Origin of the sequence: Novosphingobium lindaniclasticum LE124, assembly GCF_000445125.1 — a bacterium.
Taxonomy (GTDB): Bacteria; Pseudomonadota; Alphaproteobacteria; order Sphingomonadales; family Sphingomonadaceae; genus Novosphingobium; species Novosphingobium lindaniclasticum.
The window spans coordinates 1-44,779 of the sequence record NZ_ATHL01000067.1 but is presented as its reverse complement, the minus strand read 5'-3'; the positions used below and the strand labels follow the sequence as shown (position 1 = coordinate 44,779).

The 44,779-nt window shown below is 63.9% G+C and carries 42 protein-coding genes and 3 pseudogenes; 23 read left to right on the top strand and 22 right to left on the bottom strand.

The genetic code is table 11. The annotated features are described in order from the left end of the window. Positions 1 to 188: 188 nt before the first annotated feature. A complete protein-coding gene (locus tag L284_RS33965; protein WP_021233781.1) occupies positions 189 to 1,502 on the bottom strand; it encodes a polysaccharide pyruvyl transferase family protein in 1,314 nt (437 codons plus the stop codon). Between the two features lie 55 nt (positions 1,503 to 1,557). Next, positions 1,558 to 2,400, bottom strand: coding sequence for a sulfotransferase family protein (locus L284_RS33960; RefSeq protein WP_021233780.1), 843 nt, complete (start codon positions 2,398 to 2,400; stop codon positions 1,558 to 1,560). 625 nt (positions 2,401 to 3,025) lie between these two features. Here L284_RS33960 and L284_RS33955 point away from each other — a divergent pair. After that, positions 3,026 to 4,051, top strand: a complete 1,026-nt coding sequence (locus L284_RS33955; RefSeq protein ID WP_021233778.1) for a LacI family DNA-binding transcriptional regulator — start codon at positions 3,026 to 3,028, stop codon at positions 4,049 to 4,051. 220 nt (positions 4,052 to 4,271) lie between these two features. Then, positions 4,272 to 5,792, top strand: coding sequence for a UxaA family hydrolase (locus tag L284_RS33950; RefSeq protein WP_021233777.1), 1,521 nt, complete (start codon positions 4,272 to 4,274; stop codon positions 5,790 to 5,792). Positions 5,793 to 5,928: 136 nt separating this feature from the next. On the opposite strand, the gene L284_RS33945 is transcribed toward L284_RS33950, so the two are convergent. The 3 genes and pseudogenes from L284_RS33945 to L284_RS48750 all read right to left on the bottom strand — a co-directional run. Beyond that, positions 5,929 to 6,765, bottom strand: a complete 837-nt coding sequence (locus L284_RS33945) for a hypothetical protein (protein WP_021233776.1) — start codon at positions 6,763 to 6,765, stop codon at positions 5,929 to 5,931. Positions 6,766 to 6,768: 3 nt separating this feature from the next. After that, positions 6,769 to 8,007 (bottom strand): mechanosensitive ion channel family protein, encoded by a 1,239-nt coding sequence (locus L284_RS33940; protein WP_081673962.1) that lies wholly within the window; start codon positions 8,005 to 8,007, stop codon positions 6,769 to 6,771. Positions 8,008 to 8,434: 427 nt separating this feature from the next. Then, a pseudogene (locus tag L284_RS48750) lies at positions 8,435 to 8,614 on the bottom strand (aspartate kinase); the annotation flags it as partial. A gap of 441 nt (positions 8,615 to 9,055) precedes the next feature. Here L284_RS48750 and L284_RS33935 point away from each other — a divergent pair. From L284_RS33935 to L284_RS33920, 4 genes and pseudogenes are all read left to right on the top strand, one after another. Next, positions 9,056 to 11,644, top strand: a complete 2,589-nt coding sequence (locus tag L284_RS33935) for a TonB-dependent receptor (protein ID WP_031341986.1) — start codon at positions 9,056 to 9,058, stop codon at positions 11,642 to 11,644. 245 nt (positions 11,645 to 11,889) lie between these two features. Next, positions 11,890 to 12,030, top strand: coding sequence for an SDR family oxidoreductase (locus L284_RS49090; RefSeq protein WP_407635842.1), 141 nt, complete (start codon positions 11,890 to 11,892; stop codon positions 12,028 to 12,030). A 312-nt stretch (positions 12,031 to 12,342) separates the two neighbouring features. Continuing rightward, positions 12,343 to 13,194, top strand: a complete 852-nt coding sequence (gene asd / locus L284_RS33925) for an archaetidylserine decarboxylase (protein ID WP_031341984.1) — start codon at positions 12,343 to 12,345, stop codon at positions 13,192 to 13,194. 50 nt (positions 13,195 to 13,244) lie between these two features. Next, positions 13,245 to 13,504 (top strand): annotated as a pseudogene (locus L284_RS33920) (IS3 family transposase); the annotation flags it as partial. 318 nt (positions 13,505 to 13,822) lie between these two features. On the opposite strand, the gene L284_RS33915 reads toward L284_RS33920, so the two are convergent. Genes L284_RS33915 through L284_RS33905 form a run of 3 tightly spaced genes read right to left on the bottom strand, consistent with a single transcriptional unit; the run spans position 13,823 to position 15,585 of the window. Continuing rightward, the gene (locus tag L284_RS33915; RefSeq protein ID WP_021233770.1) at positions 13,823 to 14,269 is read right to left on the bottom strand and encodes a carboxymuconolactone decarboxylase family protein; all 447 of its coding nucleotides are present in this window, start codon (positions 14,267 to 14,269) and stop codon (positions 13,823 to 13,825) included. A gap of 45 nt (positions 14,270 to 14,314) precedes the next feature. Then, positions 14,315 to 14,773 (bottom strand): cupin domain-containing protein, encoded by a 459-nt coding sequence (locus tag L284_RS33910; protein WP_021233769.1) that lies wholly within the window; start codon positions 14,771 to 14,773, stop codon positions 14,315 to 14,317. Positions 14,774 to 14,817: 44 nt separating this feature from the next. After that, on the bottom strand, positions 14,818 to 15,585 hold the full coding sequence (locus L284_RS33905) for an SDR family oxidoreductase (RefSeq protein ID WP_021233768.1): 768 nt from the start codon (positions 15,583 to 15,585) through the stop codon (positions 14,818 to 14,820). A 158-nt stretch (positions 15,586 to 15,743) separates the two neighbouring features. Between L284_RS33905 and L284_RS33900 the strand changes: the two genes are divergently transcribed. Next, entirely contained in the window at positions 15,744 to 16,673 is a 930-nt protein-coding gene (locus L284_RS33900) for a helix-turn-helix domain-containing protein (protein WP_031341982.1), read from the top strand. A 135-nt stretch (positions 16,674 to 16,808) separates the two neighbouring features. On the opposite strand, the gene L284_RS33895 is transcribed toward L284_RS33900, so the two are convergent. Continuing rightward, positions 16,809 to 17,771 (bottom strand): oxidoreductase, encoded by a 963-nt coding sequence (locus L284_RS33895; protein ID WP_021233766.1) that lies wholly within the window; start codon positions 17,769 to 17,771, stop codon positions 16,809 to 16,811. Positions 17,772 to 17,831: 60 nt separating this feature from the next. Between L284_RS33895 and L284_RS33890 the strand changes: the two genes are divergently transcribed. Further along, positions 17,832 to 18,749 carry an AraC family transcriptional regulator gene (locus L284_RS33890; protein WP_021233765.1) on the top strand — a complete coding sequence of 306 codons (918 nt, stop codon included), beginning with the start codon at positions 17,832 to 17,834 and terminating at the stop codon, positions 18,747 to 18,749. Positions 18,750 to 18,890: 141 nt separating this feature from the next. Here L284_RS33890 and L284_RS33885 read toward each other — a convergent pair whose 3' ends face one another. After that, a complete protein-coding gene (locus L284_RS33885) occupies positions 18,891 to 19,223 on the bottom strand; it encodes a TonB-dependent receptor plug domain-containing protein (protein WP_021233764.1) in 333 nt (110 codons plus the stop codon). 83 nt (positions 19,224 to 19,306) lie between these two features. Here L284_RS33885 and L284_RS48740 point away from each other — a divergent pair, with 83 nt between their 5' ends. Next, positions 19,307 to 19,783, top strand: coding sequence for a GTP-binding protein (locus L284_RS48740; protein WP_327194208.1), 477 nt, complete (start codon positions 19,307 to 19,309; stop codon positions 19,781 to 19,783). Positions 19,784 to 20,045: 262 nt separating this feature from the next. On the opposite strand, the gene L284_RS33880 is transcribed toward L284_RS48740, so the two are convergent. Then, positions 20,046 to 20,393: a winged helix-turn-helix transcriptional regulator gene (locus L284_RS33880; protein ID WP_031341977.1), complete on the bottom strand. Its 348-nt coding sequence runs from the start codon at positions 20,391 to 20,393 to the stop codon at positions 20,046 to 20,048. A gap of 100 nt (positions 20,394 to 20,493) precedes the next feature. Between L284_RS33880 and L284_RS33875 the strand changes: the two genes are divergently transcribed. Continuing rightward, positions 20,494 to 21,519, top strand: coding sequence for a zinc-binding alcohol dehydrogenase family protein (locus L284_RS33875; protein ID WP_021233762.1), 1,026 nt, complete (start codon positions 20,494 to 20,496; stop codon positions 21,517 to 21,519). Beyond that, positions 21,512 to 21,823, top strand: coding sequence for a putative quinol monooxygenase (locus L284_RS33870; protein ID WP_021233761.1), 312 nt, complete (start codon positions 21,512 to 21,514; stop codon positions 21,821 to 21,823). The genes L284_RS33875 and L284_RS33870 overlap by 8 nt, the downstream gene beginning before the upstream one ends. Positions 21,824 to 21,832: 9 nt before the next feature. Here L284_RS33870 and L284_RS33865 read toward each other — a convergent pair whose 3' ends face one another. Continuing rightward, positions 21,833 to 22,774, bottom strand: a complete 942-nt coding sequence (locus L284_RS33865) for a GlxA family transcriptional regulator (protein WP_021233760.1) — start codon at positions 22,772 to 22,774, stop codon at positions 21,833 to 21,835. Between the two features lie 117 nt (positions 22,775 to 22,891). Between L284_RS33865 and L284_RS33860 the strand changes: the two genes are divergently transcribed. From L284_RS33860 to L284_RS33835, 6 genes are all read left to right on the top strand, one after another. Then, entirely contained in the window at positions 22,892 to 23,695 is an 804-nt protein-coding gene (locus L284_RS33860) for an SDR family NAD(P)-dependent oxidoreductase (protein ID WP_021233759.1), read from the top strand. A 19-nt stretch (positions 23,696 to 23,714) separates the two neighbouring features. Then, positions 23,715 to 24,266 carry a carboxymuconolactone decarboxylase family protein gene (locus L284_RS33855; protein ID WP_031341975.1) on the top strand — a complete coding sequence of 184 codons (552 nt, stop codon included), beginning with the start codon at positions 23,715 to 23,717 and terminating at the stop codon, positions 24,264 to 24,266. A gap of 23 nt (positions 24,267 to 24,289) precedes the next feature. Then, complete coding sequence (locus L284_RS33850) at positions 24,290 to 25,054, top strand: SDR family oxidoreductase (RefSeq protein WP_021233757.1); 765 nt, start codon at positions 24,290 to 24,292, stop codon at positions 25,052 to 25,054. Positions 25,055 to 25,277: 223 nt separating this feature from the next. Further along, complete coding sequence (locus L284_RS33845; protein WP_021233756.1) at positions 25,278 to 25,466, top strand: alpha/beta hydrolase family protein; 189 nt, start codon at positions 25,278 to 25,280, stop codon at positions 25,464 to 25,466. A gap of 75 nt (positions 25,467 to 25,541) precedes the next feature. Next, positions 25,542 to 26,579: an alpha/beta fold hydrolase gene (locus L284_RS33840; protein ID WP_021233755.1), complete on the top strand. Its 1,038-nt coding sequence runs from the start codon at positions 25,542 to 25,544 to the stop codon at positions 26,577 to 26,579. Further along, on the top strand, positions 26,576 to 27,100 hold the full coding sequence (locus L284_RS33835; RefSeq protein WP_021233754.1) for a cytochrome P460 family protein: 525 nt from the start codon (positions 26,576 to 26,578) through the stop codon (positions 27,098 to 27,100). The genes L284_RS33840 and L284_RS33835 overlap by 4 nt, the downstream gene beginning before the upstream one ends. Before the next feature lie 104 nt (positions 27,101 to 27,204). On the opposite strand, the gene L284_RS33830 is transcribed toward L284_RS33835, so the two are convergent. From L284_RS33830 to L284_RS33820, 3 genes are read right to left on the bottom strand one after another with little or no spacing between them, the layout of a single operon-like run. Then, positions 27,205 to 27,996, bottom strand: a complete 792-nt coding sequence (locus L284_RS33830; RefSeq protein ID WP_021233753.1) for an alpha/beta fold hydrolase — start codon at positions 27,994 to 27,996, stop codon at positions 27,205 to 27,207. Positions 27,997 to 28,017: 21 nt separating this feature from the next. Next, positions 28,018 to 28,431, bottom strand: coding sequence for an organic hydroperoxide resistance protein (locus L284_RS33825; protein ID WP_021233752.1), 414 nt, complete (start codon positions 28,429 to 28,431; stop codon positions 28,018 to 28,020). 24 nt (positions 28,432 to 28,455) lie between these two features. Further along, entirely contained in the window at positions 28,456 to 29,727 is a 1,272-nt protein-coding gene (locus L284_RS33820; protein ID WP_021233751.1) for an epoxide hydrolase family protein, read from the bottom strand. A gap of 200 nt (positions 29,728 to 29,927) precedes the next feature. On the opposite strand from L284_RS33820, the gene L284_RS33815 reads away from it, so the two are divergent. After that, on the top strand, positions 29,928 to 32,720 hold the full coding sequence (locus tag L284_RS33815; RefSeq protein ID WP_021233750.1) for a winged helix-turn-helix domain-containing protein: 2,793 nt from the start codon (positions 29,928 to 29,930) through the stop codon (positions 32,718 to 32,720). On the opposite strand, the gene L284_RS33810 is transcribed toward L284_RS33815, so the two are convergent. Together L284_RS33810 and L284_RS33805 are read right to left on the bottom strand one after the other, a co-directional pair. Then, a complete protein-coding gene (locus tag L284_RS33810; protein ID WP_021233749.1) occupies positions 32,686 to 33,582 on the bottom strand; it encodes an SDR family NAD(P)-dependent oxidoreductase in 897 nt (298 codons plus the stop codon). The two genes, L284_RS33815 and L284_RS33810, sit on opposite strands and share 35 nt — an antisense overlap. Positions 33,583 to 33,608: 26 nt before the next feature. Beyond that, on the bottom strand, positions 33,609 to 33,824 hold the full coding sequence (locus L284_RS33805; protein WP_021233748.1) for an aldehyde dehydrogenase family protein: 216 nt from the start codon (positions 33,822 to 33,824) through the stop codon (positions 33,609 to 33,611). A gap of 161 nt (positions 33,825 to 33,985) precedes the next feature. Here L284_RS33805 and L284_RS47920 point away from each other — a divergent pair, with 161 nt between their 5' ends. The 3 genes from L284_RS47920 to L284_RS33790 all read left to right on the top strand — a co-directional run bounded on the left by L284_RS47920 (position 33,986) and on the right by L284_RS33790 (position 38,201). Continuing rightward, positions 33,986 to 34,282, top strand: a complete 297-nt coding sequence (locus L284_RS47920; protein WP_021233747.1) for a transposase — start codon at positions 33,986 to 33,988, stop codon at positions 34,280 to 34,282. Between the two features lie 152 nt (positions 34,283 to 34,434). Beyond that, entirely contained in the window at positions 34,435 to 37,071 is a 2,637-nt protein-coding gene (locus L284_RS33795; protein ID WP_031341972.1) for a TonB-dependent receptor, read from the top strand. Beyond that, positions 37,071 to 38,201 carry a Ca2+-dependent phosphoinositide-specific phospholipase C gene (locus tag L284_RS33790; RefSeq protein ID WP_021233745.1) on the top strand — a complete coding sequence of 377 codons (1,131 nt, stop codon included), beginning with the start codon at positions 37,071 to 37,073 and terminating at the stop codon, positions 38,199 to 38,201. Before L284_RS33795 ends, L284_RS33790 begins: the two co-directional genes overlap by 1 nt. Positions 38,202 to 38,722: 521 nt before the next feature. On the opposite strand, the gene L284_RS33785 is transcribed toward L284_RS33790, so the two are convergent. The 4 genes from L284_RS33785 to L284_RS47310 all read right to left on the bottom strand — a co-directional run bounded on the left by L284_RS33785 (position 38,723) and on the right by L284_RS47310 (position 40,576). Continuing rightward, the gene (locus L284_RS33785) at positions 38,723 to 39,007 is read right to left on the bottom strand and encodes an Hpt domain-containing protein (RefSeq protein WP_040713074.1); all 285 of its coding nucleotides are present in this window, start codon (positions 39,005 to 39,007) and stop codon (positions 38,723 to 38,725) included. Further along, positions 39,000 to 39,371, bottom strand: coding sequence for a response regulator (locus L284_RS33780; protein WP_021233743.1), 372 nt, complete (start codon positions 39,369 to 39,371; stop codon positions 39,000 to 39,002). The genes L284_RS33785 and L284_RS33780 overlap by 8 nt, the downstream gene beginning before the upstream one ends. Continuing rightward, positions 39,368 to 39,703 (bottom strand): response regulator, encoded by a 336-nt coding sequence (locus L284_RS47320; RefSeq protein WP_081673957.1) that lies wholly within the window; start codon positions 39,701 to 39,703, stop codon positions 39,368 to 39,370. The genes L284_RS33780 and L284_RS47320 overlap by 4 nt, the downstream gene beginning before the upstream one ends. A 609-nt stretch (positions 39,704 to 40,312) precedes the next feature. After that, the gene (locus L284_RS47310) at positions 40,313 to 40,576 is read right to left on the bottom strand and encodes a DksA/TraR family C4-type zinc finger protein (protein ID WP_021233742.1); all 264 of its coding nucleotides are present in this window, start codon (positions 40,574 to 40,576) and stop codon (positions 40,313 to 40,315) included. Positions 40,577 to 40,823: 247 nt separating this feature from the next. Here L284_RS47310 and htpG point away from each other — a divergent pair, with 247 nt between their 5' ends. Next, positions 40,824 to 42,707 (top strand): molecular chaperone HtpG, encoded by a 1,884-nt coding sequence (gene htpG, locus L284_RS33765; protein WP_031341968.1) that lies wholly within the window; start codon positions 40,824 to 40,826, stop codon positions 42,705 to 42,707. Positions 42,708 to 42,796: 89 nt separating this feature from the next. Here htpG and L284_RS33760 read toward each other — a convergent pair. After that, positions 42,797 to 43,488, bottom strand: a pseudogene (locus L284_RS33760) (integrase); the annotation flags it as partial. A 69-nt stretch (positions 43,489 to 43,557) separates the two neighbouring features. Here L284_RS33760 and L284_RS33755 point away from each other — a divergent pair. Continuing rightward, positions 43,558 to 44,637, top strand: a complete 1,080-nt coding sequence (locus L284_RS33755) for an IS5/IS1182 family transposase (RefSeq protein ID WP_021233694.1) — start codon at positions 43,558 to 43,560, stop codon at positions 44,635 to 44,637. Positions 44,638 to 44,779: the final 142 nt, after the last annotated feature.

Genomic DNA, 44,779 nt, shown 5'->3' with positions numbered 1-44,779 from the left:
GGGGCGTGTCCCTTGCCCCAGGCGCCGCTTCGCACCTTTTTACCGGCCCTGCGAGACAGGATGAAGCCGTGTTGGAGCCCATTGCCGGACCGCCACCTGGTCACCCCGAAGTCATCGGAGTCAGACGATCCGGAACCTTGCGAAAATCAGGCGAGATCGCGCGGCAAGGCAGGGGCGAGTTGTCCCTTTCAGCTGTGCAGCCGTTTCAAATCGCGCGCCGGCGTCCTCGTAGCGCCCCTTCGCGGCCGGATTTGGTGATGGGTCGTGACCGCCGCTGACGAAGCGTGCTCCTCGAGTGCATGTACCGCGTCCAGCACGACGGAGGTAGCTTGAAGACCTTCCAGGCTTCCTTTTATCCGGCTCGCCTCTTCCTCATAACGAGCCGCCATTTTCTCAACCCCTTCGAGAATGCGGGCGGAATTCGTATCCCGGATGTCGAAGACGTAATCCTGCTGCTGAAAAAGCGCAGCAAGATCGGTATACTTGCTGGCCCATCCGAGTATGACCGCAGGCACACCGCTCCTGTAAGCGAACACGACCGAGTGATAGCGCGATGCCACCACATATTTAAACCGTGAGAGGATATCGATCAGTTCCGGGCTTGAATATTCGCCGGAAATGACCTGCACTTTCCGGCCGTTCCCCATCTTGCCAAGGACCTGCTTGACGAGATCCGTATCGGCGGTGGAGGTACAGAGGATATAGACCCTCTCGCCGCTCGCAAGCAGCTTCTCCAATATTCTTGCATAGACATCGAGAACGGCGGAAGCGTCACCGATCCTGAACACATTCTTGTTTATGATGAATCCGACCGAGTTGGGCGCGGGATATTCTTTCGTGCCGCCGCCATTTCGGATGCGGATCTGGTCGGCTCTCGGGAAGGCCTTTTCCCTGATCACCATATCCGCCGACAGTTCGACATTGCGCAGCCCGAGAGAAGTAAGGCATGCGTACCCCTCGCGCTCTCGCGCATAGATTTTCAGGGGGTATGTCAACTCCTTCTTCACCTCGTCGATGAAGTGCGCGTCGTCTTTCTCCCCCCAATCGAACGGGCCGAAGCTTTGCGGCATCAATATTATCGGCTTGTTATAACGCTTGGCCATTTTGATCGTATCGAGTAACATTCTTCCGCTTTGCTTGGGCCAACCGGAGCCCAGCGCGTATCCACTCGCGTCAAAAATGGCATCTGCCCTTTTCAGGGCTTTCCTCATTTCGGGAATTTTGTTGCGCCACTTGTCGCTTTTCTTGAAATGGCTCACCAGGCGCGTCAACAGCGGCACCAGGAAAGGCGCCTTGTACAATCCATGCTTCAAAATGGGGCGCGTATAGTCGTCATAGGGCAGCAGCCGAAAAGTATATTGTTCGGGTGAATCGTACTTGTTCGCGAAGCCGATGACTTCGCAATCACCGTAAATGGATTTCAAGGATTCGCTCAGGGAGATGAACATCGCCTGAGATCCCTTGTTTCGCATCTGTATGCCGGTAACGATAAACGTCTTCATATTATTTGCCCTACCCCTTGATAATGGATCCGCCCCGGTCCGTCCGTTCAAGACATCATCGCCCAGCCTGACTCGCAGGCGCGTACCATCGGCTGAGCGATTGACCACTTATCTGCTCCAGTACCTCGATGGAGGGGCCGTAATAGTCGTTGAGACGCTTGCGCAGATCCTCGGTCAGCTGCGGATACTGGATCTTCCGCGCGACCAGTTCACGCATCGCCTCGAACGGCGGAGTGCCTCGAAGCGGGCGGGCGATCGGCTTCATCCACGCGAGACGCTTGCTCAATCGCGCGGGAACGACCGGAACCGTCTTGTCTTTCACCTTCTCCTGTCCGGCCGGCGCAAGCGGACGCGGCGGCAATCCCAGGTGAGCTCGGGCCCGCGCCATCTGCGCTCCCGGATCGTCCATCACGCCCTCGAAAAACAGGATGAGAAGCGCCTCGCGCCCGAAGAGGTCGATATAGGACTGTAGATGCGTCGCGAAATGGCCTCCGCCCAGGAACCGCGCGTTTTCGCCTAGCGAGGGATCGATGTAGTTCCCGATGTCCGCGCCGACTTCTCCGCGCCTGAAAAGCATGCAGTAGTTGGAATATGCCCGCTCCACAGGGTTGCGCAGCTGTACGATCAGCTTCGCGTGAGGCAGGTGACGATGAAGACGAGCCGCGGCATCGGGTGCGTAAAGGTAGGAGTTGGATTTCTCGCCAACGGTCCTGCCCCGCCTTCCCTCGCCGAACTGCGAGAGATACCAGTCTTCTCCTCGGCTATACTCCCTGGAGAAAAAGTGCAGCTCCGGGTCGGGCATGTAAACGGCCGGATCCGACTGTAGCTGTGTCTGAAGCCAGGTCGTCGCCGATTTCGCGGCGCCGATGATGACGAAGTCGATGTTATCGAATTGCATGGAATTCGGGCGCCCCCTGTTTATGCGCTGATACAGGGCGCCGTGTACGGGGACGATGTCGCTCGACTTGGACGGCGGTTCGCAAGTGAAGCCGGCTCTCGCCAGGCCGACGCCGCAGGCTCGAACGGGAACTGCCGATCCCCGCGGCCCTGCGGAAGCGGTCGCGCTCGTCTCGCCGTTCATACCGGACGTCTTTATCGATGACCGATGAATCGCGGCCCATACAAGCTCCCAAGATGAGCGAGAAGCATAGATAGACAGCGCTTCAAACATGAAGTGTTCTTTCGGCTTAAATCCGATGCGCTTTCAAGGCTGTCCCGGTCGCCTTGTCCCGCCAACCCTGCAAGGTCGTTGGATTTCGTGGAGGCAGCGGCCCGCAGGCACTGCCAGCTTCTCCAAGGGCGCCATGATGAGGCATCGTAAAAAGGAAAGCAGCGTCGGGTCGTGCTTATCGTGAACGCCAACTCAGGGGCAATGGCGCTGCGAATGCGTTGCGATCGTTTCGATAAGTCTTGCCGGTTCCATGAGCGGTGATAGGACACGGGATGGATGAACTTCGCGACTTTCCCGGCGCACCTGTGCGATCGGCCCCGGAAATCGCCATTTGGACGATTCACGAACTGCGATGAGCGCCTCGAAAGCTACTGGCGAACCGACCATCGACGACGTTGCCGCTGCTGCCGGTGTCTCCATCCGCACCGTTTCGCGGGTCCTGAACAAGTCTCCCAAAGTCAACGAGAACACTCGGCGGTCTATTGAGGCAGTCATCGCGCAGCTCAACTTCCGGCCCAGCCGGGGTGCAAGAGCGCTGGCGATGCGGCGATCGCTGCTCATCGGGCTTGTACACAACGACCAGAACGCCCTCGTTCTCGATACCATCCAGCGCGGCATCGCCGGCGTTGCCTCTCGGAGCGGCTACGAACTTGTCGTTCACTCCTGCCCGGCAGAGGACAGCGGCGTCATCGAAGACCTGGTGGCTTTTGCGGAACGGTCCAGGGTGGACGGCCTCGTCGTCCTGCCACCCGTGTCCGGCGTGCCGGGTCTTGCGCAGGCCTTGAACCGCATCCCCGTCATGGCAGTGGCACTCTCGTCGATCCCTCTCAGCGGGTTCGCGGATGTCGTCGTCAGCGAGGAGCGGCAGGCCGGCTCCGACGTAGCCCGCTACCTGCTCGAACTGGGACACCGTAGCATCGGCATGGTGAATGGGCCAGTCGGTGTCGCATCGGCGCAGGAGCGGCGCGCCGGGTTCGTCGGTGCCGTTGCCAGCGAGCCGAATGCTTCGTTGATCGAAGCTGCAGGCGATTACAGTTTCGAATATGGAGTCCTTGCGGCCGAGCAACTGCTCGCCGCCACGCCCCGACCCACCGCCATTTTCGCCGCGAACGACATCATGGCGGCAGGCGTTCTCAAGGTCGCCGCCAGGCTTCGCATCGCTGTTCCCGAGGAACTCTCGATAGTCGGTTTCGACGGCAGCGCCCTGACGCGCATGTTGACGCCGGCGCTGACCTCCGTGCTGCGCCCGTTCGGAGCGATGGCCGCCACCGCTGCCGAGACGCTGATCGCACGGATAGAGGGCAAGGACCTGCCGCCTGCCGGTTCTCATCCGCTTGAACTCGTTCCCGCCGAGTCCACAGGCCCTGCGCCGGTTTGACCTGGGTGCCTTGGATCAAGGTCGGCGGACCCGCGCCGGACTAACAAAGCCGAAGCTACTGCGCGCAAGCGGCTGCAGTTGCGGCGACGGACCATTTTGCGTCGAATCCGAAGGACGCCCGAATGGCTCGACGGTCCCATTTATGAGTTTAGTTCGCACTGCCCGGACTTCATAGAATCTCGACTTGTGCCAGCGCTGGCAATGGCGTAGTGGTCTAGGCATGGTAGAAACGCTCGCAGCCGCCGTCCGTATCGGCGTCGAGGATGACGTCGCCGTCGTTCTCCAATCGCTTGAGGCAGGTGCGGAAATCCGGGTGGGACGCGAAAGCGTTACCTTGCGCGATGCGATTCCGGCTGGACACAAGTTCGCCGTCAGACCGATCGCCGCAGGAGCGCCAGTGCACCGCTATCGCGCGCCGATCGGCCTTGCTCAGCGCGACATCGTCCCCGGCGAGCACGTCCATACCCACAACGTCCGAACCGCGCTGGCGGGCGAGAATTCCCATGCCTTTGCCGGACCAGGCGCCGAGACGCTAACATCGAACGTGCCGCAGGCGCCCAGCTTTAGCGGCTACGTCCGCCCGGACGGCAGCGTCGGCACGCGCAATGAATTGTGGATCCTGCCGACGGTGGGCTGCGTCGGACGTTTGGGGGAGCGGCTGGCCATGCGCGGCAATGCCGCGATCCCGGCAGGGTCGGAAGGGCTGGACGGGGTTCACGCCTTCAACCATCCGTTCGGCTGCTCTCAGCTTGGCGCGGATCTTGACGGCACGGCGGCCATACTCGCGTCGCTGGCGCTCAATTCCAATGCAGGGGGCGTGCTGCTGGTGGGCCTCGGCTGCGAATCGAACCAGCTCGATGCCCTGCTCGAGCGCATTCCCGAAGCGCGGCGCGGCCGCCTGCGCATATTGCGCGCGCAGGCGGAACGCGACGAGTTTTCGGCTGGCGAGGCCCTGATCGACGAACTGCTGGCGGAAATGGCGGGGGACCGCCGGGAAGAGGTTCCGCTTTCCGCCTTGCGCCTGGGCTTGAAATGCGGCGGTTCGGACGCCATGAGCGGCCTCACTGCCAATCCGCTGATCGGGCTGATGGCGGACGCCGTGACCCAGGCGGGCGGCGCCGCGATCCTCACGGAAATACCCGAGATTTTCGGCGCCGAGAACCTGCTGCTGGAGCGCTCCATCAGCCAGGACGTGTTCGATCGCCTGTCCGCCCTCGTCAACAGCTTCAAGCGTTACTTCCTCGACCATGGAGAGCCTGTTTCGGAAAACCCCAGCCCCGGCAACATCGCTGGCGGCATCACGACGCTTGAGGAAAAATCGCTTGGCGCGGTGCAGAAGGGCGGCCTCGCTCCGGTCAAGGACGTGATCGGCTATGGCGAGCGCATCGCCCCGGACAAGGCGCACGGCGGCCTGACAGTGCTCGAAGGCCCGGGTAACGACGCCGTTTCGACCACGGCACTGGCAGCGGCAGGCGCAACCATCACGCTGTTCTCCACCGGTCGCGGTACGCCGCTCGGCAGCCCGGTCCCGACCATGAAGATCGCTTCGAACCACGCCCTGGCCGAACGCAAGCCCGGCTGGATCGACTTCGATGCCGCGATCGTGCTGGAGCAGGGCATGGAGGCCGCCGCCGATGCCCTGCTGAGTCGCATCATTGCTGTCGCCAGTGGCGAACCGGCGCGCAACGAAAGCAACGATGAGCGGGCCATCGGCATCTGGAAGCGCGGCGTGACGCTGTAACCCCATCCGCGCGCGGCCCTCCCTGCCATCGAGCGCCAGGTTCACCAAATCCGATTTGCTGGAAAGGCGCGCTGATAATGGCTGCAAGCGAGGCGGCAATAGCCTGACGTCAAACCGCCGCCCCCTCGGTTCCGCATCAACTCCGCTCGCAGGGTCCAAGCGATGCCAATACCATGCGGTAATCCGAATAGGCCTGCTGCTTGGCGGCGAACGTTCCCGACACATAGGCGCTTTGGGGGGGCGACGGGGGCAGGAAGCAAGCGAGGTCGTACCATTCGAGCGTTTCCTGGGCGGGCGGCAGCGGGTCGCGTCCCGCCGCTTCCGTAAAGGATACGCCCCAGGTCTCCCGGTTGTCCGGCTGATGGCGAACGGAGATGGTCGCCCGGCCCTTCTTCGTGTCCAGAAAGATCTGCGTAAGCCCCTCCCCTGCCAGGCTGCCCGGCACGAAGGCAAGTTCCCTGACGCGGGTGACCGGCGCCGATCTCCTGGGTGAGACCAGAGATCGCAGAACGGCGCGAAGCCGGCTTTCGCGTTCCGGTGACCAGAGCTGCTGGGCCGTCGGTTCAACCAGTTTCAATTCCGCAGGGCGACCGGGCACATGGGATGCGAAGAGGAAGATGTCCTTGTTCGTCAGATCGGCTGCGCTTGGAGACGCATCTGCCGGCAAGTCCACCAAGTATCGCAGAGAGCCGCCGATGCCGTTCTGGCCATATAACAGTGCCCGTGTGTTCGCCTCCGCATAGTAGCGCCGGTGAACAGGGGAAAGCGAACCGGAATTCGCCGGGGTGACGGGCTCCATGTGCGTTACCCTGGCGAGCACGATCAGTTCCGCCTTTTTCGAAAGTTCCACCGTGTCGACATAGGTGCCCTGATCGGCGGAAAGCGCCCGCACCTGAGCCTCCGCGAAACCCGGCACGATCAGGCATATGGAAGCCGCGAGGCCGGCGACGAGATTGGCAATACGGTTGGACATCGGTCATGGGTTCCGCTGACAGGGCGTGGAGAGGAGAGCGGGCGCATTCCGGTCGGGCCTTTGCCCAGCCTCACCGGCAAGGAAAAGGAAATCCGATCCTGCCGGTCGTTGGAATATCCGGAGGCCGAACTCCGGCAGGATCGCCAGGAGATGATCGAAGATGTCGGCCTGGACGTCCTCGTACTGCGCCCAGACCGTCTTAGTGGCGAATGCGTAGATTTCGAGCGGCAGGCCGTGCTCGCCCGGTGCGAGCTGTCGCACCAACAGGGTCTTGTCAGTGGCGATGTCCGGCCGGGACCGGAGGTAGGCCAGCACATAGGCGCGGAACGTGCCCAGATTGGTGAGGCGCCGCGCGTCGAGGATCTCGTCCCGCGCATGCGCCGCGTTCCATTTGCCGATCTGGTCCTGCCGGTCCTGCAGATACCCCCGCAGCACGCTGAACCGCGAGAGCCTGGCAATGTCTTCCTCGTCGAGAAAGCCGATCGCGTTCTGGTCGATCATCAGTGACCGCATGATGCGGCGCCCCCCGGATTCCGTCATGCCCCGCCAGTTTCGGAAGCTCTCGGTGATGAGGCGATAGGTTGGGATCGTGGTGATCGTCTTGTCGAAGTTCTGCACTTTCACGGTGTGCAGGGCGATATCGATGACGTCTCCATTGGCGTCGAGCTTGGGCATCTCTATCCAGTCACCCACCCGGACCATGTCGTTCGAGCCGATCTGGACGGAGGCCACCAGGGAGAGAATGGTGTCCTTGAACACCAGCATCAGCACTGCCGCCATGGCGCCGAGCCCGGAGAGCAGCAGCAGCGGCGACTGGTTCATCAGCGCCGCCAGCACCAGGATCGCGGCGGCGGCATAGACCAGCAGGTTGGCAACCTGCACATAGCCCTTGATGGGCCGGCTTCGGGCATCTGGACGCCGCTGGTAAAGCTCGTTGCCGAGTGTAAACGTCGCCGTCAGGGCGCGGGCGAGCGTCAGAATGATGATCACGGCACATAGGCTGTGCACCAGAGCGACCAGTTCCGCAGGAAGTCCGGGCACCGCGCTTATCCCCGCCTGGACGATGACGGTGGGGAGAATGTTCGACAGGCGCGCGACGATCGCGCCGACGTGCCCTGCTTCCGCTTCGAAAGGGCTGCGGCCCAGCAGGCGAAGCACGCCCTTGAGCACGATCCGCTTGGCCACCCAGTTGGCAAGGCAGGCACTCGCCCCCAGCAAGAGCAGGGCGAGGCTCGTCTGCATCCACGGTTCGCCGGCCCAGGGCAGGTTCAGGGCCGACAGATCGAGAGCCGATCGGGAATTCTCGGTAGGCAAAGTAGTTCCTCTGAAGAGTGTTGAGCGATCTGTTCAGGTCCTGGGCAGCGGCTTCCCGGCGCTTTCCGCAGTGAAGCTCGGGGCGAGAAGGCCGCAGAGGCACGCAGCTATCATGACATAGGCGGGCACGAGCGGGTGGCCGGTGGCATCGATGAGCCAGGAGTTGAAAGCGGGTGCAGTTCCTCCGAACAGCGAGGTAGACAAATTACAGGCCGGAGCAAAGCCCGCAAATCTTACGGGCGTGGGAAAGTAGGCCGGGGAAGTCCGCAGCGCGAAGAGCGTGGCGTCGGCCGCCTCGCCGGGGAACAGCGAGGCGGAGATATAGCTGACGGCAAAGGCATAGATGCCGTAGTCGAACCTCCACTCGCGGCGTCTCGGAAATGTAGTCGCCCTTGATCAGCGTTCCCTCATCTTTACGCTCGAACGTGTTGCGCACCCGCAGAGGAATGCCGGGCCGGCGCAGCCCGCGACCGGCACGCGGATGGATGGCTTCCATGCCGAGATTGGCCAGCTGGTCCGCAGCATCGCAATTGGTTTACCCGAAGCGGCACGATTCGCTTTATGAGTGGCCGAACGACGCCTCTTCCCGTTGCCTGACGGATGGCGGGGATCGAGGATTACAGCAGTTACCCGGTGCCCGTGCGCGAACGAAATTGCCCATTTTCCCAAACCGGCGGGGAACGACGGGCGTTGCCGAAAGGCCGATCGACCTTCCAACCTGGTAGCGCCGCTCAGTCGAACATTGTCGTGCACGCGTTACCGAGCCTCAAGAAGGCCCTTCCGTTCGGCACCTGCACATCCCGCATGATCTTGCCCGCCGATCCCGTCAGGTTTTGAGCCGAGAAGACGCATTAATTGATAATTTAGACATGAAATGAAATTGCAATCAAAATTAAGTCAAACCGCCACGCCTCTTGTCTAACCGACCTATCGCTCGGTGAACGCACCGGCAGCAAGGTTTGGGGAAGACAATCAGATGACGGCAATTCCATCGGCCTCTAAGGCCGTGCGCTGCGCAATGCTCGCCGGTACCGCACTCGCTGTGTGCTCCGCAGCACAAGCGATGGCGCGGGACGATGCACCCGCAGCAGGCGCGGCCGCCGGCGCAGAGGTCGACGCCGGCGAGAGCAACGGCGCGATCATCGTCACCGGCGCCAAGACCACCCGCTCCGCTACGGCGATCTCGGAGGTCGAAATCCAGAAGATCCTGCCCGGCGTCTCGCCCCTGAAGGCGATCCAGACGCTGCCCGGCGTCCTCTATATCACTGCCGACCCCTGGGGGAACAACGAGCAGAACGCGCAGATCTTCGTCCACGGATTTGCCGGCAACCAGCTCGGCTATACCATGGACGGCATCCCGCTGGGCGATCAGAGCTACGGCAACTACAACGGTCTTTCCCCCCAGCGCGCGGTCATTTCCGAGAATGTCGCCCGGGTGGTCGTGGCTACCGGCGCCGGCGACCTGGCGACGGCCTCGAACAGCAACCTCGGCGGCACGGTTGAGACGTTCTCCTCCGACCCCCAGGCGGAGTTCGGCGTCCGGGGCGCGCAGACGGTGGGCAGCTACGGCACCTCACGCAGCTATTTGCGGGTCGACAGCGGCGACATCGGCGGCGGGAATTCGGGCTACATTTCGGGCGTACGCCAGAGAGCGCGCGCCTGGGACTTCGACGGCATCCAGAAAGGCTGGCAGGCCAATGCGAAGTTCGTGCACGACAGCGATGCCGGCAAGCTGACGCTCTACTTCGACTACAACGACATGACCCAGCCGAACGAGGATGCCACCGTGTTCTTCAAGCCTTCCGCAGGCGGCACGGCCACCCCGGCCCAACTCTACACTCCATATACCAAGCCCTTCTTCTACCCTGACTTCGATGGCTATCGGACACGCTACCTGACGCCGCTCGGAAACTCTCCGGCAGCCGAGGGCGGCAATTACCGCAATTACTATTCGGACGCGCAGCGCACCGACTACCTCGGCTATGCGCGTTACGATGCCCGTTTCTCCGACAAGATGACCTGGTCGACCACGGGCTATTATCACCACAACGACGGCGCCGGCGTGGTTGCCGGGCCGCTAGGGCAGTCGATCACCACGGCGCAGGCCTATCTCGATCCGATCTATGCCAGCCTGCCCACGAACTGCCGCTTCGGCGCCAACGGCAACGGTATCCGGCCGTCTGCCTGTACGGCGCTGACCACCGCCCAGGCGGCAGCGTCCGGTGCCGCACTGGTGGCCGCGACCGGCGGATCCGGGATGATCACCCGCACCACCGAATACCGCATCGACCGGGTAGGCGTGATCTCCGCGGCGAGCGTCGAACTCGGCAGACACAAAATCGAATTCGGTGGTTGGTTCGAGCACAACAGCACCACCCAGTGGCGCCGCTGGTATGCCGTGCCGGTTTCCGAACCTTCGCTGAGCACGCCCTATGTCCGCCCCCGCGATGTCATGGACCCACTGTTCACCCAGTATCAGGGCGAAGCGCGGATCAAGCAGTTGCAACTCCACCTTCAGGACACATGGCAGGTGACCGACGCGCTGCTCGTCCAAGGCGGGGTGAAGACTAGCGCGCAGTGGGCCAGTGGCCGCTTCCCGGTGCAACCGCGGGTCGGCTCGCTGGGCGGTACGACGGCGCTGCCCCAGGGCAAGATCAACACAAGGAACTGGTTCTTGCCTGCGTTCGGCGCGACGTATGACTTCAACGGGCATGAGCAGGTCTACTTCAACGTCCAGAAGAACCTGCGCCAGTATCAGGCCTATCTCGCTGGCGGAGGTGGCCCCTGGTTCACCGGAAGCCAAGCGGCATTCGACGCTTTCGCCGAGGAGGGCAAGCCCGAGACCAGCTGGACTTACGAGGCCGGCCTTCGCACGAACCGCAGTTTTGCCAACGGCTGGGCGCTCCAGGCCCAGATCAACTACTATCACGTCGATTTCAGCAACCGTCTGCTTGCCATTCCCACCAACCCAGGCGGTATCGCGGGAAGCGGCATCACCGGCGGCACCTCGACGCTGGTGAACGTCGGCGATGTCAAGACCGATGGGATCGATGCCGCCGTCACCTTGAGGGTCGGGCAGACGTTCTCCCTCTACAACGCCGTCTCGTACAACTTGTCCAAGTACCAGAACGACTACACCTCTACCGCGCTGGGCATCGGCGCGGCCACCGATACCTGCATCGGCGGCTACATCGTCACGGGCGGCATCGTGCCGACTTGCGGTAAGCAACTGCCCGGCACGCCCAAGTGGATGAACAAGACGGTCGCGACGCTGAATGTCGGTCCGTTCGAGTTGCAGGCGATAGGGGACTTTGTCGGCCGCCGCTTCGCCACGTTCACCAACGATGCGAGCGTGTCGTCCTATTTCCTGACCTCGCTGCGCGTGGCCGGGCGGGTTCCAGACGGTATCCTGCCTGTCAAGAAAGTGGAACTTGCGCTCAATGTAACCAATCTGACGGACAAGAAGGGCGTGTCGACGCTCTCGATAGGATCAGCCACGAACAGCTATTCCGCCTACCCCATCGCACCGCGCCAGTGGTTCCTGACTTTGTCGGCGGCCTATTGAGCGGCGCTGCCTGGTTGAGACGACAAGAGTGACGGGGCGGCGACGCTCCGCCTCCTTCGGTGCTAACGCGCATGCCGGGAGCGAACTTTATCGTTCACATACCGGTTAGCGTCGGCACCGCAGCTGGCTTTGGAGTGCGTGACACCCCGGCGTAGCAGAAGGAACTGGCCAAACTTGATGCCTGCTCCGACCGAATCGGAAGCTCGTTCCTACAAGGCTTCGCTGATCACGCGCCCAAGCATGGCGTGATCGGCCTAACCAAGAGCGCCGCGCTCGAATACGCACCTCGCGGGGTCCGCATCAACGCGATCTGCCCAGGCGTGATCAGACGCCTATGGTCGCGGACATGCTCAAGACGTGGAAGGACGCGATGGACGAGTTTCTGAAGCAGCAGCCGATCGGCTGCCTCGGAACCGCCGAGGAGATGGCGCAAGCGGTGTTGTGGCTGTCAGCCCGGGTTGGAGCTTCGTCGTCGGCGTAGCGCTGCCCGTCGATGGCGGCTTTACGGCTCACTGAAGGATAGGGGATACCATAAACGGCAGTTGCTTCCCTCCGCCCAAGATCCGCCGATCCGCAGACGGCAACCATGGGCATTCATATGCCCTGTCCGGTTGACAGACGTATCGCCGCGCTGGAACAGAATGCCGGCACATTCTGAGACCGCCGGAAAACCGGCGGCCGCTACTACGAGGCTCACCTTGTCCGAACGCATGACAGTCCTGCTGCAACATCTTCTTCCCAAGCGGGCCTTGACCAATCTCGCCGGCCACATTGCGAACCTAGGGGCCGGCCCGATCAGCACTCGCCTGATCCGCTGGTTTGTCGGAAGATACGGGGTGGACATGAGCGAAGCCGCAAACCCGGATCTCGCCAGCTATAAAAGCTTCAATGACTTCTTCAGCCGACCGCTTCGGCCCGGAGCCCGCCCCCTGGCTAGTGCCGATTTCATCTGCCCTGTGGACGGCGCGATCAGCCAGTGCGGAGCGATCGACGACCATCATATCCTTCAAGCCAAAGGACATAGGTTTACCACCGCGGAACTGGTCGGCGGAGATGGCGCGTTAGCGGCCGAATTCCGCCACGGGAGTTTCGCCAACCTGTATCTGTCGCCAAGGGATTACCATCGCCTGCACATGCCGTGTGACGGCGTATTGACGCGCATGATCCATGTGCCCGGCTCACTTTTCTCGGTCAATCCGGTCACCGCAAGGGGCGTGTCCAATCTGTTTGCGCGCAACGAGCGCGTCGTATGCGTCTTTGAATCGCTGGAACATGGGCCGTTTGTCATGGTATTGGTAGGCGCCACCATTGTCGGCAGCATCGCCACGACATGGCACGGCGTGGTCAATCCGAAACGTACAAGAGCGCCCTCCGAATGGACTTATCCTGACCAGCGCATCCACTTGAAACAGGGTGACGAAATGGGCCGCTTCCTGCTCGGCTCCACCATCGTAATGCTCTTCAGGCAGGGCAGTATCGTCTTCAACGAACATTGGGTCCCGGAACGACCCGTGCGGCTGGGCGAGATGATGGGAAACCGTCCGACTTGAGCGTAGTCGGTGATGGGGCTGTCGGGCCGCGCAGGATTATGACCTGATCCAACCAGATCACGACCTGGCGTACGCAATTGCTTGAAGGGGCGGCCGGCGTGTTTGGCTCGGAGAAGGCCTTGGACGAGCCCGCCGTCGACGTGAAGACGCTGCACGCCAAGATCGGCGAGCTGACGTTGGGGAGTGATTTTTTGGAAGGCGCGCTCGGCAAGGCAGGACTGTTGCCGAGCGCAAAGCGATGATCGACCGAACGCACACCTTGCCGGTGAAGCGTCAGGCGAATGAACTGGGGATCAGCCGAGGCTGTGTCTAGAGTGGTTTCCGATCCGATTGCATCGGATCATCGCAGCCGACCCTTTCCGGTCATTCAGCGCCAGACTTGCACTTTCTAACTGCAGAACTTCAGTTATTGCGAGGCAGCCGCCCCAAGTAGGCTATTGTCTGGCGCCACTGGATATCCCATCCCGGTCGGAGTTTGCTGATCAAGCTTCGTTGACAAAACCTTGCTCGAAATGTCGGCCGATTTGGAGAAAATGGTGGAAGAGCGGCTTGCCTCCCACCATTTAACTTCTCGCGTTTCGATTAATCTGCCGTCAGTTAATACGAAGGCTTCACCCCTCGCTCAGGATCAGGGCTTTGCGGCGACGGGGAGGCGAAACGGGGCGCCGAGCCGATTGAAGGCGTTCATAGCGGCGATCGCTAATGTAAGATCGACCAGGTCCTTCGGCTCAAACACCTCCGCGACTGCTGCATAAGCTTCATCCGATGCGTGGGTTTCGCTAAGGTTGGTCACTTCCTCGGCCCACGCCAGTGCGGCTCGATACTGGGCGTTGAAGAGATGAGGAACCTCGTCCCACACCGGCACCAGCACCACTTTGTCGATAGCCATGGTCTTGAGCAGATCGCGGGTATGCAGATCGATGCAGTGGGCGCAGCCGTTGATCTGCGAGACGCGAAGGAACACGAGGTGGATGAGTTCCTCCGGCAGGCTGGTGCTTTTGGTGATATAGTGATGGACGCCCATCAAGGCCTTTGCGCCGTCGGGCGCGACTTCAAACCAGTTCAGGCGGTTCATGGCATATCCTTTCGATGTCTGGGTATCGTGAGGTTGGGGGGCGGATCAGTTCTGCTTCGCTGGCGTCGTCAGGACGGTCTCGTCGGTGTCGACGATGAAGACCGCGAGCAGCTTGGCGGGCTCGGTCTTGCTGGCGTTGGCGCTGATGTTGTGGAAATCACCCGGCAGTTCGGTGAAGTTCTCGCCGGTCTTGAAGGTGCGGATCTCCCCGCCATTCACCTGACTGACGACGGCGCCCTGGATGACGGTGGCATAGATGAGCGCCGAGCGCGCGTGGACATGCGATCCGTTGGAGCCGCCCGGCTGATACTCCACGAGCACGCCCTTGACGCTCTTGCCCGCAACGTCCGGGATCGCGTGCTGGTAGACGAGCGTCGCCTTGACGCCTGACGGTGTGGGAGCTGTCTCGCGGGCTGCGGCGTGATCGTGGGCCTGCGCGTGGGCGACCGGGGCGAGTGCCGCGAAGGCGGCGGCGATGGCGAGCGTGGAAATCAGGGTTTTCATGGGACTGTCCTTTCGCGTGCGGATTGTGAAGAGTTCGGGCGGGCTCAGGTGGTGGGCATGACCTGTGCGTTCATCCAGATGGCGAGATCCTGCAGGCCCTGCCGGTGGAGACCGAGCGGGACGAGGGAGAGCTCGTCGACGCGGCCTCCGAAATAGTCGGCATCGGGATCCCGTTCGACGCGGCGGGCATCGCCGCGCATCTTGAGATAGCGGCCGAGGGTGAGGTCGAAGGGCCCGCGTTCCGGCCCGGCGATCTCGACGATGCCGTTCACCGGTGGCTCCAGCGCGATCGAGGCGAGGTTCGCCGCGACATCGTCGGCTGCGATCGGCTGAAACTGCGCGCCGCTGACCCTTACCACACCATCGGCGGTGTAGCCGTCGGCGATGGCGGCCAGGAATTCGAAGAACTGGGCCGAGCGCACGATGGTGTAAGGCAGCCCCGAGCCGCCGGCGATCCGCTCCTGGACAAGCTTGCCATCGAAATAGCCGTTGCCGGGCATGCGGTCGGCGCCGACGATGGAGAGGACCACATGGTGCTTCACACCGGCGGCGGCGGCGGCGCGGATGAGGTTCCGGCCCGAGGCGTCGAAGAAGGCGCGCACCTCGGCCGGATCGAACGACATGGCATTCGATACGTCCACGAGGATCTCGGCGCCGGCGAGCGCCTCGTCGAGCCCCAGGCCGGTGACGCTGTTGACCCCGGTGCCGGGCGAGGCCGCGACGACCTCGTGCCCTGCCACCGCGAGCAGCCGGGCCAGCTTCGCACCGACAAGGCCGGTGCCGCCGATGATCGTGATCTTCTTCCTGTCCATCTTGTCCTCCTGTCGGGCGCGGCATGCGCCTCCTGTGAGAAGAGATGTACGGGATTGCCCGGTTCGCTTCTGTCGCGGGGTTGCGGCGACTGTCGCCAGATTGCGGTTGATGCGGAACGGCGATCGGATAGTGTCGGGCGACACGCCGAGGATGAACGATGGCCGCTTCCCCGTCCGAGACAGCGAATGCTCCGTCAGCAGGCGAACGCGCGTCCACACGCGCAGAGATGGAGCATATCCTCGATACGCCGCCAGTACTGGCCGACCAGGATCTGCGCGGCGGCACCCGGCTCACCCGGCCCTGGACCCATGGCGCGCTCCACGCAGCGCTTCCGGGCCTGGATACCCACGTTGTCATGACATACTACGGCACTGCCCAGCAGGCGACCTGGCGGCAGGGCAGCAAGCGGGTGGAATCGCGCACGCGCCGAGGGTCGATCACCCTCATTCCGGAGGGCGAGGACGGGCGCTGGGATGTCGAAGGGCCGATCGAGGTTTCGCACGTGTACCTGCCCGACTGGCGGCTTCAGTCGGCGGCGGAAGCAATGGCGGTGCCGCACCGCGTCGAACTGATCGGCAGGAACTGCTTCGATGACCCGACGTCGGCGCAGATCATGGCGATCCTCGGCAAGGAAGCAGCCTCGTCCGATGCCGGTGCCTCGCTGTTCGTGGAGCAAGCGGTGGACCTTCTGTGCACCCAGCTGATCCGCGCGCACTCCAGCTTCGGCGCTGCACAGGCTGTCGCGCCGCGACGAGGTTTGGCGGATTGGCAGGTCCGGCGGATCAACGACTACATGGTCGCCAATCTCGACCACGCGATCAGTCTCGACGAACTGGCCGGGATCGTCGAGTTGAGCCGCTTCCATTTCGCCACCTCGTTCCGGCTGGCGACGGGCATGACGCCGCATGAGTGGCTCACGTCCTTGCGCATGAACCGCGCCCGGGACCTGCTGGCCCACACCGAGCTACCGATCATCGCGATCGCGCTTGAAGTAGGGTATGAGACCCCCTCCGCGTTCAGCGCCAGCTTCCGCAAGGCGGCCAAGATAACACCCAGTGCCTATCGCCGCGAGATGTCGACACGGTGATCGCGACGCTCGGCCCACCGCGAGAACGAGCCGTAGAAACGTGCGCAACGAACATGGGGACACATGATCCCTGCACCGACGCTTCCGTACGGGCCAGGCCATCCGTCGCGCTTGCGAGCCTCGCTCTGCGATGATCTAGAAGCGGCACTCCGTCCATCGCGACGAGACTGACCAAAGACGCTCAGCGGCTTCATCGTCGATAGCCCAAGGCACCACGCCTTTGCGCCCGGTTTCTCCGCCATTGATGCCGGCAATGTCGCAATCCTCGCAGTAGACGCCGCCCATGCCCTCAAGAAGCGGGCTCGTAGCGCACCAAAGGGTCGTCGCCGCGCCTTGCTCGACGGTCTTCATGCCTCGTGCAGGGTCGATGATCGGCATGCCTTGCACATCGAATGCATCGAACCCTGCCATTTCCTCTTTAGAGAGATGCCGTGCCAGATCGGTTATGATCTGTCCGGGGTGCAGCGAGAAGGCGCGGACTCCTTGCCCCTCGCCTCTCTGGTCCAGAGCACGGGCGAACAGGACGTTAGCCGTCTTGGACTGTCCGTAAGCTGCCCATTTGTCATAGGCGCGGCGTTCGAAATCGATGTCCTCGAAATCGACACCGGCAATCTGGTGTCCGCGCGAGGATACGGCAACGACGCGGGCACCCTCACGCGCCAAGGCAGGCCAGAGATGGCAGGTAAGCCGGAAATGGCCGAGATGGTTCGTCGCGAACTGCGCCTCATGGCCGTTCGCGTCGCGCCGCAAGGGTGTGGCCATGATGCCCGCGCTGTTGATCAACAGGTGAAGCGGCTGCCTGCGGGCGATGAAGGCACTGGCGAAATCGGCAACCGATGCGGCGTCGATCAGGTCCATGGGCGCGATTTCCACCCGCTCGACACCCGCGAGCGCGGCTTCGGCCCGTTCGAGGTCGCGCGCAGGCACGATCACCTCTGCGCCCGCACTGGAGAGCGCTTTTGTCGTAACAAGGCCGAGACCGGAATAGCCGCCTGTGACAATGGCGTTGCGGCCGGAAAGGTCGAGGCCGGCGATTACTTCGTCAGCGGTGGAGGCGGCGCCGAAGGGCGATCCGAGGGGTTCTTGCAAGCTCGTCATGAGCCGATTTGTGAAGTAAGCCGATCGGATGATCGATCCTCATTCATCCGAAATCATGTCGTGATCGTCCAGGAAGCGCCGGCAGACCCCTTGTCCGATGTGCTTGGTCTGGTGCAAGCGAGCGCGGCATGCACCGTCCGCTTCACCGCTGGAGGCGCGTGGGCGCTGCGGTTCTCGCCCACGCACGTCAAGTTCAACGTCGTTCGCTCCGGCACCTGCTGGATTTTGGCTGAAGGCTCCGCCCGGCAGTTGTCGGCCGGTGATTGCTTCATGGTAGCGGCCACACCCTTCGTACTGGCCAGCGACCCGACATTGCAGCCGATCGACGCATCGCTGGTGTTCGAGGATGATGCCACTCGTGGCCAGGTAGGAGCGGCTCCGGAAACCGAAATCCTCGGCGGGAGCGTGAGCTTCGAGGACGCTCAGGCGGACTTGCTGCTGCCGCTGCTGCCTGGCCTGTTGCTGATCGATGCCGAGCAATCCTCGGCAACGCCGATGGGATGGTTGATCGCCCAACTCGACGCCGAATGGCGAAGCAATCTGCCCGGCGCGCGAGCCGCGTGTGACGACATGATCCGCCTGCTCTTCGTGCAGGCCCTTCGCAGCCAACTCGGTGCCAGGACGGATATCCCCAGCTGGCTTGGCGGCCTGTCGGATCCTCCGGTCGCAAGGGCGCTGCAGGCGATCCATGCCAATCCGGCACGCCATTGGCGGCTCGACGAACTCGCCTCGCTCGCAGGCCTTTCACGATCGTCCTTTGCGGAGCGGTTTGCGCGCCGCGTCGGCATGCCGCCGGTCAGCTATGCCACCAACTGGCGAATGCGGGTGGCCGCGCGCCAGCTTGCTGCGAGCACGACGACCGTCAGCACCGTGGCAGCACAGGCAGGTTATCTCAGCGACAGCGCCTTCCATGCCGCTTTTCGACGCGAAATGGGCCTATCGCCCGTTGCATACCGGCGGAAACTCCGGCGGCCATGAAGTGCAATTCATTTGCTCGCCCCTGTGATTTCCGAGATTGAGATGCCTTCTGTAGGTGCAGGCTCCATCATCCCGCATACCTCGACAAATCCGCAGGGTTGCATCGGGCGCCACAGGATGACCTCGACCCTTGATCGCCATTCAGCCGCCGATTTCCGATCCCCAGATCCGATAATCCGGGTTGGAGCCGTCAAACGGCATCACGGTGATGCCGGTCACCTGCTGCAGCGCTTCGCCGATCGTGAAGAAGTTGCGGTCCTCGATCTGCTCGCGCGTCACCACGCTGACCGACTGCGGGATTTCCAGGATGTCGGCCGGTGTCTTGCCAGCCGCCGTCGCCTTTTTGGGCGCATAGCTGTCGTCCTCGCGGATCGCAGTGACCGTAATCTCGCCGCGACGGGCGGATGCCTGATCTTCGGTTTCAGCCAGTGCAGGCATGGCAAACAAAGGCGCGCCCAGCAGGGCCGCCGTCAAAGGAAGTCGGATCAAAGTTACCCCCGTTTTTAGAATTTCAATGTTATGGTATAACATCTTTGCAAAATGGCAAGAGGCTGACCTTGAACTCCCTGCAGAACGTCGCGCGGGCAGCCGATGGCTGCCTGCCCGCCCCTGTGCTCTCCGGCTTTTTGGGTTCGGGCAAGACGACGCTGCTCAACCACATCCTCGCCAATCGCGAGGGGCTGCGCGTGGCGGTGATCGTGAACGTCATGTCGGAGCTGAACATCGACGCCGACCTCTTGCGCGGCAGCGAGGCGGCGCTGTCCCGCTCAGAGGACGCGCTGGTGGAAATGACCAACGGCTGCATCTGCTGCACCCTGCGCGACGATCTGCTGCGAGAACTGCGCGCGCTGGCTGAGGCGGGCCGCTTCGACTGCCTCATGATCGAAAGCACCGGCATTTCCAAGCCGCTCCAGCACCTTCTCGTTCCGCGACGAGGCCGGGCAATGTCGAGGTGGCGCGACGAAGAGAAGGCGGCGCAACATCCGCTCTGGGCGATCGCCGGCAGGAACTGGTCTTCATCGGTATCGACATGAACGAGCCGCGAATCGGGCACGGCTCGATGCGTGCCTCATTGCCGGTAATGATTTTTCGTCTTTTGGACTGGGCCACACTGCAAGACTCTTTTCCAGCATGGGAAAGCCAGCAATTGGTCGAATGAGGTCGAGGTCGATCATGCTCCGAGCGCAGCGACGATAGGCGGTGCAGAACATTCAAAGCCGACCCTTCGCCGGCCTTCGGCGGTTGATTTTCGCTCCTCAGGTGCAGACAGTCCGCTTTCAACGCCACAAGCGGAACTTAGCGGCGGGCGAACAGGTCCATATTTGCGTCGCCCCACGTCTTGAGCGCCTCGATGATCGGCGTCAGGGTGCGGCCGCGGTCGGAGAGGCGATATTCCACTTTCGGCGGGACCTGAACGAATATCTCTCGTTCGATCAGTCCATCAGCTTCCAATTCGCGCAGCTGGTTCGTGAGCATGCGCTGCGTCACGGTCCCGCTACGCCGCCGCAGTTCATTGAACCGGACAGGTCCGTCCTGGAGATGATAGAGGATCACGGCCTTCCACTTGCCGTCGATCAGACTGATGGCAGCCTCCACCGCGCAGCCGGGCGTGCAATCGAGGCGGGAATGGCGGGCCTTGGACAAAGACGGTATCCTTTTTGACACTATGGGCGGTTTTTGTGCGTATGGCGTACAATGCCACCGGGCTTAGATGGGGAGGACAACTGCAAAAGGAAGCATCTCCATGCGCGCCATCGCCTATCATCAAGCTGGTTCGATCAATCGGCTCGACGCTCTTCTCGATCTGGAGCTGCCACGCCCTCAGCCGAGCGGCCGCGACCTGCTAGTTGCCGTTCAGGCGGTGTCGGTCAATCCGGTGGACACCAAGGTCCGCGCCGGCGCCGCCCCCTTCGACGGCCGCGAGGAACGCATATTGGGCTGGGACGCGGCGGGTGTCGTCGCGGCTGTCGGGCCGGAGGTCACCCGGTTCAAGGTCGGCGATCCCGTCTTCTACGCAGGTGATATCGCGCGGGATGGCAGCAATGCCGAGTATCAGCTGGTCGACGAGCGCATCGTTGGCCAGGCGCCCTCCACCCTGTCGGTCGCCGAAGCCGCCGCCCTGCCCCTGACGGCTATCACGGCGTGGGAAACCTTGTTCGACCGGCTGCGCGTGCAGGATCGGATGGAGGAGAAGCCCACCGCCATCCTGATCATCGGCGGCGCAGGCGGTGTCGGATCGATCGCGATCCAGATCGCGCGGGCCCGCACCGACCTTACGATCATCGCCACGGCCTCGCGCCCGGAAACTGCCGATTGGGTGCGCAGTCTCGGTGCCGATCATGTCATCGACCACAGCCGGCCGATGGCACCGCAGATCGCAGCTCTCGGGCTCGATGCGCCGCGCTTCGTCTTTTCGACGACCCACACCGATCGACACCTTGCCGACATTGCCGAACTGATCGCGCCGCAGGGCCGCTTCGCATTGATCGACGATCCGGCCAGCCTGGACATCGTCGGTTTTAAGCGCAAGGCGGTGTCGGTGCATTGGGAACTGATGTTCACCCGGTCGCTGTTCGACACGGCGGACATGGCGGAACAGGGCAAGCTCCTCGACGAGGTTGCCGCGCTGGTCGACCGGGGCGCGATCCGCACCACGCTGACGCAAACGCTATCACCTATCAATGCGGCCAACCTTATCGCCGCGCATCGCCAGATCGAAACCGCCACCACGCGCGGCAAGATCGTGCTGGAGGGCTGGAGCCATGACTGAAACGGATAGCAGTACCGTTGTCCATCTGGTCGCGCGCCTCGTCCCCCGTCCGGGCAAGGCAGACGAGCTTGCCGAAGCGATCACGGACCTGTTGCCGCAGGTCCGCGCAGAACCCGGCTGCATCGCCTACATCGCACATGAAAGCCGCGATGATCCGGGTGTCATCGTCATGATCGAGGCATGGGCGAATCAGGCCGCGCTGGACGCCCATGCCGCTGCGCCGGCGTTTACCGGTCTGGCTGCCCGGTTCGACTCCCTGTTGACCGAGCCGCCGACGCTGGAACGGCTGACGCGCCTCGACTGACTACTCGCCTCAGGCGGTGCGCATCATCCGGCGCAGTGCCTGAGGCGGTTGCCCGTAGTTGCGCATGAACACCTCGCGCATGCGGCGCAGATCGATGAACCCTACCTCGCGCGCCACCGCCTCCAGGCTGTGGCGCGTGTCTTCCAGCAACAGCCGGGCGGCCTCGAGCCGTAGCTGCTCCACCGCCTTGGCCGGCGACTGACCGGTTTCGGCCCGGAAAGCCCGGCTGAACTGACGCGGTGATAGTGCCGCCACTTCAGCAAGTTCCTCTACCGTCAGCGGGTTGCTGAGATGAGTGCGTGCGTGGATCAAGGCCTTCTGGATGCGGTCGCTGCTGGGCGCCAAATCCAGCATCTCCGAATGCTGCGACTGCCCGCCCGTCCGGCGATGATGCATCACCAGTCGCCGTGCGACCGATCGCGCGACGTCTTGCCCGAGATCCTTCTCGACCATCGCCACTACCACATCCAGCCCGGCCGTCAGCCCCGCTGAGGTCCAAACCTTGCCTTCATTGATGAAGATGCGATCGTCCTCCACCCGGACGCCGGGGAAGCCGTCGCGCATCAGCCTTGCATAAGCCCAGTGCGTCGTCGCGCGCCGGCCATCGAGCAGCCCCATCTGCGCAAGCAGGAACGCGCCGGTGCACAAGCCCGCTATCCGCCTCGCCGACTCGGCCGCTGCATGGAGCTCCGCCAGCGTCGATGCCTCCTGAAGCGGCGGCGGCATCAGCCCGGCCATCAGCAGCAAGGTATCGACAGTTCCGGCGTCGCGAAGCGGCTCGGTCGGCACGGCAAAGCCGCTGGACGAAGCGACTGGCCCGCCCTCAACCGAATAGATGCCTAGCGTGTAGAAGGGCTCTTCCACCACGACATTGGCCAGTTCGAACGCGGCTTGCGCTCCGAGGGCCAGAAACTGGAAGCCCGGCGTCAACACCATCGCAACGTGCGGCATCGCTTCATCCCCGTATGTCCTGAATCATGTTGTTATACGTCATTTAAGCCATCGTCCATCCGGACCATAAAGCGGGTGTCGAAAGTCACCGACCGCTTCTTGAAAAAGGAACCATCAATGACCCTTGGAACCGCACTCATCACCGGCGCATCCAGCGGAATCGGCGCCATCTACGCCGATCGTCTGGCGCGCCGCGGTCACGATCTGATCCTGGTCGCTCGCAATCGGGAGAAGCTGCAGGAGCTGGCTTCTCGCCTGTCCGATCAAACCAGGCGTTCCGTGGAGGTGATCGCCGCCGATCTGGGCGATGCCGAAGACCTTGCCTCCATCGAAGCCGTGCTGCGCCGCGACGCCAGCATCACCATGCTTGTCAACAACGCCGGGGTCGGCACGCATACCAGCCTGCTCGAGAGCGATGTGGACCGCATGGAAGCGATGGTCCGCCTCAACGTCACTGCGCCCATGCGGCTCGCCTATGCCGCCGTGCCAGGCTTCGTGGCACGCGGCCGGGGCGCGATCATCAACATCGCCTCGATCGTCGCCATCGTCCCGGAAGTGCTGAACGGCGTCTACGGCGGTTCCAAGGCTTTCGTTCAGGCCTTCAGCCTCTCGCTGCACAAGGAACTGGCGGACAAGGGTATCCGCATCCAGTCGGTCCTGCCGGGCGCCACCGCAACCGACTTCTGGGAAATCGGCGGCCTGCCTATCGAAAATCTGCCCGGCGAGATCGTGATGCGCGCCGAGGACATGGTGGACGCCGCGCTGATCGGGTTCGACCGGGGCGAAACCAGCACGATCCCCGCCCTTTCCGACATCGGCCTGTGGGAGGCATTCGAAGCCGCCCGTGCCGCCCTCGGCCCGCACTTGTCCGCCAGCGCCCCCGCCGCCCGCTTCGGCCTTGCCGACCGCGCAGCCGCCTGAACTCGAAAAGGAACACATCATGTCGACCATAGCTCCTCTTGCCGATGCCGATGCCACCCCCGGTACCGCTGCGATCTTCCGCGAGGCGAAGGCCCGCATGGGCAAGGTGCCCAATCTCCTGCGCGTCATGGCCCAGGCCCCTGCCGTCCTTGGCGTCTATTGGGATGGGCGCGGTGCGCTTGCGGAGGGTACGCTCCCCGCCAGGGTTCAGGAACAGATCGCCATCGCCGTCGCCGCGGCCAACGGATGCGACTACTGCCTTGCCGCCCACACCGGCGCGGGGCGGGCGGCGGGGCTGTCCGCCACCGACCTTGCCGACGCGCAGCTCGGCCGGGCCAGTGATGGCCATGCAGCGGCGGTCCTGGCGTTTGCTCTGGCCGTCAATGCCGATCATGGCCGGACCGGCTCGCTCGCTCTGGAGCAGGCTCGCGCTTCGGGCCTGACGGACGCCGAGATATTGGAAGTGACCGCCCATGTCGCGGTCAGCATCCTCACCAACAGCATCAACAACCTCGTCGGCACCAGCCTCGACTTTCCACGCGTCGCCCGCGTCGATGCGGCCGCTGCCTGACCCTGAACAGAAGGACCAGATTCATGAAACTCACCGGCAACACCATCTTCATCACCGGCGGCACCAGCGGCATCGGTCGCGCACTCGCCCAGGCGCTGCACGAGCGCGGCAATCAGGTGATCATCTCCGGCCGCCGCCGCAGCCTGCTCGACGAGGTGACCGCCGCCCATCCGGGCATGGCCGCGATCCAGCTCGACATCACCGACCCTGCCAGCATCGTGCGCGCTGCCGAAACGATCCGGCGCGATTTTCCGGAGACCAACGTGCTGCTGAACAATGCCGGCATCATGCCGTTCGATGATGCGGCAGCGGAAATCGACGATGCCATGGCGCAGGGGCTTCTCACCACCAACCTGCTCGGTCCGATCCGCATGACCTCCGCACTGATCGAGCATCTCAAGGCCAAGCCGGAGGCGACCATCCTCTACACCAGCAGCGTCCTCGCCTTCGTGCCGCTCGCGACCAACGCCATCTACTCGGCAACGAAAGCAGCATTGCATTCCTACGCCCTGTCGCAGCGCTTCCAGCTCCGCAACACCCATGTCCGAGTCCAGGAGATCGCCCCGCCCTGGGTCGATACGGATCTCATCTACAAGAGCGGCGATCCGCGGGCTATGCCGCTCGACGACTTTATCGAACAGACCTTGGTAGCGCTGGCCAGCGATGATCCGGAGATCCTGGTCGATGCTGTAAAGCCGCTGCGCGACAATCCGGGAGCGCAGGAACATGCGCTGGTCGCCGCCTTCAACCAGAGCGTGGCGGACAATCCCATCCCAGTCGCCGCTTGATGCGAAAGAAGCGGGGTCCTCGCTGGCCCCGCTTCTTGCGTCGTCCCTTCCCAGTCATTCAGCGCCGATTTTCTCACCCAGAGTGCATACCGGCTGATTTGGATCTCGCAGCGGCGAAACTGTCGAGGCCTCCGAACAGCCAACGCAGGGTGCTACGGCGACGGTCGTTCAACTTACCTGCTGCTTCCGCTTCATCGACCTCGTCGCGCCGCGCCCGCTGCTGATGATCACGGCGGAAAAGGCCGTAACGGCATGGATGACGCACGAGGCGCTGGAACGCGCAGGCAGCCCCGAGCGCCTACATACGATCGCGGGAGCCACCCACGTCGATGTCTACGATCGCGACGCTGCCGTGAACGCGGCCGTCGAGCAGTTGGCCGGCTTCTTCGCAAAGGCTCTGGGATCGGCCTAACACCGGATCACAGCAACTAACGGGCGTGCCCCGACGGGGCCGGTTATGCTGCTTCTCGTAGCAAGGAGACCCGTCATGTTCGATCAATCGCCCGAAATTCCCCGGCCGCGCCGCCGCGAGTTCATCGCCGGGGCTGCCACGCTTGCCTCTGTCATGATGGCGGGCCGGACCCCGGCAAGGGCGGCAACGCAAGGCATATCGGATATTCGCCCCTTCGGGCCAGTGCGCCAGATCGCCGCCGGGCCGCTCGATATCGGCTATGTGGAGACAGGGCCCTCATCAGGCCCAGCAGTCCTGCTGTTCCACGGCTGGCCTTATGACATTCGTGCCTTTGCCGAAGTCGCCCCATTGCTGACAGCACAGGGTTATCGCGTGATCGTGCCGCACCTTCGCGGCTTCGGCACAACCACGTTCCGCTCTGCCGGAGCGCCGCGCAATGGTCAGCAGGCGGCTCTGGCGGCAGACGGAATCGCGCTGATGGATGCGCTGGGCATCCGGCAGGCGGTGGTCGCCGGGTTCGACTGGGGCGCCCGCACGGCAGACATCATGGCCGTACTCTGGCCCGAGCGATGCAAGGCGCTGGTATCCGTCAGCGGCTACCTGATCGGCAGTCAGGCGGGCAATGCCAAACCGCTGCCGCCCAAGGCCGAACTCCAATGGTGGTATCAGTTCTATTTCGCCACCGAGCGCGGCCGCGAAGGCTACGCGGCAAACACGGAGGCGTTCAATCGCCTGATCTGGGAGCAGGCCTCTCCGCACTGGGCCTTCGACGATGCGACCTACGATGCTTCGGCAGCGTCCTTCATCAACCCGGACCATGTCGCCATCGTGATCCACAACTATCGCTGGCGGCTGGGTCTTGCCGAAGGCGAGCACCAGTATGATGCCGCCGAAGCGCGCCTCGCCGCAGGACCGCCGGTGACGATCCCCGCCATCACCATGGAGGGCGATGCCAACGGCGCGCCGCATCCCGATCCCGCCGCCTATCGTGCGAAGTTTGCCGGGCCTTACGAGCACCGCCTGATTGCCGGTGGGATCGGTCACAACCTGCCGCAGGAAGCGCCGGTCGCCTTTGCCAAGGCCGTGCTCGATGCGGGCAGGATGGGCGCATGATCCGTCTTTCGACCTGCACGCTGGGAGCCTCCCTCATGCTGCTGGCAGGATCCGGCGTGGCCGGGGCGGGGCGGCGGGAAGCCGATGCCGCGCCGGTCTACGGCGTTCGCCTTCCCGCCGGATATCGCGACTGGAAAGTCATCAGCGTCGCGCATGAGGCGGGCAAGAACAACGATATCCGGGCCATCCTCGGCAACGACATCGCCGTGCGCGCCTATCGCAAGGGTATCCGCCCGTTCCCAGACGGCGCGGTGATCGTTCGGTTGGCGTGGCGCTACGAATCCTCGCCGCGCAACGACGCCGTGTTTCCCGCGCCGCAGTCCTTCGTGGCGGGGGAGCCGACCAATGTGCAGGTCAGCGTCAAGGATGCGCGCCGCTATGCAGCGAGTGGCGGCTGGGGGTACGGCCAGTTCGATGATGGCCGCCCCAACCCGAACGAAGCCCTCACACGCTCCTGCGCCGCCTGCCACGCCAGGCTCGATGCGAGCGACGATCAGGTCTTCACCGCCTATTCGCGGTGAGCCCGGAGCGAAAAAGAACCCACGGCCGGCCTCGCATTGCGATGGTCGGCCGTGGGCGAATGCGCGCCGATAGGGGAGTATGGGGCCGGATCGGCGCGCAACCGCTACTGCGCGGCGGCGGCGCGCTCGATCACCCCCGCCACCTCAGCCGGGTGCGATACCATGACGACGTGCGAGGCGCCTTTCACCACCAGGGTTTCCCGCGCGCCGGCCCGCTGCGCCATGAAGCGCATGGCGGCCGGGGGAATGTTGCGGTCGGCATCGCCATAGACAAACCACGACGGCACATGCTTCCATGCAGGCGCGGTCGAGGCTTCGGACAGCGCCGCATCCGTCACGGGGCGCTGTCCCGCCGCCATCAGCCGGGCCTGTGCGAGAGGGACGTCAGCTGCGAACTGAGCCGGGAAGAGCGCCTGCCGGATGTACAGGTCGTTGCCGCCTCCCGCCAGCGGCACCGGCGGAGCCAGCGTCGGCGCCAGCGTGCTGCCAGGGAACCTGCCGGCCAGACCGAGCGCCGTCTCTCCCGCATCGGGAGCGAAAGCGGCGACATAGACCAGTCCGGTGACATTGGACGCCCCTTCCGCCGCCTCGCTGATCACCGATCCGCCATAGGAATGGCCCACCAGCACGACTGGCCCGGCGATGGATTTCACCACCCCGGCCACGACATCGGCATCGGCGCGCACGCCGCGCAAGGTGTCGGGTGCCGCAACGACGGTGTAGCCATCATGCTGGAGTGCGGCCATCACGCCGTTCCAGCTCGACGAATCCGCAAAGGCGCCGTGAACAAGGACGATGGTTGGCCTTGCCGCCGGCACGGTCGGCTTCGCCTGCGCACAGGGCGCGATCAATCCTGCGGCGAGCGCCAGGCCGCCGGCGATAAGGGTCTTCTTCATGCGTGGTATCCTGTGTTTGCGTCAGGCCAGAGCGACGACGGTTTCGATGTTACCTTTCACCGCCCTCGAATAAGGGCAGGTGCGGTGGGCAGCCTCGATGATTTGCCGGGCGCTTTCGGGGTCGAGGCCGGGCACGTGGACGTCGAGCCGCGCAGCCAGCGTATAGCCATCGTCGCCAAGCCGCAGTTCCACTTGCGCGTCGATGGCCAGGGCCTCGGGCAAGGTCACACCCTTCGCCTTCGCGGCAATCGTCATGGCACCTTCGAAGCAGGCAGACCATCCGGCGGCGAACAACTGCTCGGGGTTCGTACCCGCGCCCGGCGCACCGGGCGTGGACAGCCGGATATCCAGCCGACCGTCAGAACTGCGGGCCGCACCTTCGCGGCCCCCGACAACATGGACGTGTGCGGTATAGAGCGTCTTGCTTGCGGACATGGGCAGTCTCCTTCTTCGGAAAAATCAGCGCAAAGAGCGGAAGGCGGCGCGCACTTCCTCAGCGAACAGGACGGGCTGTTCCCAGGCGGCAAAATGGCCTCCGTCGCCCACCTCGTTGAAATAGATCAGGTTGGTGTAGCAGCGCTCGGCCCAGCTTCTGGGCGCTCGGAATATCTCGCCGGGGAACACGCTGATCGCGACCGGCAGGTCGATCACCCCGCGCGCGTTGAAATTGTTGGAATGGTCTTCCCAGTAGATCCGCGCGGCGGAGGCACCGGTCGCGGTAAGCCAGTAGAGCGACATGTCGTCGAGGATCGCATCGCGCCCAAGCACGCGCTCGGGCTGACCGCCGCTATACGTCCACTGCGCGATCTTCTCATACATCCATGCCGCCATGCCGACGGGCGAATCCACCAGCGAATAGCCGATGGTCTGGGGCCGCGTGTTCATCATGGCCGCGTAAGCGGAATTGTCGCGGTAGAACGCCGCCAACTGATCGAAAGCGCCGCGCTCCTTCGCGGACAGGCCAGCCGGGGCCGGGTCGCCCGCGGCCAGAGTGCGGACAATCTCGGCAGGGACGACGGCAGGCATGTTGAGATGGATGCCCAGCAGCCCCGGCACTTTCTGCAGGGCCATGCGCTGCGAGATCACCGAGCCGCAGTCCCCGCCCTGGCTGACGTAACGGTCGTAGCCGAGCTGCAGCATCAGTGCCGACCAAGCCCGCCCGATGCGATCCGACCCCCAGCCCGGCACCGTGGGCTTCGCCGAGAAGCCGAAGCCCGGTATCGAGGGAATGACGAGATGGAATGCATCCTCGGCACGGCCCCCATGGGCCACAGGATCGGCAAGCGGGCCGATTACGTCCAGAAACTCGAGCACCGAGCCCGGCCAGCCGTGCGTCAGGATCATCGGCATGGCGTTCTCGTGGCGAGAGCGGACATGGATGAAATGAATGTCCAGACCGTCGATCTCGGTCATGAACATCGGCAAGGCGTTGAGCCGCGCCTCGATCCGGCGCCAGTCATAGGCCCTTGCCCAATAGGCCATCAGCGGCTGCAAGGTCTGGCGACGAACACCCTGCGTATCTTCGCCGACCGGCTGCGGGTCTGCCCAGCGCGTCTCTGCGATCCGGTGCTTCATGGCCGCGATATCGGCGGCAGGAATAGCAATGCGGAACGGTCGGACGGCGCCCGATACGCTCGCTGCACGGGCAAGGCCGGGCACCGTCACCATCGCTCCGACAAGTGTCGCACCGGCAACGAAGCCGCGCCGCGATGTGGAATTTCCTGAAAACATCTGTCGTCCCTCCAGCGATCATCCGATCCGATGACAGGACGGTAGAAGAGCGGCGCGTGGAACACTCGTTAGCTGGTGTGATGCGATATTAGCGCCTGTTTCACAGGGCCACTCCCGCGATGCCCGGCCATCGTGTAAGCATCTCGGCGCGTGTCGTCTTACGGCGTGGCGAACATAACAAATCGAGGCAAGGCGACGGAATGGCGGATAACGACGGTCAGGCGCAGGGCGAGAGCATGACTTTCGGCCGCTTCTGCGTCCATCCCGCCAAGCGCCTGCTCACCCGCGACGGAGAGCCGGTGGAAATCGGCGGGCGCTCCTTCGACCTGCTGATGGCACTCGCCGAACAGCCGGGCAGGGTTCTCTCCAAGCGCGAACTGCTGAAGCGCGTGTGGCCCGATGTCGTCGTCGAGGACGGCAGCCTGCGCTTTCACATGGCGGGCCTGCGCAAGCTGCTGGGCGAAGGCGCAGGGAGCGGCAAGGACGCGGACGGTCCCCGCTTCATCGCCACGCAGGTCGGCGTCGGCTATGCCTTCGTCGCACCGGTGCAGAGGATCGGCGCGCCGGCCTCCGAAGCCGCAATGCCCGTCCTGGAAACGCCAACCGGCTTCGCCACCAACATCCCGCCTGCATTGCCGCATCTCGTCGGGCGCGAGCAAGACGTCGAGCTGCTGCTGGCCCGCGTGGTCGACACTCCGCTGTTCACGATCGCCGGGCCTGCGGGCGTCGGCAAGACCTCGCTGCTGATTGAGATCGGCCACCGTCTGACTGCCCATTTCGGCGGACGGGTGGCCTTCGTCGATTTCGCGATGCTGGAGAACCCCGCACTGGTCCCCCCGATGATCGCGGGCGCCATGGGCCTGTCGGTGCCGGGCGGCGACCCCGCCGCCGTCATTCTGGGCCAGCTGCGCACCGGACCGTTCCTGCTCCTGCTCGACAATTGCGAGCATGTGATCGACGAGGCCGCCGGGATCGTCGAACGCATCACGCAGGCCGCGCCGCAGGTGCGCATCGTCACCACCTCGCGCGAGCCGCTGCGGGTCCGGGGCGAGCATGTCCATCGGCTCGATGCGCTGGCCTGTCCGCCGCAGGTCGATGGAGTGCCTCACGACGAGATCCTCGCCTACCCGGCCGTGCAGCTGTTCTGCGAACGCGCGCGTGCTGCCGACAGCACGCTGCAGATCGACGAGGGCGACGCACGCCTGATCGCCGACATGTGCCAGCGTCTCGACGGTATGGCGCTGCCGATCGAACTGGCCGCCGTGCGGGTCGCGACGCATGGGATCGCCGCCACCGCGCGCCAGATCGGAGAGCGTTTCAGCCTCGCGTGGTCGGGCCACCGCACCGCGCAACCGCGCCAGCAGACCCTTCGCGGCGCGCTCGACTGGAGTTACGACCTGCTTTCGCCAACAGAGCGCACGGTGCTGGACCGGCTGGCGGTTTTCGTCGGCCCCTTCTCGATCGACGCCGCGCTGGAGGTGGTCACGGATGCCGCGCTCGGGTCGGACGAAGCGGCGATGGCGCTCGATGAACTGGTCGCCAAATCGCTCGTCGCCCCCAGCCGCACGCGGGGAGCCGGAACGTATCGGCTACTGGAAATGACCCGCGCTTATGCGCGCGACAAGCTGGCGATGCGCGGAAACGGCGAACAGCGCATCGCAGCGCTGCATCACGCCCGCTTCTTTCTGTCCGAGCTGGAGGGGGCGGCAGCGCAGGACGATGGGGGCCTCCGGGACATGCAGGCCATCCGGCCGCAACTCGGGAACATCCGCAGCGCGCTCGACTGGAGTTTCGGACCGGACGGGGACATCGGTCTTGCCGTGCGGCTCACCAGCGCGAGCATGAGGGTGTTCCTCGGCCTCTCCCACCTTGTCGAATGTCGCAACTGGGCGGCGCGCGCCCTTGCCGTGCTGCCCCCGGAGCAGCGCGGCACCACACTGGAACTGGAACTGCAGGCCGCGCTCGGCATCACTCTGATGTTCGCCCATGCCAACAGCGTCGAGGCGGGCGAGGCGCTGACCCGCGCGCTGGACGTCGCGGCCATGCTTGAGGACCGCTGGAGCCAGCTGATCACGCTGGCACGGCTCCATATTTTCCGCGAACATGTCGGCGACTGCGCAAGCGCCGAAGTCCACGCCGAGCAGGCCATTGTGATCGCCGCACAGATCGGCGCGCCCGATGCCATGGCCATCGCCTGCTCGCTGTCCGGCATATCCCGCTACCTCGCTGGCGATCAGGTTCAGGCCCGCCGCGATTTGGAACGGGCGCTGGAGCAGAGTGCGCCTTCGCAGCAACGCGGCGCGTCCGCATCGGGGTTCGACCACCGTAACCGCGCGAGCATTGCACTGGCCCGCGTGCTGTGGCTGTCCGGCGAGCCGGACGCCGCGCTGCGTCTTGCCGAACGAACCCTGGCCGAGGCTGCGGCGCTCAACCTCCCGGTCACGCATTGCATCGCGCTGATCTGCTCGCTGTCCATCCAGTTGTGGATGGGCGATCTGGCGCGGGCCGAAGCGACGCTGGCGATCCTGCGCGACTGCGCACAGACCAACGCGCTGGCTCCCTATATCCTCGTGGCGCGGTGTTTCGATGGCGAACTGGCGCTCGAACACGGCGACCATGCCGGAGCCGTCTACGCGCTGGACCACAACCTGCCCCTATTGCGCGCAACGCGGTACGAACTGCTGACGACGCGGTTCTCGATCGCACTGGCGCGTGGCCTTGCCGGAAGCGGGAGGCAGGACGCGGCGCGCCGCGTGATCGAAGACACGATGACACGATGCGAAAGTATCGGTGAACGCGTGGCGCTCGCCGAACTGCTCCGGGTCAGGGCGGCCAGCGGCACACCCGACGAGGCACGCCGTTTGCTGGAAGAAGCGGCTGAAATCGCCCGACACCAGGGTGCGTACGGATGGGAACGGCGCATCGCCGCCGACCTCGCACGCCTGCCTGTCGATGTCGTCAATCCCGTTCCGGGCGCGGCAACAACGCGCTGAGAGCCTCGCCGTCCGGCCCGCCGAACACGGTGGCGCGGCTGACCTCAAGCCAGCGCGCATGGGCATCGCGGCGCAGGGCTTCCGCCTCGTCGAACGAGGCAAGGGCATCGGTACCCAGCACCAGATGGGCAGGCACATCCTCGCGCTGCGCCAGTTCAAGCACGATCAGGGCAATGCGTTCCGGATCACCCACTTCGTTGCCGGCGTAGGCCCTGATGCGCGCAATCGTCGCCCCCACGGTTTCCGCATAGTCCGGCAGTACCGCACTGGCGGCACCGTGACCTGCGGTTCCCGCCCAATCGGTACGCATCCCGCCCGGCTCCAGCGCGGTGATCCGTATCCCCAGATGTGCCACTTCGTTGCGCAAGACCTCGGTGAAGCCGCCAACTGCCCATTTCGCCGCCTGATAGGCCGAGACTCCGGGCGTTCCCACACGTCCGCCGACCGAGGAGATGTTGAGGATATGCCCCATGCGTCGCTCACGCATGAAGGGCAGGACCGCACGCGTCATGTTGACCACGCCGAACAGGTTGGTTTCGATTTCGGCGCGGAAATCGGCAGAGGTCTTCTGCTCGAAGGCCTCGAAATGGCCATAACCCGCGTTGTTCACCAGTACGTCGATCTGCCCGAAAGCCGCGATCGCCGCAGTTGCGGCCCCGACGGCTCCGGCTTCGTCCGTCACGTCCAGCGCGAAGGGCTGAAGGCGCCCGCCATGAAGCGCCTTGAGGTCTGCCAGTTGCGCCACGTCGCGCGCGGTGGCGAGTACGGCGTCGCCGCGTTCCAGCGCGGCGGTCAGGATGGCACGGCCCAGGCCGCGCCCGCCGCCGGTGATGATCCAGCTCTTGAAGGAAGTCTTGTCCATGTCTCTTGCTTTCGATGGGAGGAGGATCAGGCTGCGGGCTTCAGGATCGCGCGCGGTTCGAGGTAGGCATCGAGGCCGTAGGCCCCGATCTCGCGCCCGAGACCTGACTGGCGGAAACCGCCGAATGGAGCATGGGGATCGTGGGGTGCTCCGTTGATGACGACACGCCCCGCCACCAGTTGGCGTGCGGGTTGACCGACGATTGGCAGCACATGATCGACAGCAACACGGTTCGCGGCCATGTCTCGGCAGCGGGGGCTAAAGGGGGGTCATAAGGAGGCTTTTGGTCGATCACGCGGCGGCTTTACGTGCAAAGTCCATGCCCGCTGCGACAATCAAGGACGCCCTCTCGGCTTCCTCCTGACCGGCGGCGAGCGTCGGATTACGCGCGGTCGATGGCCTGATGACGCTGCCGGTCAACAAGCCCAAGGCGCTGCAGGCCGTCAAAGGCTATGACGGCAATGCCGTCCGGGCGAACCTGTTGATCTGCGGTATCCTGCCGATCGCGCCGCCAAAGGCCAACCGGCGCGAAACCATCGCCTACGACTTCCGTCGATACCGAGACCGGAACCGTATCGAGCGCATGTTCGGGCACCTCAAGCATCAACGCTGCATCGCCACCCGCTGCAACAAGTCCGCGCTGTCGTTCGCCAGTTTACTCATCCGCCGATGGTTGCCCAACTTCGTCAACAGAGCCTAGTTGAACCAGGATTAGCGCCATGACGCTACACATTGAAATATATTTTCATCGAATCGCAGTGGTCATTGAACCGTCACGGCTTTGACGGCGAAACGTCATGCGTGGTTTCTAGTGGGCCCCCAACATAAAAATCTCTTCGGGGCACATCTCACATGCGTATCACTAAGCGGGCCTTGGCATCGTCGACGTCGGCCATCCTGTTCGCGGCCATCGCACTTCCCGCATCCGCCCAAACCGAGCCGGATGCCGAGGCTGGCGTCAACGGTGAGGACATCGTCGTCACCGGCAGCTACGCCCGCAGCCTGCGCGCCGCGACCGACGCCAAGCGCACCGCATCGTACCAGGTCGATTCGATCAACTCGACCGACATCGGCAAGTTCCCCACCCAGAACGTCGCCGAGGCACTGCAGCTGGTCACCGGCGTCGCGATCACCCGTCCGCGTGGCGAAGGCCTGAACGTCAGTGTGCGCGGCCTTGGTCCGCAGTTCCAGAACACCCTGCTGAACGGCAGCCCCGTGGCGGTGAACGAAGTGATCGAGAACGGCGGCGCCGCCGGTCGCCAGTTCCGCTTCGAGATGCTCCCGGCCGAGTTCACCTCCAGCATCGACGTCATCAAGACGCCCACCAGCGACATGACCGAAGGCGCGCTGGGCGGCAACATCAACGTCAAGACCTTCGAGCCGTTCGACGTCGGCACCAAGACCACGCTCAACGTGCGCGGCACGTATACCGAGCGGACCGGCAAGGTGAAGCCGAACGCCACCCTGATCACCAGCTGGGTCAACAACGACGACACCTTCGGCATTCTCGTCGGCGGCCAGTACTGGGCCAAGGACGTGCGCAACGACCGCTGGTACAACGCCGGCTGGTACAAGGACCGCTTCGCCTCGCAACTAGGCCAGACCGGTCTCTACCTGCCCACCCGCACCCGCGCGACGGTCGAGACCGAGAAGCGCGAGCGCATCTCGGGCATGCTGTCGGTGCAGTGGCGCCCGAACCCGGAAATGACGACGACGCTGAACGTCCTCGCCACCCGCCTCGACGTGGCTTACGACGAATACGGCCTCGACATCTATCCCGACGACAGCAGCGTCGCCGGCCACCGCCCCACCATCGTCCCGGGCAGCACCGTGCTCGATGGCGATACCGTGGTGAAGGCCACGATCAACGACGTGCGCTTCATGGCCTCACGCGAGTACAGCCTCAACCGCCACGACCTGTTCAACGTCGGCCTGCGCCAGACGTGGGATCATGACGCCTGGCATGTCGCCGGCACCGTCAACTGGTCCTACGCGCACAGCTACCACCCCAGCTACGACGTCGGCACCGTGCGTAGCCGCGCCATGTTCTTCGCGCCGCTGACTTATGACGCGACGCGCGGCTACAAGGACGTGCCGGACTTCAACACCACGGTCGACCCCACCAATCCGGCCAATTACCAGCTCTACCAGTTCAACATCGCGCCCAAGAACAGCAAGGACTGGAACTTCTACACCCGCGCCGATGTCGCCTACGATTTCGAGGGCTTCATCTCCAAGCTGGCGGTCGGCGGCGAGTACCAGTTCCGCAAGCGCGACTATTCGCGCCGCGATTTCATCGTCAACCCGGTAGCCGGCACGCCGCTGTCGAGCCTGGGTTCGGGTGTCTACGAGCAACTGCCGTTCGACGACTATCTGCAGGGCCTGGGCGGCAACATTCCGCGCAACTTCCTGGTCCCGGTGACGAGCGCCTATCTCGACGCCTTCTTCACCCCCACGGTCGAGAACTCGGCGCTGACCCCGGCGGATTTGGCCGCCTCGTTCCGCACCACCGAGAAGATCCTGAGCGCCTACGCCCGCGCCGACTACGACTTCTCACTGGGTTCAGTGCCGGTCACCGGCAACGTCGGCGTGCGCTATGTCCACACCGACCAGGTCGCGGGCGGCAACCTGCGCAGCGGCAACGCGATCACCCTGGTCGAGTATCCCAAGACGTTCAACAACGTCCTGCCCAGCTTCAACCTGCGCGCCGAACTGACACCCTCTCTCGTCGGCCGCCTCAGCGCCAGCCGCGTGTTGACCCGTCCGAACGTGACCGACAGCGCCCCGCGCATCACCATCTCGACCGACGCGCCGACCGCCAGCGGCGGCAACCCGGACCTCGTGCCGTTCCTCGCCACCCAATTCGACGGATCGCTGGAGTGGTACTTCAACACGTCCGGCTCGCTCACCGGCGCGGTGTTCTACAAGTCGATGGACGACTATATCACCCAGCAGAACGTGCCGATCGACATTCCGGGCCGCGGCACGGTGCAGCTGAGCACGCAGGTCAACGGTGGTGACGCCAAGGTCTACGGCTTCGAGGCCGCCTACAGCCAAGTGTTCACCTTCCTGCCGCAGCCGTTCGACGGCCTGGGCTTCCAGGCGTCCTACACCCGCACCTCGGTCAAAGCGAACTACACGGCCGGTTCGCGCGTCATCAAGGACGAGATGATCGGCCTGTCGAAGAACAGCTTCAACGTGGTCGGCTTCTTCGAAAAGGGCCCGATCTCGACCCGCCTGTCCTACGTCTGGCGCGACCGTTATCTGTCGGGCACCGGCAGCACCACGCAGGCGCCGACCTATACCGCGGCATTCGGTTCGCTCGACGGGTCGATCGCTTATCGCCTGACCAGCAACGTCACGCTCAGCCTCGAGGCGATCAACATCGCCAAGGCCCGCCAGTATACCTACAACGACCTGCCGATCCGCTACGGCGACATCAACGACTACGGCCGCACGATCCTGTTCGGCGCGCGGGCGGAATTCTGATGCTGCGCGCCTCTGTTCTCGCCGCGCTGATTCTCGGGGGGGCGGTGGCCTCCCCGGTATTGGCGAAAGACGCGGAGGCTTCCGGGCCGCTGCGCATGAACGACATCCAGGTCGTCGGCTCGCACAACAGCTTCAAGACGCGGATTCCCGCAGCCGTAATGGCGGAACTGCGCCGCCGCGATCCGAAGATGGCCGAGGCGCTGGACTACTACCACCTGCCACTGTCCGCCCAGCTCGATGCCGGCGTGCGTCAGCTGGAGATCGACATCTTCGCCGATCCCGAGGGCGGCCGCTATGCCGCCCCCAAGGGCGAGGCGCTGCTCTCCCCGGCCGAGCGCGCCCGCGCGAGGCAGGAGGGCTTCGACGAGGCCGCGATGCGAAAGCCCGGCTACAAAGTGCTGCACATTCCCGATGTCGATTATCGCGCCGTATGCCCCACCCTGGTCGCTTGCCTGACCGAAGTGAACGCGTGGTCGCAGGCGCACCCCGGCCACCTGCCGATCATGCTGACTCTCAACGCCGCCGATACCGCGAACACGCACGAGATCACGCAGCCGCTGCCGCTCGACGATGCCCGCCTGCTCGATGCACTGGACGCCGAAATCCGCAAGGCGCTACCGGGCAAACGGCTCATCACCCCCGACGAAGTGCGCGGCGACGCGGCCACGCTCGCAGGGGCGGTGAAAACGAAGGGCTGGCCCACGCTGAAGGCGGCACGCGGACGGATCTACGTCCTGTTCGATGTGCGCCAGGCCGTCTCCGACGTGTACCGCGCCGGCCATCCCTCGCTGCGGGGACGCGCGATGTTCGGATGGTATCCCGACGGCGAGCCGGAAAGCGCGATCCAGATCGTGCAGGACCCGCTCGTCGATGGCGCGAAGATCCGCGAATGGGTGAAGGCCGGCGTGATCGTCCGCACCCGCACCGACGCCAACACCGTGGAGGCGCGCGCCCACGATTTCACCAAGACCCGCGCGGCGATAGAAAGCGGCGCGCAGGCGGTCAGCACCGACTACTATCCCGGTGCGCCCGACCCGCTGGGCCTGCACTTCACCGTCACCCTGCCGAACGGCGCAATGGCGGGGTGCAGTACGGTACGCGTGGCCGGACCCTGCGCCGTAAAACCCTGAGATGACGTGCCCGCCATCCTCGCCGTACTGGCCCTGCTGATCCCGGAGGCGGTTCACACCGCGCCCACTAGGCCGTGCGATCTGGTGACGGAGCGGGCGGTGCTGGTCATGCGCCACAGCATCCGCGCCGCTGAACGGCGAAGTGCCGGAAGGCACCCGCACCGATCGGCCCTAGTCGGCCTGGCCCGTCGCGCAAAGCGTCGTCACGCCGCATCGCGAACGGGCGCTGGAGATCGTCGCCGAAAGCGACCGCCGCTTGTTTTATAACGAGACGTGCCTGACCGCTCTGAGCTGGTGCTGCCCGCGCGAAGATTTCCGGATGTTCCGGACCGATCGGATGGCCGACATCCGTGGGTGAACGTCCGCTTCTAATGAGAGCCGCCAATCGGCTATCTAGAACGCTTAAAAAAGCCTTCTCCGTCCTTCGACACTTTGGGTTTTCTCGACAAGCTGCCGCCGCCCGGCGCCAGGGACCGTCTGGAGTGAGGCGCAGATTTCCAACCGACCCTTCGATGGCAACCTTACTGGCTGAGCAGGAGATCGATCTGTTCCAGAAGGAGGTCCCGCGCCTCACCGGCTTCTGGAGTGACGGAACCCTTGTCCATCAGCAACGCCTCCAGCGCCTTCGCTGCCAACGATACTTCCGTATATCCGAGTGTTCCGGCGAGCCCGGCAAGGCGGTGCGCCGTCACCTTGGCAGCGTCATTCGAAAGCGCATCTTCCTTCGCGAGCGTTGCGCGATCGTCGATCAGCCGGTCCACAAAGCGGGCGCGGACCGCTGCGAAGGGATCGCGCGCCTCAGTCACCACTTGCCAGGCTCCGCACTTGCGCCGCCAGGGACATTGGATCGAAGGGCTTGGCGATGACGCCGCGCGCTCCAAGGGCCTTGAGCCGATCCCGTTCCGATGCCTCGGCACGGGCCGTGAAGTAGATGATAGGGAAAGCGTTACCGTAGCGCTCCAGGATCTTGCCGTGCGTGGTCGGGCCATCCATGCCGGGCATCATCAGGTCGAGCAGGATCAGGTCCGGCCGCCAGCTTTCCAGAACATCGAGCGCTTCCGGGCCGGAAGCGCAGCAGCGAACTTCAAGCTCCGGATCGAGTTCCAGCGACATGGCCGCCACTTCCCTGAGATCGGGCTCGTCGTCGATGTAGAGGACTTGCAGGCTCATCGTGAAGGCTCCTGGCTGGCCCGCGCGCCGGCCAGCGATCCGACGATGGCGACAAGGCTGGATATGGGCGTGCGGGACTTAGTGAGATAGGCATCCACCAGGCTGGCGGTCGTAGGATCGGCATCCTGTGCGGAGAAAATGACGACCGGCAAAGGCTTGCGGCCGGCGGCGCGCAGTTCGGGAAGCAGTTCGATGCCGCTGCCGTCGGCAAGAGTCAGATCGACCACGGCCAGGTCGAATTCGCGGTGTTCCAGTAGGGCGCGAGCCGCGGCAACGCTTGGCGCTGCGAAGACATCGGGCGAAATATGTCGACGCCCCGCGCAGGATTTCATTGGCTTGCCGCAGTTCGCGGACTTTACGCTCCAGGGCCTTGAGCTTCTCCGCAGTCTCGGTCGGCACGCCAATGCGCTTGCCGCTGTCCACCTCGGATTTCTTCACCCATTCCAGCAGCGTGTGCCCGGAACACCCGATCTTCTGGGTTACCGATGTGATCGCAGCTCAGCGAGAGGGATAATCGCCTTCGTGATCCAGAAGCATCCGGATCGCCCGCTGCCGAACCTCAGGGGCAAACTTGTTCGTCATCTTGCTCATCGTAGACCCTTCCTCTCAGGAGTTAGGACCTCCGGCAATCCCGGGGGGTTCAGTTCTCTGTCGCCCCCGTCAGGTACTCAACCGGCTGTCACGATCGAATATTCAAGGCGCACATCGTCAAGCAAACGTTCGATCGCAGCGCGCTGCGCGTCGGTGCCACTGAGCCTCACATCCCAATTACAATGGGTGTGGGTCCTAATGTCTCGCACGACAAGCTTGCCGAGCGCCCGCCGCCATGACTGCGAAGTGCCACCGCGTTCTCGGATCAGGCGAGCAACAAGCAGATGCTCAAGGTCGGATGCCGTCATGTCCACCGCTTAGCCGTTGTTGGCGACCAATCAAGCCAGGCGTTATCGCAATTGGCTATCTTTGCTGCCCCGCCGGTTGATTTGGGAATGAACGACAGTTTTGTCGCGCAGCGCCTGGCAGGCTATACAGGTGCGGGCACCCGGCAGTGCCTTGCGCCGGCGGGCCGGGATTGTCTCGCCGCAGTCTTCGCAATGCTCCAGCCCTTCACCAGCGGGCATCCGCGCGCGTGCGCCGCGGACCGCGTCGCTTACGGTGTCATCGATCTGATCCTGCACCGCGCCGTCGCGCGACCATCCACCGGCCATATGAGCGTCCATTCGTTGCCTGGGTAGGACGTGGGCATCCGAACGGCAGGATTCAATGCCAGCTTGTCAGCGCACTGCTGATGCCGCCTCGCGGAAAATGGCCCACGGCGGCTTCGTCGTTCTGCAAGCCGGCCCTGGAGCGAGGCATCTTCCATATGCGACCGTCATCACACTGGATGCCTTGACGAGCACGCAGGGCCTTTCCATTTGACCGAGGCAAATCTGAACCATGCGAGCCAAGGATACGATGACGACAGATTCCGCTATCGCCGCTGAGACCCGCGCCTTCGAGGCGGATGTCTCCAAGTTGCTGCACATGATGGTCCACTCGGTCTATTCGGACCGCGACGTGTTCCTGCGCGAGCTGATCTCGAATGCCGCGGACGCCTGTGAGAAGCTGCGCTATGAAGCGATCGCCGATCCCTCTCTCCTGGGCGAAGACCCGCAGCTGCAGATCACCATCACGCTGGACAAGGACGCCGGCACGCTCATCCTGGCGGACAACGGCATCGGCATGACCGCTGCCGATATGGGCGAGACGCTTGGCACCATCGCCCGCTCCGGCACCAAGGCGTTCATGGACAGGCTCTCCGCGGACAAAAACGGAGAGGGACAGCAGCTCATCGGTCAGTTCGGCGTCGGCTTCTATTCGGCCTTTATGGTGGCGGGCAAAGTCGACGTCATATCGCGGCGAGCGGGAGAAAGCGGCGCGGCCAGCTGGTCTTCCGATGGTCTCGGCACGTACACCCTTGCGCCCGTCGATCCGGCGCAGGCGCCTGCACGCGGGACCAAAGTCATTCTCCACCTTCTGGATGATGCGAAAAGCTATGCCGAGCGCTACAATGTCGAGCGCATCGTCAAAGCCCAGTCCGGCCATGTCCCGGTCCCCATTTTCATCGAGGAAGCCGGTAGCGACGAGGAAGCACGGCAGCTTGCCGACGGCGCGGCGCTGTGGACCAAGCCGAAGTCCGACATCAGCAAGGAAGACTATACAGACTTCTATCGCAGCGTGGCAGGCCAGTTCGATAAGCCTGCCCTGACACTCCATTACCGGGCAGAGGGACGGCACGAGTATTCGGTGCTGACCTTCATTCCGGAGAGCAAGCCGTTCGACCTTTTCGATCCCGATCGCAGCGGGCGCATCAAGCTTTACGTCCGCCGCGTGTTCATCACCGATGAGGCGGAGATCCTGCCGCGCTACCTGCGCTTCGTGCGCGGGCTGGTCGATTCCGCCGACCTTCCACTCAACATGTCGCGTGAGATGATCCAGGACAGCCCGGTCCTTTCCGCAATTCAGAAGGGCGTCAGCAACCGCGTCCTGTCTGAACTGGAAAAGCTCGCCGACGCCGAGCCCGAACGCTACGCGGCGATCTGGGAAAACTTCGGGGCCGTGCTGAAGGAGGGCCTCTATGAGGACTATGCCCGGCGCGAGACCCTGCTCGGCCTTGCTCGCTTCAAGACCACCACGTCGAACGGTGAGTGGCGCTCGCTCAAGGATTACGTCTTTGCACTGAAGGAAAACCAGACGGCGATCTACTATGCGACGGGAACCGACCTTGAGCGGATCGCCGATTCCCCGCAGCTTGAGGGTTTCAAAGCGCGCGGAATCGAGGTGCTGCTGCTGCCCGACCAGATCGACAATTTCTGGACGTCGATGGGGGCGGATTACGAAGGCAAGCCGTTCAAGTCGGTTACGCAGGGTGCGGCCGACCTCAGCCTCATCCCCTTAGCTGAAGGTCGTGAGCCCACCAACGCCGCGGCCGAAGATGTGACGGGGTTCATCGACTTCGCCAAGGAGGCTCTGGCAGACTACGTGTCCGACGTTCGGATCTCCGATCGCCTGACCACGAGTGCCGTTTGCCTTGTCGCACCCGATAATGCGATGGACCTCCAGCTCGAAAAGATGCTGGCATCCGCCGGCCGTGCGCCGGAGCGGGCGAAGCCCATTCTGGAGGTAAACGCCGGACACACGCTGATCGGGAAGCTGGCGCAAAGCAGCGCCAATGAGGATGAACGGCGCGACCTTTCGTTTCTTCTTCTCGACGAAGCCCGGATCGCCGAGGGCGAAGCCCCCGCCGATCCGCGGGCATTCGTGGAACGGCTTGAGCGCTTGATAGCGAAGTCCCTGTGACCCGTGCGAGGGGAGCGACTTTGCTCCCCTCGCCCTGCCAACCTGGCTTTCAAAAGTTCGATGGCCGAAGGCGATGTGCAAGCCGGCCGTTACCCCAGCTTCTTCATGATCCGGCCAGCGGCACCATGCTCGGCGACAAGATTGCGGTTGTACGAAAGCGGCATTGCGCGGACTCTTCCAGCGCAGCCCATCCATGATGCCGGCGAGATCCTCACCGCTGGCGAACAGGTCCTGATTCAGCCCGACCGGCGTCGAGTGCGCCGAGATGCCCTAGAGCAGCCGCGCCACATCGTGCAGGGTCAGATCCGGCAAGCCGCCGCGATCAAAGGCGCGCTGGATCATCGCTTGGTAGATTGGACCGATCGAGCCCGGGTGCAACGGCTTTGCGCCGATATCGTATTCAGTCCGCGCCGGCACCGCCGGCTTGGGCAGGGTCTTGCGCAAGTCCCAGGCCTCCCGGCCCGAGATGGTCTCGATGCAGCGCGCCTTGTAGCGCCGCACCTGCACGCGCCGGAACAGCGGTCCCTCGGCAATCCCCGCAGCTTCGCCCCACGCGGCGATGGCGGCGACGCTGTCGGGCTCAGGTACGCGGCGCTCCCTTCGCCCTGCTGATCACCCTTGTGCTTGCGAATCTCGAGCGGCCGCGCCCCGGATCGATTGCCTCGACCAAGTCCTCGACCGCCACCGCACACAGCTCGGAGGCGCGCAGCCCCGTGTCGTAGGCGGTCGACAGCAGCGCCCGATCACGCAGACCCGGAAGATCGTCCACGCAGCTGGAGACCCGCAAAAACCGGTAGTGTTTGGACGGCTATGATGATTCATTGAGGGCGCGCGATCACGGAGGCCAGCCATGGATCCCAAGTCCCTGTTCAGTTTGAGCGATCACCTTGAGGCATTGAGCAAGGAGGGCGATCCGCTTGAGGTTTTGCAGGAGACGGTGGATTTCGAGTATTTCCGAGCGTGGCTGGTCGAAGGGCTTGGTTATGGCGATGGAGCCAAAGGCGGACGCCCACCCTTCGATCCGGTGATGATGTTCAAGGCCCTGATCCTGCAGGCGCAGCATAATCTGTCAGACGCCCGGATGGAGTTCATGATCCGCGATCGGCTGAGTTGGCTGCGGTTTCTGGGACTGTCGCTTGGGGACCGCACGCCGGATGAGAACACGATCCGGCATTTTCGCAATCGCCTGACCGAGACGGGAACGCTCAAGCGGGTGATGAAGGCCTTTGACTGGCAACTCCAGAAGAAGGGCTACATTCCAATGTCCGGGCAACTCGTGGACGCCTCGCTGGTGCCTGCACCAAGACAGCGGAACACCGAGGGCGAACGCGAAGCGATCAAGTCGGGCAAGAGCGCCAGAGATATCTGGCCGAACGAGCCGAACAAGGCAGCACAAAAGGATACCGACGCGCGCTGGACCCTCAAGATCGGCGGGAAAGTTCGGTATCGAGCGGATGGAACGCCGCTCCCCATGATCGCCCTGCCGGTCTTCGGCTACAAATCCCACATCAGCATCGATCGACGCTTCGGCTTCATCCGAGGCATGGCGGTGACTTCGGCGTCAGCGGCGGACGGGCGTCTTCTCCGGCAGGTCGTCAGCACGGACAATACCAGTTCCGAGGTCTGGGCAGACAGTGCCTATCGCTCCAGGCGCAACGAGAAGTGGTTGTCGGATCAGATGCTCACGTCCCGCATTCATCGGCGCAAACCTATGGGCAAGCCGATGTCGAAGGCCACCTCGCGGGCCAATGCAGCCAAATCCTCGATCCGGGCCCATGTCGAACATGTCTTCGCCCATCAGAAGAACCGGTTCAACCTGTTCATCCGCACCATCGGCCTCGCCCGCGCTGAGGCAAAACTGACGCTTTGCAACTTGGCCTACAACTTCAACCGCCTGATTTTCCACGAACGCCGGGAATGCAGGGGCTGACTCTGTCTGCAAGCCAGCCAAACCGGCGAAATCAACGCTAGGCATCGTGGAAATCGGTCCGAACGATGCCGTTCGTGCGCTCCGAAGCCTCGACGTCTGTCAAGCCAGGCCGAAATTACCCGGTTTTTGCGGGTCTCCAGCT

Coding starts and splice junctions, on each gene's coding strand:
- L284_RS33965 (WP_021233781.1), bottom strand. CDS start 1,502: ATGAAGACGTTTATCGTTACCGGCATACAGATGCGAAACAAGGGATCT.
- L284_RS33960 (WP_021233780.1), bottom strand. CDS start 2,400: ATGCAATTCGATAACATCGACTTCGTCATCATCGGCGCCGCGAAATCG.
- L284_RS33955 (WP_021233778.1), top strand. CDS start 3,026: ATGAGCGCCTCGAAAGCTACTGGCGAACCGACCATCGACGACGTTGCC.
- L284_RS33950 (WP_021233777.1), top strand. CDS start 4,272: ATGGTAGAAACGCTCGCAGCCGCCGTCCGTATCGGCGTCGAGGATGAC.
- L284_RS33945 (WP_021233776.1), bottom strand. CDS start 6,765: ATGTCCAACCGTATTGCCAATCTCGTCGCCGGCCTCGCGGCTTCCATA.
- L284_RS33940 (WP_081673962.1), bottom strand. CDS start 8,007: ATGCAGACGAGCCTCGCCCTGCTCTTGCTGGGGGCGAGTGCCTGCCTT.
- L284_RS33935 (WP_031341986.1), top strand. CDS start 9,056: ATGACGGCAATTCCATCGGCCTCTAAGGCCGTGCGCTGCGCAATGCTC.
- L284_RS33915 (WP_021233770.1), bottom strand. CDS start 14,269: ATGAACCGCCTGAACTGGTTTGAAGTCGCGCCCGACGGCGCAAAGGCC.
- L284_RS33910 (WP_021233769.1), bottom strand. CDS start 14,773: ATGAAAACCCTGATTTCCACGCTCGCCATCGCCGCCGCCTTCGCGGCA.
- L284_RS33905 (WP_021233768.1), bottom strand. CDS start 15,585: ATGGACAGGAAGAAGATCACGATCATCGGCGGCACCGGCCTTGTCGGT.
- L284_RS33900 (WP_031341982.1), top strand. CDS start 15,744: ATGGCCGCTTCCCCGTCCGAGACAGCGAATGCTCCGTCAGCAGGCGAA.
- L284_RS33895 (WP_021233766.1), bottom strand. CDS start 17,771: ATGACGAGCTTGCAAGAACCCCTCGGATCGCCCTTCGGCGCCGCCTCC.
- L284_RS33875 (WP_021233762.1), top strand. CDS start 20,494: ATGCGCGCCATCGCCTATCATCAAGCTGGTTCGATCAATCGGCTCGAC.
- L284_RS33870 (WP_021233761.1), top strand. CDS start 21,512: ATGACTGAAACGGATAGCAGTACCGTTGTCCATCTGGTCGCGCGCCTC.
- L284_RS33865 (WP_021233760.1), bottom strand. CDS start 22,774: ATGCCGCACGTTGCGATGGTGTTGACGCCGGGCTTCCAGTTTCTGGCC.
- L284_RS33860 (WP_021233759.1), top strand. CDS start 22,892: ATGACCCTTGGAACCGCACTCATCACCGGCGCATCCAGCGGAATCGGC.
- L284_RS33855 (WP_031341975.1), top strand. CDS start 23,715: ATGTCGACCATAGCTCCTCTTGCCGATGCCGATGCCACCCCCGGTACC.
- L284_RS33850 (WP_021233757.1), top strand. CDS start 24,290: ATGAAACTCACCGGCAACACCATCTTCATCACCGGCGGCACCAGCGGC.
- L284_RS33845 (WP_021233756.1), top strand. CDS start 25,278: ATGATCACGGCGGAAAAGGCCGTAACGGCATGGATGACGCACGAGGCG.
- L284_RS33840 (WP_021233755.1), top strand. CDS start 25,542: ATGTTCGATCAATCGCCCGAAATTCCCCGGCCGCGCCGCCGCGAGTTC.
- L284_RS33835 (WP_021233754.1), top strand. CDS start 26,576: ATGATCCGTCTTTCGACCTGCACGCTGGGAGCCTCCCTCATGCTGCTG.
- L284_RS33830 (WP_021233753.1), bottom strand. CDS start 27,996: ATGAAGAAGACCCTTATCGCCGGCGGCCTGGCGCTCGCCGCAGGATTG.
- L284_RS33825 (WP_021233752.1), bottom strand. CDS start 28,431: ATGTCCGCAAGCAAGACGCTCTATACCGCACACGTCCATGTTGTCGGG.
- L284_RS33820 (WP_021233751.1), bottom strand. CDS start 29,727: ATGTTTTCAGGAAATTCCACATCGCGGCGCGGCTTCGTTGCCGGTGCG.
- L284_RS33815 (WP_021233750.1), top strand. CDS start 29,928: ATGGCGGATAACGACGGTCAGGCGCAGGGCGAGAGCATGACTTTCGGC.
- L284_RS33810 (WP_021233749.1), bottom strand. CDS start 33,582: ATGGACAAGACTTCCTTCAAGAGCTGGATCATCACCGGCGGCGGGCGC.
- L284_RS33805 (WP_021233748.1), bottom strand. CDS start 33,824: ATGGCCGCGAACCGTGTTGCTGTCGATCATGTGCTGCCAATCGTCGGT.
- L284_RS47920 (WP_021233747.1), top strand. CDS start 33,986: ATGACGCTGCCGGTCAACAAGCCCAAGGCGCTGCAGGCCGTCAAAGGC.
- L284_RS33795 (WP_031341972.1), top strand. CDS start 34,435: ATGCGTATCACTAAGCGGGCCTTGGCATCGTCGACGTCGGCCATCCTG.
- L284_RS33790 (WP_021233745.1), top strand. CDS start 37,071: ATGCTGCGCGCCTCTGTTCTCGCCGCGCTGATTCTCGGGGGGGCGGTG.
- L284_RS33780 (WP_021233743.1), bottom strand. CDS start 39,371: ATGAGCCTGCAAGTCCTCTACATCGACGACGAGCCCGATCTCAGGGAA.
- L284_RS47320 (WP_081673957.1), bottom strand. CDS start 39,703: ATGAAATCCTGCGCGGGGCGTCGACATATTTCGCCCGATGTCTTCGCA.
- L284_RS47310 (WP_021233742.1), bottom strand. CDS start 40,576: ATGGCCGGTGGATGGTCGCGCGACGGCGCGGTGCAGGATCAGATCGAT.
- htpG (WP_031341968.1), top strand. CDS start 40,824: ATGACGACAGATTCCGCTATCGCCGCTGAGACCCGCGCCTTCGAGGCG.
- L284_RS33755 (WP_021233694.1), top strand. CDS start 43,558: ATGGATCCCAAGTCCCTGTTCAGTTTGAGCGATCACCTTGAGGCATTG.